General features: G+C 72.5%; 38 protein-coding genes and 2 pseudogenes (1 of these 40 running past the window's edge). 18 read left to right on the top strand and 22 right to left on the bottom strand.

Annotation, left to right across the window (positions count from 1 at the left end; all coding sequences use genetic code 11):
* Positions 1 to 146: 146 nt before the first annotated feature.
* Genes ACH4ZA_RS17485 through ACH4ZA_RS17505 form a run of 5 tightly spaced genes read right to left on the bottom strand, consistent with a single transcriptional unit; the run spans position 147 to position 5,856 of the window.
* Positions 147 to 1,457, bottom strand: coding sequence for a DUF58 domain-containing protein (locus ACH4ZA_RS17485; RefSeq protein ID WP_398430181.1), 1,311 nt, complete (start codon positions 1,455 to 1,457; stop codon positions 147 to 149).
* The gene (locus ACH4ZA_RS17490) at positions 1,457 to 2,446 is read right to left on the bottom strand and encodes an AAA family ATPase (protein WP_398430462.1); all 990 of its coding nucleotides are present in this window, start codon (positions 2,444 to 2,446) and stop codon (positions 1,457 to 1,459) included. The genes ACH4ZA_RS17485 and ACH4ZA_RS17490 overlap by 1 nt, the downstream gene beginning before the upstream one ends.
* Entirely contained in the window at positions 2,446 to 3,642 is a 1,197-nt protein-coding gene (locus ACH4ZA_RS17495) for a DUF4350 domain-containing protein (RefSeq protein ID WP_398430182.1), read from the bottom strand. The genes ACH4ZA_RS17490 and ACH4ZA_RS17495 overlap by 1 nt, the downstream gene beginning before the upstream one ends.
* Positions 3,639 to 4,481 carry a DUF4129 domain-containing protein gene (locus tag ACH4ZA_RS17500; RefSeq protein WP_398430183.1) on the bottom strand — a complete coding sequence of 281 codons (843 nt, stop codon included), beginning with the start codon at positions 4,479 to 4,481 and terminating at the stop codon, positions 3,639 to 3,641. The genes ACH4ZA_RS17495 and ACH4ZA_RS17500 overlap by 4 nt, the downstream gene beginning before the upstream one ends.
* A gap of 4 nt (positions 4,482 to 4,485) precedes the next feature.
* A complete protein-coding gene (locus ACH4ZA_RS17505; RefSeq protein ID WP_319280241.1) occupies positions 4,486 to 5,856 on the bottom strand; it encodes a glycerophosphoryl diester phosphodiesterase membrane domain-containing protein in 1,371 nt (456 codons plus the stop codon).
* 140 nt (positions 5,857 to 5,996) lie between these two features.
* Here ACH4ZA_RS17505 and mtnA point away from each other — a divergent pair.
* Positions 5,997 to 7,130 (top strand): annotated as a pseudogene (gene mtnA / locus ACH4ZA_RS17510) (S-methyl-5-thioribose-1-phosphate isomerase); the annotation flags it as partial.
* Between the two features lie 223 nt (positions 7,131 to 7,353).
* Here the strand turns inward: mtnA and ACH4ZA_RS17515 are convergent.
* Complete coding sequence (locus tag ACH4ZA_RS17515) at positions 7,354 to 7,830, bottom strand: hypothetical protein (RefSeq protein WP_398430185.1); 477 nt, start codon at positions 7,828 to 7,830, stop codon at positions 7,354 to 7,356.
* A gap of 249 nt (positions 7,831 to 8,079) precedes the next feature.
* On the opposite strand from ACH4ZA_RS17515, the gene mtrA reads away from it, so the two are divergent.
* The 6 genes and pseudogenes from mtrA to ACH4ZA_RS17545 all read left to right on the top strand — a co-directional run bounded on the left by mtrA (position 8,080) and on the right by ACH4ZA_RS17545 (position 16,248).
* Positions 8,080 to 8,769, top strand: coding sequence for a two-component system response regulator MtrA (mtrA, locus tag ACH4ZA_RS17520; RefSeq protein WP_187281934.1), 690 nt, complete (start codon positions 8,080 to 8,082; stop codon positions 8,767 to 8,769).
* A 1-nt stretch (position 8,770) separates the two neighbouring features.
* On the top strand, positions 8,771 to 10,876 hold the full coding sequence (gene mtrB, locus ACH4ZA_RS17525; protein WP_319280237.1) for an MtrAB system histidine kinase MtrB: 2,106 nt from the start codon (positions 8,771 to 8,773) through the stop codon (positions 10,874 to 10,876).
* Positions 10,866 to 12,701, top strand: a complete 1,836-nt coding sequence (locus ACH4ZA_RS17530) for an LpqB family beta-propeller domain-containing protein (protein ID WP_398430186.1) — start codon at positions 10,866 to 10,868, stop codon at positions 12,699 to 12,701. Before mtrB ends, ACH4ZA_RS17530 begins: the two co-directional genes overlap by 11 nt.
* 510 nt (positions 12,702 to 13,211) lie before the next feature.
* A pseudogene (locus ACH4ZA_RS17535) lies at positions 13,212 to 13,838 on the top strand (ComF family protein); the annotation flags it as partial.
* Between the two features lie 754 nt (positions 13,839 to 14,592).
* Entirely contained in the window at positions 14,593 to 15,285 is a 693-nt protein-coding gene (gene hpf / locus ACH4ZA_RS17540) for a ribosome hibernation-promoting factor, HPF/YfiA family (protein WP_319280232.1), read from the top strand.
* A gap of 207 nt (positions 15,286 to 15,492) precedes the next feature.
* Positions 15,493 to 16,248 (top strand): response regulator transcription factor, encoded by a 756-nt coding sequence (locus ACH4ZA_RS17545; RefSeq protein WP_057574375.1) that lies wholly within the window; start codon positions 15,493 to 15,495, stop codon positions 16,246 to 16,248.
* Positions 16,249 to 16,347: 99 nt separating this feature from the next.
* Here the strand turns inward: ACH4ZA_RS17545 and ACH4ZA_RS17550 are convergent, their stop codons facing one another.
* Positions 16,348 to 17,520: a DNA glycosylase AlkZ-like family protein gene (locus ACH4ZA_RS17550; RefSeq protein ID WP_319280230.1), complete on the bottom strand. Its 1,173-nt coding sequence runs from the start codon at positions 17,518 to 17,520 to the stop codon at positions 16,348 to 16,350.
* Between the two features lie 158 nt (positions 17,521 to 17,678).
* Entirely contained in the window at positions 17,679 to 18,260 is a 582-nt protein-coding gene (locus tag ACH4ZA_RS17555) for a GNAT family N-acetyltransferase (protein WP_319280229.1), read from the bottom strand.
* A gap of 279 nt (positions 18,261 to 18,539) precedes the next feature.
* Here ACH4ZA_RS17555 and secA point away from each other — a divergent pair, with 279 nt between their 5' ends.
* Positions 18,540 to 21,383 carry a preprotein translocase subunit SecA gene (gene secA / locus ACH4ZA_RS17560; protein WP_319280227.1) on the top strand — a complete coding sequence of 948 codons (2,844 nt, stop codon included), beginning with the start codon at positions 18,540 to 18,542 and terminating at the stop codon, positions 21,381 to 21,383.
* A gap of 135 nt (positions 21,384 to 21,518) precedes the next feature.
* Here the strand turns inward: secA and ACH4ZA_RS17565 are convergent, their stop codons facing one another.
* Positions 21,519 to 22,127: an Rv3235 family protein gene (locus tag ACH4ZA_RS17565; protein ID WP_398430189.1), complete on the bottom strand. Its 609-nt coding sequence runs from the start codon at positions 22,125 to 22,127 to the stop codon at positions 21,519 to 21,521.
* 357 nt (positions 22,128 to 22,484) lie between these two features.
* Between ACH4ZA_RS17565 and ACH4ZA_RS17570 the strand changes: the two genes are divergently transcribed.
* From ACH4ZA_RS17570 to ACH4ZA_RS17580, 3 genes are all read left to right on the top strand, one after another.
* Positions 22,485 to 23,066: a DUF6912 family protein gene (locus ACH4ZA_RS17570; protein WP_398430190.1), complete on the top strand. Its 582-nt coding sequence runs from the start codon at positions 22,485 to 22,487 to the stop codon at positions 23,064 to 23,066.
* A gap of 109 nt (positions 23,067 to 23,175) precedes the next feature.
* Positions 23,176 to 23,841, top strand: a complete 666-nt coding sequence (locus tag ACH4ZA_RS17575) for an HAD family hydrolase (RefSeq protein ID WP_319280221.1) — start codon at positions 23,176 to 23,178, stop codon at positions 23,839 to 23,841.
* 531 nt (positions 23,842 to 24,372) lie between these two features.
* Positions 24,373 to 29,319 carry an NAD-glutamate dehydrogenase gene (locus ACH4ZA_RS17580; protein WP_398430191.1) on the top strand — a complete coding sequence of 1,649 codons (4,947 nt, stop codon included), beginning with the start codon at positions 24,373 to 24,375 and terminating at the stop codon, positions 29,317 to 29,319.
* A 91-nt stretch (positions 29,320 to 29,410) separates the two neighbouring features.
* Here the strand turns inward: ACH4ZA_RS17580 and ACH4ZA_RS17585 are convergent, their stop codons facing one another.
* Both ACH4ZA_RS17585 and ACH4ZA_RS17590 read right to left on the bottom strand, forming a co-directional pair.
* Positions 29,411 to 30,274, bottom strand: a complete 864-nt coding sequence (locus ACH4ZA_RS17585; protein WP_398430192.1) for an ABC transporter ATP-binding protein — start codon at positions 30,272 to 30,274, stop codon at positions 29,411 to 29,413.
* The gene (locus ACH4ZA_RS17590; protein WP_319280217.1) at positions 30,267 to 31,184 is read right to left on the bottom strand and encodes an ABC transporter permease; all 918 of its coding nucleotides are present in this window, start codon (positions 31,182 to 31,184) and stop codon (positions 30,267 to 30,269) included. Before ACH4ZA_RS17590 ends, ACH4ZA_RS17585 begins: the two co-directional genes overlap by 8 nt.
* Before the next feature lie 184 nt (positions 31,185 to 31,368).
* On the opposite strand from ACH4ZA_RS17590, the gene ACH4ZA_RS17595 reads away from it, so the two are divergent.
* Positions 31,369 to 32,004 carry a TetR/AcrR family transcriptional regulator gene (locus ACH4ZA_RS17595; RefSeq protein WP_398430194.1) on the top strand — a complete coding sequence of 212 codons (636 nt, stop codon included), beginning with the start codon at positions 31,369 to 31,371 and terminating at the stop codon, positions 32,002 to 32,004.
* Between the two features lie 180 nt (positions 32,005 to 32,184).
* On the opposite strand, the gene ACH4ZA_RS17600 is transcribed toward ACH4ZA_RS17595, so the two are convergent.
* Complete coding sequence (locus tag ACH4ZA_RS17600) at positions 32,185 to 33,450, bottom strand: glycosyltransferase 87 family protein (protein WP_398430195.1); 1,266 nt, start codon at positions 33,448 to 33,450, stop codon at positions 32,185 to 32,187.
* A gap of 73 nt (positions 33,451 to 33,523) precedes the next feature.
* Between ACH4ZA_RS17600 and ACH4ZA_RS17605 the strand changes: the two genes are divergently transcribed.
* Positions 33,524 to 35,239, top strand: coding sequence for a hypothetical protein (locus ACH4ZA_RS17605; RefSeq protein WP_398430463.1), 1,716 nt, complete (start codon positions 33,524 to 33,526; stop codon positions 35,237 to 35,239).
* Here ACH4ZA_RS17605 and ACH4ZA_RS17610 read toward each other — a convergent pair.
* Positions 35,184 to 35,684, bottom strand: a complete 501-nt coding sequence (locus ACH4ZA_RS17610) for a MarR family winged helix-turn-helix transcriptional regulator (RefSeq protein WP_398430196.1) — start codon at positions 35,682 to 35,684, stop codon at positions 35,184 to 35,186. The genes ACH4ZA_RS17605 and ACH4ZA_RS17610 overlap by 56 nt on opposite strands.
* A 115-nt stretch (positions 35,685 to 35,799) precedes the next feature.
* On the opposite strand from ACH4ZA_RS17610, the gene ACH4ZA_RS17615 reads away from it, so the two are divergent.
* On the top strand, positions 35,800 to 36,213 hold the full coding sequence (locus ACH4ZA_RS17615; protein WP_319280207.1) for an organic hydroperoxide resistance protein: 414 nt from the start codon (positions 35,800 to 35,802) through the stop codon (positions 36,211 to 36,213).
* 142 nt (positions 36,214 to 36,355) lie between these two features.
* Here the strand turns inward: ACH4ZA_RS17615 and ACH4ZA_RS17620 are convergent, their stop codons facing one another.
* The 8 genes from ACH4ZA_RS17620 to ACH4ZA_RS17655 form a co-directional block, all read right to left on the bottom strand.
* A complete protein-coding gene (locus ACH4ZA_RS17620; protein ID WP_398430198.1) occupies positions 36,356 to 36,964 on the bottom strand; it encodes a hypothetical protein in 609 nt (202 codons plus the stop codon).
* A gap of 128 nt (positions 36,965 to 37,092) precedes the next feature.
* Positions 37,093 to 39,384, bottom strand: a complete 2,292-nt coding sequence (locus ACH4ZA_RS17625; protein ID WP_398430465.1) for a CDP-glycerol glycerophosphotransferase family protein — start codon at positions 39,382 to 39,384, stop codon at positions 37,093 to 37,095.
* 5 nt (positions 39,385 to 39,389) lie between these two features.
* A complete protein-coding gene (locus ACH4ZA_RS17630) occupies positions 39,390 to 41,636 on the bottom strand; it encodes a CDP-glycerol glycerophosphotransferase family protein (protein WP_398430199.1) in 2,247 nt (748 codons plus the stop codon).
* A gap of 155 nt (positions 41,637 to 41,791) precedes the next feature.
* Entirely contained in the window at positions 41,792 to 44,068 is a 2,277-nt protein-coding gene (locus ACH4ZA_RS17635; protein ID WP_398430200.1) for a CDP-glycerol glycerophosphotransferase family protein, read from the bottom strand.
* A gap of 152 nt (positions 44,069 to 44,220) precedes the next feature.
* On the bottom strand, positions 44,221 to 45,048 hold the full coding sequence (locus ACH4ZA_RS17640) for a carbohydrate ABC transporter permease (protein ID WP_319280250.1): 828 nt from the start codon (positions 45,046 to 45,048) through the stop codon (positions 44,221 to 44,223).
* A 20-nt stretch (positions 45,049 to 45,068) separates the two neighbouring features.
* Positions 45,069 to 46,352, bottom strand: coding sequence for a sugar ABC transporter permease (locus ACH4ZA_RS17645; RefSeq protein ID WP_319280248.1), 1,284 nt, complete (start codon positions 46,350 to 46,352; stop codon positions 45,069 to 45,071).
* Positions 46,353 to 46,421: 69 nt separating this feature from the next.
* Positions 46,422 to 47,798, bottom strand: a complete 1,377-nt coding sequence (locus ACH4ZA_RS17650) for an ABC transporter substrate-binding protein (RefSeq protein ID WP_398430201.1) — start codon at positions 47,796 to 47,798, stop codon at positions 46,422 to 46,424.
* Positions 47,799 to 47,966: 168 nt separating this feature from the next.
* On the bottom strand, positions 47,967 to 51,680 hold the full coding sequence (locus ACH4ZA_RS17655) for an FHA domain-containing protein (protein ID WP_398430466.1): 3,714 nt from the start codon (positions 51,678 to 51,680) through the stop codon (positions 47,967 to 47,969).
* Positions 51,681 to 52,064: 384 nt separating this feature from the next.
* Between ACH4ZA_RS17655 and ACH4ZA_RS17660 the strand changes: the two genes are divergently transcribed.
* The 4 genes from ACH4ZA_RS17660 (at position 52,065) to ACH4ZA_RS17675 (ending at position 57,513) form a co-directional block, all read left to right on the top strand.
* A complete protein-coding gene (locus ACH4ZA_RS17660; protein WP_319280732.1) occupies positions 52,065 to 53,756 on the top strand; it encodes a serine/threonine-protein kinase in 1,692 nt (563 codons plus the stop codon).
* 144 nt (positions 53,757 to 53,900) lie between these two features.
* Entirely contained in the window at positions 53,901 to 55,148 is a 1,248-nt protein-coding gene (locus ACH4ZA_RS17665) for a serine/threonine-protein kinase (protein ID WP_398430203.1), read from the top strand.
* Between the two features lie 114 nt (positions 55,149 to 55,262).
* Positions 55,263 to 56,366, top strand: a complete 1,104-nt coding sequence (gene prfB / locus ACH4ZA_RS17670) for a peptide chain release factor 2 (protein WP_319280727.1) — start codon at positions 55,263 to 55,265, stop codon at positions 56,364 to 56,366.
* Positions 56,367 to 56,637: 271 nt separating this feature from the next.
* On the top strand, positions 56,638 to 57,513 hold the full coding sequence (locus tag ACH4ZA_RS17675; protein WP_398430205.1) for a hypothetical protein: 876 nt from the start codon (positions 56,638 to 56,640) through the stop codon (positions 57,511 to 57,513).
* 98 nt (positions 57,514 to 57,611) lie between these two features.
* On the opposite strand, the gene ACH4ZA_RS17680 is transcribed toward ACH4ZA_RS17675, so the two are convergent.
* Positions 57,612 to 57,671, bottom strand: partial view of a hypothetical protein gene (locus tag ACH4ZA_RS17680; protein ID WP_107443696.1) — the final stretch only. The gene runs 135 nt beyond the window's last position; the window shows 60 of its 195 coding nt (coding positions 136-195); its start codon lies beyond the right edge, outside the window — the gene reads right to left on this strand; its stop codon occupies positions 57,612 to 57,614.

Consider the following 57,671-nt stretch of genomic DNA (forward strand, 5'->3'; position numbering starts at 1 on the left):
ACTGCAGGGGGGACCCTGTGGGAGAGTAGGACACCGCCGAACAATCATTGCGAAAACCCCCGTGCCATTCGGCACGGGGGTTTTCTGCGTTCAGGTTTTTTCGATGCTGCTTTTGAAGGGCTCTCCCGTGGGAGAGCCCTTTTGCGTCACAGGCGTCCTGCTGATTTCAGTGCGAGGTAGGCGTCCGCGAGTGCCGGGGGGAGTTCATCAGGTGTGGCGTCGACGACGGTGACGCCGTGCCGGCGGAGCTGCTCGGCCGTACGGTGCCGTTCGGTCTGGGATTGGGCGGCGGCTGCGGCCGCGTACACGGCATCGACGTCACCACGTGAGGCGGCCATGCGGGCGATGTGCGGATCGGCCACCGACGCGACGAGGACCGTGTGGCGTTGCGTGAGTTGAGGCAGGACGGGGAGGAGGCCTTCCTCGACCGGAGCGGTGTCCAGTGTCGTCATCAGGACGATCAGGGAGCGGCGGGGCGCGGTGCGCAGGGCTGCGGCGGTGAGGCCGCGGGCGTTCGTTTCGACGAGTTCCGGTTCGAGGGTCGCCATGGCGTTGACCAGGGAGGGGAGGACGTCGCGTGCGGTCCGTCCCTGGACGAGGGCGCGCACCCTGCGGTCGTAGGCGAGGAGGTCGACCCGGTCGCCGGCACGGGACGCCAGGGCGGCGAGGAGGAGCGCCGCATCCATGGAGGCGTCGAGGCGAGGGGCGTCGTCGACGCGGCCTGCGGAGGTGCGGCCGGTGTCGAGGACCAGGAGGATGTGCCGGTCGCGTTCAGGACGCCAGGTGCGGACCGCGACCGTGGAGTGGCGGGCAGTGGCCCGCCAGTCGATGGAGCGGGTGTCGTCGCCGGGAACGTATTCCCGCAGGCTGTCGAACTCGGTGCCTTCGCCGCGGGTCAGGACGCTGGTGCGACCGTCGAGCTCGCGCAGCCGGGCCAGCTTCGACGGCAGGTGCTTACGGCTGGTGAAGGGAGGGAGTACGCGCAGGGTCCAGGGGACCTGGTGGGCTCCCTGGCGTGAGAAGAGGCCGAGGGGGCCGTAGGAGCGGATGGTGACGCGGTCGGCGTGGTGGTCGCCTCGCCGGCTGGGGCGCAGACGGGTCGTGACGCGGCGGCGTTCGCCGGGCGGGACCGTCAGACGGTGGCGAGAGGCTTCCGTCTCCGTGCCGGGCTGCCAGCTGCTGGGAGGCCAGGCGTCGCGCAGGTGGGCGCGTAGCGGGCGGCGGGACGGGTTGGTGACGGTGAGGGAGATGTCCGCGGAGTCGCCGAGGCGGGCGGTGGTGTCGCCGGAACGGGTCAGGCCGAGTCGGCGTACGGGGGCGGCCAGTGCGAAGTCGCAGGCGCAGGCCAGGGCCAGCGGCGCGTTGACGGCCAGGATGCCAGTCCAGCCGGGACCCCAGATGCCGACGGGGAGCGAGCCGAGGGCCGCGAGGAGCGCGGCGCGTCCGGTGAGCGCCATCAGCGGGGGACGGGGACGTGGGCGAGGACCGAGTTGATGACGGAGTCGGCGGTGACGCCTTCCATCTCGGCCTCCGGTCGGAGCTGGACGCGGTGGCGGAGGGTCGGCAGGGCAAGGGCTTTGACGTCGTCGGGGATGACGTAGTCGCGGCCGGTGAGCCAGGCCCACGCGCGCGAAGTGGCCAGGAGGGCGGTCGCGCCGCGTGGGGAGACGCCGAGGGACAGGGAGGGCGAGTCGCGGGTGGCGCGGCAGATGTCGACCACATAGGCGGTGATCTCCGGGGAGATCGCGGTTTTGGCGACGGCGGCGCGGGCTGCCTCGAGGTCGGCGGGGCCGGCGACGGGGCGTACGCCGGCGGCGTGCAGGTCGCGGGGGTTGAAGCCTTCGGCGTGGCGGGTGAGGACGTCGATCTCGTCCTGGCGGGAGGGCAGCGGGATCGTCAGTTTGAGGAGAAAGCGGTCCAGCTGGGCTTCCGGGAGGGGGTAGGTGCCCTCGTACTCGACGGGATTCTGGGTCGCGGCGACGAGGAAGGGGTCGGGGAGGGGCCGGGGGGCCCCGTCGACGGTGACCTGTCGTTCCTCCATCGCTTCGAGGAGGGAGGACTGGGTCTTGGGCGGGGTGCGGTTGATCTCGTCGGCGAGGAGAAGGTTGGTGAAGACGGGGCCGGGCTGGAAGGAGAACTCGGCGGTGCGGGCGTCGTAGACGAGGGAGCCGGTGATGTCGCTCGGCATGAGGTCGGGGGTGAACTGGACCCGTTTGGTGTCGAGTTCGAGTGCCGAGGCGAGGGCGCGGACGAGCAACGTTTTGGCCACTCCGGGGACTCCTTCAAGGAGAACGTGTCCGCGGCAGAGCAGAGCGACGACGAGGCCGGTCACGGCGGGGTCCTGGCCGACCACGGCCTTGGAGATCTCGGCGCGCAGGGCTTCCAGGGAGGCGCGGGCGCGGCCCTGGTCCCCGGTGGTCCCGGCGGTGTCAGTGGTCGGGTCCATCATGGACGGCGTACCTCTCTTTCGAGGGCGTCGAGTTGGTCGGCGAGGGCGATGAGGGCCGCGTCGTCGCCGGGCGACGGGCCGAAGAGGAGGGAGTGCAGGGCCTGGCCGTTGCCGTGGAGGTGGGCGGTCAGGGCGGGGACGAGGGCTTCGGGCGCGTGCGCCTGGGCCACGGGGACGCCCAGGAGGGGGGCGAGGCGGGTGCGGGTGGTGGAGCGGAGAGCTGAGGCCGCGCGGTCACGGGCGTCGGCCTTGCGGTAGAGGCGGGCGCGGCCTTCGACGGTCTCGGAGGCGCGGATCGCGACGGGGAGTTTCTCGGGGACGAGGGGGCCGAGTCGGCGTGCCCGCCACAGGGCGGCGAGTGCTGCCGCGATGAAGAGTTGCAGGGTGCCCCAGAGCCAGCCGGAGGGGAGCAGGTCGAAGAAGGACTTCTCGTCCTCCGGGTCGGTGGCGGTGGTGTCGGCGAGCGAGGGGAGGTACCAGACGAGATGGCTGCGGGAGCCGAGGAGCTGGAGGGCCAGCGAGGCGTTGCCCTGCTGGTCGAGGCGGTTGTTGTAGAGGATGTCGGGTGCGCCGAGCACGAGGGTGTCGCCGTCGCCGGTGGTGTCGGGCAGGCGCAGCAGGGTGGCCAGGCGTTCGCTGGGATAGCACTCGTCGGCGCCGGGGCGGCGGGTGGTGTAGCGGATGCCGCCGGTGTCGGCGGGCCCTGCACGGCGCGCCGCGGGCAGGGTGCAGCCGGGGGAGAGCGTGCTGTCGCGGCTGTTGGCCGGGTCGGCGGTCACGCCGGGGGCGAGGGTTCCCACGGACCAGCTGCCGGGCGCGACGAGGACGGTGCGGCCGCCGGAGCCGGCTGTCGCCGTGTACAGCTCTTGTTGTTGATGCTCGGTGAGGAGGTCGGGGGAGGCGACCAGGAGGGTGGTGTCGGGGGCCGCCGCGGTGCGGGCGTCGGCCAGGTCGGTGACCACGCGGGTGGTCACGCCGCGGTCGGCGAGGAGCTCGGCGATCGCGCGGCTGCCGTAGGGGTCGGGGGAGCGTGGGTCGAGGGCGCCGTGACGGGTGTCGGCCCGCAGTACGGCGAGCGTGATCGCCGCCGCGAGGAGCAGTGCGAAGGCGAGGACGGGTCCTCGGGCGCGGGTCCACAGCCGCAGGGCGGTGGGTGGGGCCGAGGTGGTGGGGAGCTTGGCTGCGGACGTCATTCGGCGGCCCTCCGGCCGGCGGTGTGGGCCGCGTCGTGGGGGCTGTGGGCCGTCAGCGCGGGCTTCGTGCGCTCCAGGTCGAGGTCGAGTGCCGTCATCCGGGCGTACGACTGCTGGGTCGCCCGGCGGCCGCCGTACGTCACGTCGTCGAAGTCGCCGGCGGCGGCGCGCAGCCGGTCGCTGTGGACGGGCAGGCTGCGGCCGGCTTCGGCGGCGGCCTCGTCGGCGGTGCGGCCGGGGCGGGGGTCGAGAAGGGCGCGTTCCTCCAGGGCGCGGACGACGGCGCGCATGCGTTCCTGCACGGCCTGGTTCCAGTGGCCCTGGACGGCGTGCGCTTCGGCTGCCGCGCGGTGTTCGGCGGCGCTGCGGGGGCGGTCGTCGAAGAGTGCGGGCGTGGAGGTGGGGCGGCGGCGCGGTGCGCCCAGCCGCCACCACAGGGCGGCGACCACGGCGACGACGGCGAGGATGACGACCAGCAGGCCGAGGGTGCCGCCGGGAGTGGCGGTCGAGGCGGTGTCGAACAGGTCGCCGATCCAGTCCCAGAGGGTGTCCAGGGCGCGCTGGATCAGGCCGGGGTCGTTCTGGTGGTACAGGTCCTTGGACAGCTCGCGGCGGGCCGCTTCCCGCGCGGGGTCGCGCGGGACGGTCAGCGGCGGTTCGTCGCCCGAGCGGGCCAGGGCCGGCGCCGTGCCGTCGCCTGCCCGCAACAGGGCCCGCACCGCCTTGTCGGCGGCGCGGCCCAGTGCTGCCGGGGCTGCGTCGGTGAGGCCGGACAGTGCCCGCGGGGACAGGCCGTCCGTGTGCGGTGGCGCTGTGAGAACTCCCCCCGTCGCTCTCACCGCATCAGCCCCCCGGAATGGTGCCGGGGGCGGGGGAGCCGTAGTCCTGGAGGCCTGCGGCGCGGGCCAGGTCGAGGTCGAGGGCCTCGCGGCGGATGCGCTGGTCGATGTAGAGGAGCACGATGACGCCGGCCGCGATGGGGAAGGTGATCATCGAGCCGATGACCGAGCCGACGCCGCTGACGATCAGGTACGTCCAGCCGTAGTCGCTGCTCGCTTCGACCATGCCGCCGATGCCGCCGTCGCTCAGGGCGGCCCCGAGGAGCGCGAACGGCACGACGACGATCATCGCGATGATGTTCGCGATGAGCAGGGCGAGCAGCTGGATGCCGAAGACGCGCCACCAGGAGCCGCGGGTGAGCTTCGAGGAACGGCCGAGGGCCTTCTTGATGCCCTGCTTCTCCAGCATCAGCGCGGGGGAGGCCAGGCAGAAGCGGATGAGCAGCCAGAGCACGAGGACGATCGAGCCGAGGATGCCGAAGGCCTTCAGCGCGGCGCCCCCGTCGGTGTTCCCGGCCGCGCTCGCGAGGATGCCCGGCAGCAGGCAGACGAGGACGATGCCGGCGGCGATCAGCATCAGCAGGAAGATCAGGCCGAACAGCCGGGGCAGCTGCGGGCGGGCCTCGCGCCATGCCTCTTTGAGGGTGACGGACTTCCCGAGCACCGCGCGGCTGGTGACGGTGGTGAGCAGGGCGGTAGCGACCACGGTGCCGATGAGGCTGATGAGGAGGACCGGGCCGGAGGCGCGCATGGCGTCGCCCATGGCGTTGAGCTGTTCGTCGGGGGTGGCGCTCGGGTCGCCGAGGGCCGCGGTGTTCGTGGAGTCGTTGAGGATCAGGCCCTGCAGCAGGACGATGAACACCTCGGTGACGATCGCGACGGTCAGGGAGATGCCGAGGACCGTGCGCCAGTGGGCGCGCATGGTGGCGACGGCGCCGTCGAGGATCTCGCCCACGCCGAGCGGGCGCAGCGGGATCACGCCGGGCTTGGCGGCGGGCGGCGGGCCGCCCCAGCCGGCGGGAGGGCCGTAACCGCCGTAGCCTCCGGGGCCGCCGTAACCGCCCGGGCCGCCGGGGTGTCCGCCCGGGCCGGCGGGCGGGTAGGGGCCCCAGTGCTGAACGGGCCGGGGCGGAGGAGGGGGCGGCGGGGCCTGGGCCGGGTTCTGGGGGCCCGCAGGCGCGGACCACTGGCCCGCAGGGGGCTGTTCCTTGGACCACTTCGTGCCGGGGCTCTGCGGGTTCTCGCTCGCGTCCGGCTGCTCCGCGGGCTGATCGCCGGCGGGCCGGGCCGCGGGCTCGGCGGGATGGGACGCGCCGGGCTCCTGTCCGTCGGACGGGGCGGATCCGGGCGAGGCCCAGCCCGGAGTGTCTTTCATCGTCGCTCCTTCACGGTGCCCGACCGCGCGCGCGGCGGCAGGTTGGGAGCCATCGTGCCATGGGGTGCTCACCGGGTGACCGGCCGCGGTACGGGCCGGACGCCTTCAATGGTCCGCCGGATAGGGGGCAGACTGAGTTCATGGCTGATCAGTACGCGCAATCCGGCGAGGACAAGCTGCCGGCCGAGATACCTGCGATCCGTTGGGAGGAGCTGCCGGAAGGCCCCGTGCTGGTCCTCCTCGACCAGACGAGACTTCCCGCCGAAGAGGTCGAAACGGTGTGCACGGACGCGTCCGCGCTGGTGGAGGCGATCCGGACGCTGGCCGTGCGCGGGGCGCCGTTGCTGGGCATCGCCGGGGCGTACGGCGTCGCGCTCGCCGCCGCCCGCGGCTTCGACGTGGACGAGGCAGCGAACGCGCTCGCGTCGGCCCGCCCCACCGCGGTCAACCTGTCCCTGGGAGTGCGCCGGGCTCGTGCCGCGTACCGGGCGGAACTCGTCGGGGGAGGCGACCAGGGCGCGGCAGCGCGGGCCGCGCTGGCGGCCGCACGGCAGCTGCACCGGGAGGACGCCGAGGCCAGCGCCCGGATGGCCGCGCACGGACTGGCGCTGCTCGACGAACTCCTGCCCGGCGGCGGGCACCGGGTCCTCACGCACTGCAACACCGGGGCGCTGGTGTCGGGCGGCGAGGGGACGGCGTTCGCGGTGGCGCTCGCGGCCCACCGGGTGGGTCGGCTGCGCCGGCTGTGGGTGGACGAGACGCGGCCGCTGTTGCAGGGCGCCCGTCTCACCGCGTACGAGGCGGCGCGCAGCGGCATGGCGTACACCCTGCTGACGGACAACGCCGCGGGTTCGCTGTTCGCGGCGGGCGAGGTGGACGCGGTGCTGATCGGGGCGGACCGCATCGCGGGGGACGGGTCGGTGGCGAACAAGGTGGGGAGCTACCCGCTCGCGGTCCTCGCCCGCTACCACCATGTGCCGTTCATCGTGGTGGCGCCGGTGACGACGGTCGATCCCACGACGCCGGACGGGGCGTCGATCGAGGTGGAGCAGCGTCCGGGGTACGAGGTGACGGAGACCGCGGCACCGCAGGCGCCGGTGACGGGAGCGGGCGCGGGGGTGCCGGTGGCGCCGCTGGGGACGCAGGCGTACAACCCGGCGTTCGACGTGACGCCGCCCGAGCTGGTGACGGCGATCGTCACGGAGGAGGGCGTGATCTCGCCCGTGACGGCCGAAGCGCTCGCGGAGCTGTGCGCCAAGGCGGGCCGGGGCACCGCCGGGACAGAGGCAGAGGCCGTGGCCGGGAACGGGGCCGGGAACGGGGCCGAGGCCCGGGTCGGAGGCGGGAACCCCGGGCAGTCCTGACTCGGGCGGTCTGGTGATCGGAGCGGTCCGGCGTCACCCGGCTGACCCGCCGGGTGGGCGGGGCGCCGGTGTGGGCCGTGAGGTGGGGCGTCGAGGCCGGTGTGCGAGCGGGGAGCGGGCGCTCCCCGTCTCATCAGTCCCATGCGTTGAAGACCGCCCCGCCCCAGGTGGTGGTGCCGTAGAGGCGAATCGCGCGCCACTCGGCCCGTGACAGGCCCGAGGTTTCCACGTCGGCGAGAGGCGTGGTGAGCTGCTCTCGGGCGAGCACGAGAAACCCGGCGTGCGCGAGGACGCCCGCCCAGGACGGCGGCGCGGCGAACTCCTCGCTGTACCAGTTCCTGCGCATCCGGGCGAACGCGATCCAGGGGTGGTGGGCGTGGCACAGGATGATGTGCTCGCCTGCGCCCTCGACGACCGACGCGGTGTGGAACGTGCACGGGTATGCCTGTTCCTCGACCTCGCCCACCGTCCCTCCGGCGGCGCGAGCGGCCGCATGCAGAGCGCTTTTGAAGGCCCGCAGGTCGGTCTCGGGGAGGGGGCCGTCCGTCGGTGAACGAAAGCCCGTCGCGCCGCGCGGCAGGCTGAGGCCGGTGTTCTCGTCGTCCGCCATGCGGTCATCTTCCCGCCGGTGCTCCGACGCACGTCCCGCGCCTGTGCGACCTCAGGGGGTCGGAGGGAAGCGGCGAGGGTCGGGGCACTGCATGCTGGTGCTGCTGAGATCGTCTGGTGAGAGGCGGGCCGACGTCAGTGCTGACATCGACGTCTGCGGACCGGGGCAGACAGTGACCGCCCCGTACGACTATCGTCACTGGCCGGTGAGCCTTCTCACCTGCGCCTCCTTCACCGTTATGAGAATGGGATGATGTCGTTTATGAAGGGACGAGTCCTTGTCGTCGACGACGACACCGCACTGGCCGAGATGCTCGGCATTGTGCTGCGTGGTGAAGGTTTCGAGCCGTCTTTCGTGGCCGACGGCGACAAGGCGCTGGCTGCGTTCCGTGAGGCGAAACCCGATCTGGTGCTGCTGGACCTGATGCTGCCCGGCCGGGACGGCATCGAGGTGTGCCGCCTGATCAGGGCGGAGTCCGGCGTGCCGATCGTGATGCTCACGGCGAAGAGCGACACCGTCGACGTGGTCGTCGGACTGGAGTCCGGCGCCGACGACTACATCGTGAAGCCGTTCAAGCCGAAGGAGCTGGTCGCGCGCATCCGCGCCCGGCTGCGGAGGTCGGAGGAGCCGGCGCCCGAACAGCTCGCCATAGGCGACCTCGTCATCGACGTGGCCGGCCACTCCGTCAAGCGGGAGGGCCAGTCGATCGCGCTGACCCCGCTGGAGTTCGACCTGCTGGTCGCCCTGGCGCGCAAGCCCTGGCAGGTGTTCACCCGCGAGGTCCTCCTCGAGCAGGTGTGGGGCTACCGGCACGCCGCCGACACCCGCCTGGTCAACGTACATGTGCAGAGGCTGCGCTCGAAGGTCGAGAAGGACCCGGAGCGGCCGGAGATCGTGGTGACCGTCCGTGGCGTCGGATACAAGGCAGGACCCAGCTGACATGTCGCAGGACAGTGCCGCTTCGGCCCCCGGCCGGTCCGGGGCCCGTCCGGAGCGGCCTGTCGGCCGTGGGACAGCGGGTTCACGCTTCGCGCGCCTCCTCGAAGGCGGGCTGCTCCAGGGCGGGGTGAAGGGCAGCCCCGTCCTCAGGCTGCTGATGCGCTGGATACGCCGGCCGCTGCTGCCGGTCATGCGGCTGTGGCGGCGCAACATCCAGCTGAAGGTCGTCGCCACCACCCTGCTGATGTCGCTCGGGGTCGTCCTGCTGCTGGGCTTCGTCGTGATCGGACAGGTGCGCAACGGTCTGCTGGACGCCAAGGTCAAGGCATCGCAGAGCCAGGCCACCGGCGGTTTCGCCGTCGCCAAGCAGAAGGCCGACGAGGCCGCGGGCACGCCCGCCGACGCAGGGACCCCGACCGACGGCCGGACCTCGCAGAACGTCATCGAATGGATGAGCGAGCTCGTGCTGTCGCTGTCCAGCGGCGGCCAGGGCGCCTTCGACGTGGTGACCCTGCCCCCCGGCTTCGACAACGGCGGCGGATACGGACCACGCGCCTCCGGATACGTCGACCCCAACAAGAGCGTTCCCGAGAACCTCCGCGCGCGGGTCAACACCGGCACCGGCGCCTTCCAGAGCTACTCCCGCATCGACTACCTCAACGACAAGGAATCCCAGCCCGCCCTCGTCATCGGCAAGCAGGTCAACGACCCCAACGGCGACCCGTACGAGCTGTACTACCTCTTCCCGCTCACCCAGGAGGAGAAGTCGCTGAGCCTGGTCAAGGGCACCCTGGCGACCGCCGGACTCTTCGTCGTCGTCCTCCTCGGAGCCATCGCCTGGCTCGTCGTACGGCAGGTCGTCACCCCCGTGCGGATGGCCGCCGGGATCGCCGAACGGCTGTCCGCCGGGCGGCTCCAGGAACGGATGAAGGTCACCGGCGAGGACGACATCGCACGGCTCGGCGAGGCCTTCAACAAGATGGCCCAGAACCTCCAACTGAAGATCCAGCAGCTGGAGGACCTGTCGCGGATGCAGCGGCGGTTCGTGTCCGACGTCTCGCACGAGCTGCGGACACCCCTGACCACCGTGCGCATGGCCGCGGACGTCATCCACGACGCCCGGGTCGACTTCGACCCCGTCACCGCGCGGTCCGCGGAACTCCTCGCCGACCAGCTCGACCGGTTCGAGACGCTCCTCGCCGACCTGCTCGAGATCAGCCGCTTCGACGCCGGCGCCGCCGCCCTCGAGGCCGAGCCGATCGACCTCAGGAATGTCGTGCGGCGCGTCGTCAGCGGGGCCGCGCCGCTCGCCGAACGCAAGGGGACGACCGTCCGCGTCATCGGCGACCAGCAGCCCGTCGTCGCCGAGGCCGACGCCCGGCGCGTCGAACGCGTGCTGCGCAACCTGGTGGTCAACGCCGTGGAACACGGCGAGGGCAAGGACGTCGTCGTCAAACTGGCCGCCGCAGGCGGAGCCGTCGCGATCGCCGTGCGGGACTACGGCGTCGGACTCAAGCCCGGCGAGGCCACCCGCGTCTTCAGCCGGTTCTGGCGCGCAGACCCGGCACGCGCGCGTACCACCGGCGGCACCGGCCTCGGGCTTTCCATCGCCCTGGAGGACGCGCGACTGCACGGCGGCTGGCTGCAGGCCTGGGGAGAGCCCGGCGGCGGCTCCCAGTTCCGGCTGACGCTGCCCAGGACCGCCGACGAACCACTGCGAGGCTCGCCGATACCGCTCGAGCCCAAGGACTCCCGCCGCAACCGCGGCGAACTCGACGACGCCGGCCAGCCGCGCCGCGGCGGTGAGAAGAGCGCCACCGTGCCGGTGCAGCCCGCGGGCGAGCAGCAGTCGGCCGCCCGGACACCGCTCACCCCCCGCACCTCCGCCCCCACCGCCGACCCCACCGCACTGCCCGGCAACGGCGCGCGCGTAGTGCCCCGCACGGGCGCTGCGACGGGGACGCACACGGGCGGCGGGACACGACACGACGACTCGCCCGACGGGACGACGTCGACGGCCGGCCCGACCACCGGGACCACCGCGGACCGGCCCGACTCCGCGGCCGAGAGCGCGGACAAGCAAGGGGAGGCATCACGTGGGCGCTGAGCAGCGCGAGGGGGGAACCCGGCGCACGCCGGGGCGCGCGACGGCGTACGCCGTCTGCGGAGTCGTCCTGCTGGCCGGGTGCGCCTCGATGCCCGACAGCGGCGACCTGCGCGGAGTCGAGTCCACCCCGGGACAGGACACCCAGGTCCGGGTGTTCGCCATGCCGCCCCGCGACGACGCCCAGCCCCTGGAGATCCTCCAGGGCTTCCTGGAAGCGCTCACCAGCGACGACCCCAGCTACTCCACGGCACGCCAGTACCTGACCGGGAAAGCCGCCCAGAAATGGCAACCCGAACGGTCCACGACCGTCCTCGCGGACGGTCCGGCGACCATGACCGGACCCGCCGGCAACCGGGAGGGCGACGACCGCTCGTACATCCTCTCCGGCTCCAGGGTCGCCGTCGTGGACGCCCAGCAGGCGTACACACCCGCCTCGGGCGACTACGGCCAGACCATCCACCTCGTCCGCGACAACAAGAACGGGCAGTGGCGCATCGACGCGCTCCCCGACGGCGTCGTCATGGGCAAGTCGGACTTCCAGCGCAACTACGTGTCGGTCAACAAGTACTACTTCGCCTCCGACATCGCCGTCGAGGGATCCGGGCAGCCCGTGGCCGTCGCCGACCCCGTCTACGTCCGCGGACGCGTCGACCCCATGACCCAGATGGTGCGCTCGGTGCTCAGCGGCCCCACCAGCTGGCTCCGCCCCGTCGTCAGATCCGGATTCCCCACCGGAACCGGGCTCGCCAAGGGCGTCACCTCCCTGGCCCCGGACGACCAGAACAAACTCACCGTCCCGCTGAACGACAAGGCCGCCCACATCGGACAGGCCAAGTGCGACGAGATGGCGGCCCAGCTGCTGTTCTCCCTCCAGAGCCTGACGCCCACCATCGGCGAGATCGCCCTGCGCGCGGACGGCAGCCAACTGTGCTCCCTGTCCGAGGACCAGGCCAAGACCGTCGCCGCACGCGGCTCCCGGAGCGACCCCGGCTACCTGTACTTCATCGACGGCCAGCACCGTCTCGTCCGGATGGCCGCCGGCAGCGGCAGCGGCAACACCAAGGCCGACCCCGTCCCCGGAGCCCTCGGCGCCGGCGCCACCGCCCTGCGCTCCGTCGCGGTGGCCCGCGACGAACGCAGCGCCGCCGGAGTGGCCCTGGACGGCAAGTCGCTCTACGTCACCTCCACCCTCTCCGGCAGCGCCGTCGGCGAGCCCGTCCTGCAGAGCACCGGCAAGACGGAGTCCGACCGGCTCACCACCCCCAGCTGGGACGCGGAGGGCAACCTCTGGGTGGCCGACCGCAACCCCGCCGAACCGCGACTGCTCCTGCTGCAGAAAGGCGGCGGGCAGCCGCTGAAGGTCCTCACCCCGGGGCTCGACGGCCGCGTCGACGCCGTGCGCGTGGCGGCCGACGGGGTACGCATCGCCCTCGTCGTGGACAAGGGCGGCAAGCAGTCGCTGCTCATCGGGCGCATCGAACGCACCACCGGCACCGAACCGCCGTCCCTCTCGGTCCAGGAACTGCGTTCCGCGACACCTGAGTTGGAACAGGTCCGGGCGGTGTCCTGGGCCGGGGACAGCCGGCTCGTGGTCGTCGGACGGGAAGCCGGCGGCGTCGAGCAGGTGCAGTACGTGCAGAGCGACGGCTCGATCCCCGAGGCCGGCACACTGCCCGGACTCACCGAAGTCACCAGCATCGCCGCCTCCGAGGACAGCGACACCCCGCTCTTCGCCACCTCCAAGAACGGGCTGCTGTGGCTGCCCGGCGGAAGCGGATGGCGGACCCTGAAGGAAACCGCCTCGATGGCGCTCTACCCGGGATAGATCCTTTTCGGCGTTCCCCGCCTGTCTCGGCCTGCCCATCGGCTCGTCCTTCGTCTTGCTCAGGAGTTGCGCTTCGAGTTCACCGGTCGGCTCCCCTCCGTGCTCCTCTCCTTCGCCCTCCCCGGGTTTCGGCGGTCGCATCCGGTACGCGGGATCACCGCGCGCTGCTCCGGAGCGAAGGCGAGAGGGCGCCGGTTTCGCCGCTGTTTTTCGTTTGCGTCGGCCAATTGCGCCGACCGTCGCCTTCCGCGGAGTTGTCCACAGGGCTGCCGGACGGTTTTCCACAGAGGTTTTCCACAGGGGTGGTGAAGCTCTTCCCAAGTCGGCAAAGTGGTCGACGTGGAAGGCGTTCGCGAGTGGTGGCAGGAACTGGCCGGCCTGGTGCTGCCCGCCGAGTGCGGAGGCTGCGGAAGAGCACGCACGGTGCTCTGCCCGCGCTGCCGAACGGCACTGTGCGAGACCGCGCCGTTCCGGGTGCACCCGCTGCCGCATCCGCCCGGGCTGCCCGCCGTGCACGCGGCGGCCATGTACGCCGACGAGGTCCGCGCGGTGCTGCTCGCCCACAAGGAGCGCGGCGCACTGGCACTCGCACGACCGCTCGGAGCGGCGCTGGCGGGGGCGGTACGGGCGGGGATGAGGGAGTCGGGGGTGGGGTGGGGGGAGGGGGAGGGGGAGGGGGCCCGGCCCCCGGGAGACGTCCTGCTGGTCCCCGTCCCCTCGGCCCCCGCCGCCGTCCGTGCCCGTGGTCATGATCCGGCGCGGCGGATCGCGCTCGCGGCGGCCGGTGAGTTGCGGCGGGCGGGGGTGCCGGCGCGGGTGGTGGCGGTGCTGCGGCAGCGGCGGGCCGTGGCCGACCAGTCGGGGCTCGACGCCCGGCGGCGGTGGGACAACCTGGGGGGCGCGCTGGCGGTGGCGCCCGGCGGGGCGAGGTTGTTGTGCGGCGGTCCGGTGGTCCTCGTCGACGATCTGGTGACGACCGGTGCTTCGCTGGCGGAGGCTGCGCGGGCGGTCCGGGCGGTCCGGGCGGTCGCACGGGCGGAGCAGACCGGGACCGCGGGCTCGCCGGGGTCGACGGGTCGGTCGGATACGGCGCCCGATACGGCGACGGGTGCGGGGCGGGCGGGGCTGGGAGCGGTGTCCCGGGCGGACGTGGAGCCGGGGCCGGACCTGGGACGAGGGGGGTGCCTGAGGCCGGGCTCGGGACGACGGGCAGAGCCGGGGCATCGGGGGGAGGGTGGAGGGAACGGGGAGGAGACGGCGAGGGAGGTGTGTGGTGGAGGTATGGGGGCCGTGTACGCGGGGTTCGCGAGGGAAGGCAGAAGAGAGGAGTCGTCCGGAGCGAGGGAGGAAACCATCGACGGGACGGACGGGACGGACGGGATGTGCGGGGCGCCGGTGCGACCGGCCGCAGCGGCGGGGGTCAGGGGGCCCTCGGGAGCTGCTGGGGGCGCGGGGCCCGCGAGACCCACTGGTCCGTCCGGTGCCGGTCCTTGGGGCGCCGGGGGCGCCGGCGTCGTGCTCTGCGCGGCCGTGGTCGCGGCTTCGCCGACTCTTTAGAAATAAACCGGAACTGACTCAGAACTTGCGTCGTTGCAGGTAATGAGAGAGTCAATTCACCTGAACGGAGGTACGCCGCAGTAGAGGGTGACGACATCCGTCCGGGCGAGATATGTTCGGTTGTGAGGGAAAGCCGCAGGCCACACCCTCTCGAATCCGAATGCCGTGCTGCGGTTTTTTGGTCATCACCCGCAGCACCTGGGGTGTAGATCTCGTCGATGGGGGAGGAGGAGGTGGAAGTCGCCAAGTCGGAGGTTCCGGTGCTCGCCGGAGCCTGGTGCAAAAGGGAGACGCTCCGCGGGAGAAGCGGAGTGATCCGGGAACGGAGTTCTGCGTGGACATCGTCGTCAAGGGCCGCAAGACCGAGGTGCCCGAGCGGTTCCGCAAGCACGTGGCCGAGAAGCTGAACCTGGAGAAGATCCAGAAGCTCGACGGCAAGGTGATCAGCCTCGACGTCGAGGTGTCCAAGGAGCCCAACCCCCGACAAGCAGACCGGTGCGACCGAGTGGAGATCACGCTTCGCTCGCGCGGCCCGGTGATCCGGGCGGAGGCGGCCGCCAGCGACGCGTATGCGGCACTCGACCTGGCGGCGGAGAAGCTGGACGCCCAGCTGCGCAAGCAGCACGACAAGCGATACACGCGCCGTGGCGCCCGCAGGCTGTCCGCGGCTGAGGTTCCCGACCATGTTCCCGGTGTGGCGACGCTCAACGGCAACGGCCGTCCCGTCCCCTCCGAGGAGTCGGAGAGCGTGCCGACGAAGCGCATCGGCTCGATCGAGGTGCAGGGCGACGGCCCCCTCGTGGTCCGGGAGAAGACGCACGTCGCAGCTCCGATGACGCTCGACCAGGCCCTCTACGAGATGGAACTGGTCGGACACGACTTCTATCTGTTCGTCGACTCCGAGACGAAGCAGCCCAGCGTCGTCTACCGGCGGCACGCCTACGACTACGGCGTGATCTACCTCGACACCGACCCGATGGTGGCCCAGGCGCACTCACCCGAGGCGGGTGGCGCGCTGGGCGGCTGACGCGCCCGGGTGACGGTTGAGCGGTGTGCCCCTGGAGAGCGCGTGTGCGCCCCCAGGGGCATCCGTGTGCGACCCCTCGGTCGAGTCGCTCTGTCACCGCGTTGTCGTCCGGGCATGGAATCATGGCAGGACGGCCCAACCGATGGGTCGTTGCCTTGGGTTGGCGATGGCTCAGGAATACGGCCACAGCCTTCAGGGGGAGGAACGATGGCGGACAGCTTCGGACCGATGCGTGACGAGGGTGCCCACGAGGGTGTCGTCGGCATGGGCCCGGACGCGGGTGATGACGGCACTCCACGCAAGGAGCCGATCAGAGTCCTTGTCGTGGACGACCACGCCCTGTTCCGCCGCGGTCTGGAGATCGTGCTCGCGGCCGAGGAGGACATCCAGGTCGTCGGTGAGGCCGGTGACGGCGCCGAGGCGGTGGACAAGGCGGCCGATCTGCTGCCCGACATCGTGTTGATGGACGTGCGGATGCCCAAGCGCGGCGGCATCGAGGCCTGCACCTCCATCAAGGAGGTCGCCCCCAGCGCGAAGATCATCATGTTGACGATCAGCGACGAGGAGGCCGACCTCTACGAGGCGATCAAGGCGGGCGCGACCGGTTATCTCCTCAAGGAGATCTCCACGGACGAGGTCGCCACCGCGATCCGCGCGGTCGCCGACGGGCAGTCGCAGATCAGCCCCTCGATGGCGTCGAAGCTGCTCACCGAGTTCAAGTCGATGATCCAGCGGACCGACGAGCGCCGGCTCGTCCCCGCGCCGCGGCTGACGGACCGGGAGCTGGAGGTGCTCAAGCTGGTCGCCACGGGCATGAACAACCGTGACATCGCCAAGGAGTTGTTCATCTCCGAGAACACCGTGAAGAACCATGTGCGCAACATCCTGGAGAAGCTGCAGCTGCACTCCAGGATGGAGGCGGTGGTCTACGCGATGCGCGAGAAGATCCTCGAGATCCGCTGACGCCGCCCGCCCGCCCGGTCGGCCGAGCGGGTCCGCCGACGCGTCGGCCGGCGAAACCGTCGGTCGGACCCGGTCCTCGGGCGTTGTGATGGGGCCGGGTCAGGCGAGTGCGCGGGCGAGTTCCGCGGCGAGCGGTTCGCGTAGCTCCGGTGCGTCCACGCGTTCCACGCGTACGTCCGTGCAGTCCACCCAGGTGGCGGCTTCGAGCAGGGCCTGAGCGACCGCCGGGACGGCTTTCGGGCTGTCCAGGGTGACCTGCTTGGCGACCAGGGTGCGGCCCTCGCGGGCGGGATCCACCCGGCCGACGAGCCGGCCGCCGGACAGGACCGGCATCGCGAAGTAGCCGTGGATCCGTTTCGGCTTGGGGACGTAGGCCTCCAGGCGGTGGGTGAAGCCGAAGATCCGCTCGGTGCGTGCCCGCTCCCAGATCAGGGAGTCGAACGGGGACAGGAGCGTGGTGCGGTGGCGGCCGCGCGGAGCCGTCTCCACCGCGGCCGGGTCGGCCCACGCGGGCTTGCCCCAGCCTTCGACCGTGACCGGGACCAGGCCGGAGTCGGCGATCACCGCGTCGACCTGCTCGCCCTTGAGGCGGTGGTAGTCGGCGATGTCCGCGCGCGTGCCGACTCCGAGGGACTGGCCGGCCAGGAGGACGAGGCGGCGCAGGCATTCGGCGTCGTCGAGCTCGTCGTGCAGCAGGGCGGCGGGTACGGCGCGTTCGGCGAGGTCGTACACGCGCTTCCAGCCGCGGCGCTCGACGCACACCACCTCGCCGTACATCAGTGCGCGTTCCACGGCGACCTTGGTGCCGGACCAGTCCCACCACTCGCTGGTCTTCTTCGCTCCGCCCAGGTCCGTGGCGGTGAGGGGGCCCTCGGCGCGGAGCTGCTTGAGGACCTGGTCGTACGTGCCCTCGGGGAGGGAGTGGTTCCAGTGCGGCCTGTTGCGGTAGGCGCGGCGGCGGAAGGCGAAGTGCGGCCACTCCTCGATGGGGAGGATGCAGGCGGCGTGGGACCAGTACTCGAAGGCGTGCGTGTCGTGCCAGTAGGCGTGTTCCACCGTCCTGCGGCCCACGGCTCCCAGGCGGGCGTAGGGGATCAGTTCGTGGGAGCGGGCCAGGACCGAGATGGTGTCGAGCTGGACCGCGCCGAGGTGGCGGAGCACGCCACGGACGCCGGCCTTGCGGTCGGGCGTGCCGAGGAAGCCCTGTGCGCGCAGGGCGATGCGGCGGGCTTCGTCGGCGGAGAGCTCGGCAGCGGGGCGCGGGGTCGTCATGGTGCGCACGATAGGCGGTGGGTCTGACAGCGGCCGGTGACCTGGGGATTTGCGGGGGCCGACGGCGGTCATGCGGTGGTGGCGTGGTGTGGCGTGGTGTGGCGTGGCGTGGCGGTGGTGTGGCGTGGCGGTGTGTGGCTCGGCGGGATGGGTGGGCGTCAGTCGTCCGACGGGGCGGGTATGTACGGGGCGGTGGAGGGGAGTCCGAGGTCGGAGGGGAGCAGGGAGGCGATCCAGCAGTCGCGTCGTACGCCCTTGTTGTCCATGGCTGAGCGCAGGGTGCCCTCCGGGGTGAAGCCGGCGTGCTCCGCCACCGCGCGGGAGGGGGCGTTGCCGACTTCCGCCCGCCATTCGACGCGGTCGACGGAGAGGGTGGTGAAGGCCCAGTGGGCGGCGGTGCGGGTGGCCTCGGCGGTGTAGCCGCGGCCTCGGTGTTCCTTGACGGCCCAGAAGCCGATCTCGGCGGTGCCCGGGGAGCGCATGGTGAGGCTGAGGACGCCGGTGAGGGCTCCGTCGGGGAGGAAGACGCCGAAGGTGAACATCGCGCCGGTCGTCCAGCCCTCCGGTGCGATGAGCTCGATGAAGCTTCGCGCGTGTTCGGGGAGGTAGGGGGACGGGATCGTCGTCCAACGCTGGATGTCGGGGTCCTGGGCCGCCGTGTGGACGGCTTCGGTGTCCTGGGGCCCGAGGGGGCGCAGGACGAGGCGGGCGCTGGTGAGGGTGACGGGCGGGTGCTCCATCGGCCGATTCTGCTGGGAGGGCGCGAAGGGCGCCATCGGTTTGCCTGGCGTGAGCGTGTGATCACAATTCGCGCACTTCGTCGGGCGGACGCGGCACCATCGGCGGCGCCCGGCCGTTGTCCTCTTCGAAGAAGATTTGGGTGAAGCTGCGCAGCGGTTGCAGTCGTCGTCACGGCAGGCCTCCCGGCGTGGTGGGGTCCTCGCATACGATGGCCGTTGCTCAGTGAGTCAAATGGAAACCGTCCGTCCTAGGCCCGACCGGCAAGGAGACCAACCCCCGTGTCCGTCCTCTCGAAGATCATGCGTGCAGGCGAAGGCAAGATCCTGCGCAAGCTGCACCGCATCGCGGACCAGGTCAACTCCATCGAAGAGGACTTCGTCGACCTCTCCGACGCCGAGCTGCGGGCCCTCACCGAGGAGTACAAGCAGCGGTACGCCGACGGTGAGAGCCTGGACGACCTGCTGCCCGAGGCGTTCGCCACCGTGCGTGAGGCCGCGAAGCGCGTCCTGGGTCAGCGTCACTACGACGTGCAGATCATGGGCGGCGCGGCCCTGCACCTCGGCTATGTGGCGGAGATGAAGACCGGTGAGGGCAAGACCCTCGTCGGCACGCTGCCCGCGTATCTGAACGCGCTGTCCGACAAGGGCGTCCACCTGATCACGGTGAACGACTACCTGGCCGAGCGCGACTCCGAGATGATGGGCCGCGTCCACAAGTTCCTGGGTCTCGAGGTCGGCTGCATCCTGGCCAACATGACGCCGGCCCAGCGGCGCGAGCAGTACGCGTGCGACATCACCTACGGCACGAACAACGAGTTCGGCTTCGACTACCTGCGCGACAACATGGCGTGGGCGCAGGACGAGCTGGTCCAGCGCGGCCACAACTTCGCCATCGTGGACGAGGTCGACTCCATCCTGGTCGACGAGGCGCGCACGCCGCTGATCATCTCCGGTCCGGCCGACCAGGCCACCAAGTGGTACGGGGACTTCGCGAAGCTGGTGACCCGCCTGAAGAAGGGCGAGGCGGGCAACCCGCTCAAGGGCATCGAGGAGACCGGCGACTACGAGGTCGACGAGAAGAAGCGCACGGTCGCCATCCACGAGAGCGGTGTCAGCAAGGTCGAGGACTGGCTGGGCATCGACAACCTCTACGAGTCGGTGAACACGCCTCTGGTGGGCTACCTGAACAACGCCATCAAGGCGAAGGAGCTCTTCAAGAAGGACAAGGACTACGTCGTCATGGACGGCGAAGTCATGATCGTCGACGAGCACACCGGTCGTATCCTGGCCGGTCGCCGCTACAACGAGGGCATGCACCAGGCGATCGAGGCGAAGGAAGGGGTGGACATCAAGGACGAGAACCAGACGCTCGCGACGATCACCCTGCAGAACTTCTTCCGTCTCTACAAGCGCCACAACCACGACGGCAAGGAACAGCCCGGTCTGTGCGGCATGACCGGTACGGCGATGACCGAGGCCGCCGAGTTCCACCAGATCTACAAGCTCGGCGTGGTGCCGATCCCGACGAACCGGCCGATGGTCCGCAAGGACCAGTCGGACCTGATCTACCGCACCGAGGTCGCGAAGTTCGAGGCGGTCGTCGACGACATCGCCGAGAAGCACGAGAAGGGTCAGCCGATCCTCGTCGGCACGACGTCGGTCGAGAAGTCCGAGTACCTGTCGCAGCAGCTGTCCAAGCGGGGCATCCAGCACGAGGTGCTGAACGCCAAGCACCACGAGCGTGAGGCGTCGATCGTCGCCCAGGCCGGCCGTCGGGGCGCGGTCACGGTGGCGACGAACATGGCCGGCCGTGGCACGGACATCAAGCTCGGCGGCAACCCCGACGACCTCGCCGAGGCGGAGCTGCGTCAGCGCGGCCTCGACCCGGAGGAGCACATCGAGGAGTGGGCGGCCGCGCTGCCGGCCGCTCTGGAGAAGGCCGAGAAGGCGGTGAAGGCCGAGTTCGACGAGGTCAAGGAGCTGGGCGGCCTCTATGTGCTCGGCACCGAGCGGCACGAGTCGCGTCGTATCGACAACCAGCTGCGCGGTCGTTCCGGCCGTCAGGGCGACCCGGGCGAGTCCCGGTTCTACCTGTCGCTGGGCGACGACCTGATGCGGCTGTTCAAGGCGCAGATGGTCGAGCGCGTGATGTCGATGGCGAACGTGCCGGACGACGTGCCGATCGAGAACAAGATGGTCACGCGCGCGATCGCGTCCGCGCAGTCGCAGGTGGAGCAGCAGAACTTCGAGACGCGTAAGAACGTCCTGAAGTACGACGAGGTGCTCAACCGTCAGCGTGAGGTCATCTACGGCGAGCGGCGTCGTGTGCTGGAGGGTGAGGACCTGCAGGAGCAGATCCACCACTTCATGGACGACACGATCGACGCGTACGTCGGCGCGGAGACCGCCGAGGGCTTCCCGGAGGACTGGGACCTGGACCGGCTGTGGGGCGCCTTCAAGCAGCTCTACCCGGTGAAGGTGACGGTGGAGGAGCTGGAGGAGGCGGCCGGCGACCGGGCGGGTCTGACGGCCGAGTTCATCTCCGAGTCCATCAAGGACGACATCCGCGAGCAGTACGAGTCGCGTGAGTCGCAGCTCGGCTCGGAGATCATGCGTGAGCTGGAGCGCCGGGTCGTGCTGTCGGTCCTGGACCGCAAGTGGCGTGAGCACCTCTACGAGATGGACTACCTCCAGGAGGGCATCGGTCTGCGCGCGATGGCGCAGAAGGATCCGCTGGTGGAGTACCAGCGCGAGGGCTTCGACATGTTCTCCGCGATGATGGACGGCATCAAGGAGGAGTCCGTCGGCTACCTGTTCAACCTGGAGGTCCAGGTCGAGCAGCAGGTCGAGGAGGTCCCGGTGGAGGACACGTCGGCCGACAAGGACAAGCAGGACGTGGTGCCGGCGCAGGCGGGTTCGCGTCCGGAGATCCGTGCGAAGGGCCTGGACGCTCCGCAGCGTCGTCAGCTGCACTTCTCGGCGCCCACGGTGGACGGCGAGGGCGGCACGATCGAGGGTGACTTCGACAGTGACGACGACGAGCCGGTCCGTTCCGCGGCCGACGGTCTCACGCGCGCGGAGCGCCGCAAGCAGGCGAAGGCCGGGCGGCGCCGCAAGAAGTAGTCGGGTGCGCGGTCGCTGCGGCGGCTGTGCGACGGCTTGAGGGCCGGGTCACCTGCGGGTGGCCCGGCCCTTCCGTGCGTGGAGGGCCGTGTGTCCGCCGGGCGGGGTCGGGACTGGGGCCGGGCCGGGGCCGTTTCAGCCGTCGTGGGCGGGAGGCCTGCGGGGGCCGCCGAGTTCCACGGCGGTGCAGCGCCAGCGGCGGTCCGTGCCGAGTTCCAGGCGGAAGGCCATCGCGCGCAGTCGGTCGCCGGCGCCGATGCGGGCGAAGGCCTCGATGGCGCCGGGGCGCGGGACGTAGTAGCCGATGTCGCGGACGACGGCACGGGCGCCGTGAGCGGTGCGCAGGGGGCCGCGTTCGGCGAGGTGGGCGAGGTCGTCGTAGGCCCGGCCGAGGGTGTGCCGGAGCATGAAGTGGACGGGGCGGCGGCCGGTCAGGACGGCGAGGAGGCGGTCCGCGAACAGGTCGGTGGGGCGGGGCTGGGCGAGAGGGCGGCGCGGGGCCTGGGAAGGGGCCGTGGGGGAGTCGTGGGCGGTGTGCGGAGCGGGCGGGCGGTGGCCGGCCGGGGTGCGGGGCGGGGCGGTGTGCGGGGCGCCGCCGTCGGTGGTGCGGGGCGGGGCGCCGGCGGGGCGGCGGGTGTCGCGGCGGCCGGGAGGACGGGCGCCGGGAGGACGGGCGCCGGGAGGGCGCGAGCCGCTTGGGCGGGCGCCGGGGTGATGCGGCGTCCTCGTCATGACCTTGTCCATGGGGGTCCCCGTTCGCTGGGCTCTTGGAGCTCTGCTTCTACCGAGCGGTAACTTGCCGCTGTGGATCTTGTACGGGGTCGTGGCCGGCGGAGGCAAGGAAGCGGCGGGGTGGGCGTGAGGGGCTGGAAGGTTCACCTATCAGGGGTGCGGCAGGACGTCCGGGGCCCGGTGTCACGGGCCGGGACCGGGTGAGATGCGTGGTGCGGGGTTGACGCTCGGAGGGGTGTGGGCAGGGACTCGAAAGGGGACGCCCGCACGTATCCTGAAGGCCCTCCGGAAGGTGCGGAACCGTGCTGCCCGGGGCACCGAGTCCGAACCGGCGATCCGAGCCGGCGACCACGAGAAGAGCGGCCAACCATGCGCGTCTACGTCCCCCTGACCCTCCCCGGCCTCGCCGAGGCGCACAAGACGGGTGAGCTGGGAGCCGGGCCGCTCGTCGCGTACGCCGTCACGCCCGCGTTGCGCGAGTGGTACCTCTCCGACGACACCGAGGAACTGGAGTACGCGGCGCTCGGCAGGGCGGCGCTCGCCTCGCTGCGGCTCCTGGACGCGGACCCGGGTGCGCCGCGGCGGCGGGTCGTGGTCGCCGTCGACGTGCCGGACCGGATGACCGTCGTCGGACCCCGGCGCGGGTTCGGGCACGGGTCGGAGCACGGGCTCGGCCGGGGCCCCGGGAGTGGGGCCGACCCGGACGCGTCGAGCGCGTCGGACGCGCCTGGCGAGGTGCGGGTGAGCGGCGTCGTGCGGCTGGCCAAGGCGGCCGCGGTCCACGTCGACGCCCCGGAGGCGGAGGGGGACGTGACAGCGGCCGCGCGGGCGCTCGCCGCGGCGGACGGAGGGGACGACGACGCGCAGGCCGTCGTGGACGGGGCCGAGGACCACGAGCTGCTCTGGTTCGCCCCGCAGGAGGTCGCGACCCTCCTGGGGTCCGGAGCCTGAGCGCGCGCCGCCCCGGAGCACCCCGGCCCGCCCGGGCCTGCGCGGTCCCGGCTCGCTCGGAGGGGCGGGGCCCATTTGGCTGTCGGTGGCGGCGGGTACTTTTGCAGACATGGGGAAGCAGCAAGCGGCGCACATCGTCTGGGACTGGAACGGAACGCTGTTCCACGACAACGACGCGATCATCGGGGCGACGAACGCGGCGTTCGTCGAGTTGGGGCTCGAGCCGATCACGCTGGAGCAGTACCGGGCGCTGTACTGCGTGCCGGTGCCGAAGTTCTACGAGCGGCTGATGGGCAGGCTGCCCACCGACGCCGAGTGGGAGCTGATGGACGGGGTCTTCCACCGGTACTACGCCGAGCACCGGGTGCGGTGCGGTCTCACCGAGGGCGCGGCGGAGCTGCTCGCGGGGTGGCGGTCGGCGGGACACAGCCAGTCCCTGTTGAGCATGTACGTTCACGACGAACTCGTGCCGCTGGTCCGGGGGTTCGGGATCGAGCCGCACTTCGTCCGGGTCGACGGGCGGATCGGCCCCTCCGGGGGCAGTAAGGCCGAGCACATGGTGCGGCATCTGGCGGCGCTCGCCGGCGTGGAGCCGACGCGCACGGTGGTGATCGGGGACGCGGCCGACGACGCGGTGGCCGCGCTGCACGCGGGGGCGAAGGCCGTGCTGTACACGGGCGGGTCGCACAGCCGGGCCAGCCTGGAGGGGGTCGGGGCGCCGGTGGTGGACACGCTGGCGGAGGCGGTGGAGATGGCGGGGCGTATCGCCGCGTAGGCCTCCGGCGGTGGGGCGGGGCTCGTGGGGTGCTCGGGTGGGGGCGTGGTGTTCCTCGACCGGGGCCCGGCCGGGGCGGGGTGGGTGTGGGGCTGCTGGTTCTGTGCAGAACGTCAAAGTTCTGGTCCCAGTTTTGTACACATACGGCTCATGACGGGGGCCCCGTGGGGAGCGATAGCCTTGGTGGCGTGATCAGCGCGATATCTCGCGGGGGCGCTGTTGCCCCTGCCCTGCGCCCGGTGTGTGCGGACCATCTCCGCGACCGGGCGGCGGTCGCTGGTCGGCGCGGGCGGGACAGGGGCGCGAGGCGCCCCGGGACGCCGTACACACCCGGTGGGAAAAGCGTGACGTGGAGAGCAGCGTCACACGCCGGAGTGATGTCGAGAATGGCCGATAACCCCCCGCTCATCTCACCTTGCGGCATAGCGTCGGAGCAGACCGGAGACCCCGGCCCGTGGCGTCGAGCCGCAGGGGAAGAGCCCGTACTTCCTTCTACGTCACGCAACGGCGCGCGACAGGAGTCAGAGGACAATGCAGACCAAGCTGGACGAAGCCAAGGCCGAGCTGCTCGACAGGGCGGCGCGGGTCGCTGAGAACAGCCCGGTCGGGGGGCATCTACCGACTGGGACGACGGGCGAGGGCACTCCGGGCACCCCGGACCACGCCGCTCTGCTCGCGTTCCTCCAGCGCTACTACCTGCACACCGCCCAGGAGGACCTGAGCGACCGCGACCCGGTCGACGTCTTCGGGGCGGCGCTCTCCCACTACCGGCTGGCCGAGAACCGGCCGCAGGGCACCGCGAACGTGCGGGTGCACACGCCCACCGTGGAGGAGAACGGCTGGACGTGCAGCCACTCCGTCGTCGAGGTGGTCACCGACGACATGCCGTTCCTGGTCGACTCCGTCACCAACGAGCTGACCCGGCAGGGGCGGGGCATCCACCTGGTCATCCACCCGCAGGTCATGGTGCGGCGCGATGTGACCGGCAAGCTCATCGAGGTGCTGAGCGTCCCGCCGGCCGCCGGGAAGCTCCCGCACGACGGGCATGTCGAGTCCTGGATCCACGTCGAGATCGACCGTGAGACGGACCGTGCCGACCTCAAGCAGATCACCGCCGATCTGCTGCGCGTCCTGTCGGACGTCCGGGAGGCCGTCGAGGACTGGGAGAAGATGCGGGAGACGGCGCTGCGCGTCGCCGACGCGCTCCCCGAGGAGGACGTTCCCGGCGATCTGGCGCGGCCCGAGGTCGACGAGGCCCGCGAGCTGCTGCGCTGGCTGGCCGCCGACCACTTCACGTTCCTCGGCTACCGGGAGTACCAGCTGCGGGGGGACGACTCGCTGGCCGCCGTCCCCGGGACCGGGCTCGGCATCCTGCGCTCCGACCCGCATCACGCCGACGGTGACGACCATCCCGTCAGCCCGTCCTTCGAGCGGCTGCCGGCCGACGCCCGGGCCAAGGCGCGGGAGCACAAGCTGCTGGTGCTGACCAAGGCGAACAGCCGGGCCACCGTGCACCGCCCCTCCTACCTCGACTACGTCGGTGTGAAGAAGTTCGACGAGGCGGGCAACGTCATCGGCGAGCGGCGCTTCCTCGGGCTGTTCTCCTCCGCCGCCTACACCGAGTCGGTGTCGCGGGTGCCGGTCGTGCGGCGCAAGGTCGCGGCCGTGCTGGAGGGCGCCGGCTTCTCGCCCAACAGCCACGACGGACGCGACCTGCTCCAGATCATGGAGACCTACCCGCGCGACGAGATCTTCCAGACGCCGGTGGACGAGCTGCGGTCCATCGTCACCAGCGTCCTCTACCTGCAGGAGCGGCGGCGGCTGCGGCTCTACCTGCGCCAGGACGAGTACGGGCGCTACTACTCGGCGCTGGTCTACCTGCCCCGCGACCGGTACACGACGGGCGTGCGGCTGCGGATCATCGACATCCTCAAGGAGGAGCTGGGCGGGACGAGCGTCGACTTCACCGCCTGGAACACCGAGTCGATCCTGTCCCGGCTGCACTTCGTGGTCCGCGTCCCGCAGGGCACGGAGCTGCCGGAGCTGTCTGACGCCGACAAGGAACGCATCGAGGCACGGCTGGTCGAGGCGGCGCGCTCCTGGGCGGACGCCTTCCAGGAGGCGCTCACCGCCGAACTCGGTGAGGAGAAGGCCGCGGAGCTGCTGCGGCGCTACAGTCACGCCTTCCCCGAGGGCTACAAGGCCGACCACACCCCGCGCGCCGCGGTCGCCGACCTCGTCCACCTGGAGCGGCTGACCGAGGAGCGCGACTTCTCGCTGAGCCTGTACGAGCCGGTGGGCGCCGCGCCCGGCGAGCGCCGCTTCAAGATCTACCGCAAGGGTGACGCGATCTCCCTGTCGGCGGTGCTGCCGGTGCTGAGCCGGCTCGGCGTCGAGGTGATCGACGAGCGGCCGTACGAACTGCGCTGCGCGGACCGCACGCACGCCTGGATCTACGACTTCGGTCTGCGCATCCCCAAGGCGCTGGCCGGCCCCGGCGGCGACTTCCTCGGCGACGACGGGCGTGAGCGGTTCCAGGAGGCGTTCTCGGCGACCTGGACGGGCCACGCGGAGAACGACGGGTTCAACGCGCTGGTGCTGGGCGCGGGCCTGAGCTGGCGGCAGGCGGTGGTGCTGCGCGCGTACGCCAAGTACCTGCGGCAGGCCGGGGCGACGTTCAGCCAGGACTACATGGAGGACACCCTCCGCACCAACGTGCACACCACCCGGCTGCTGGTGTCGCTGTTCGAGGCGCGGATGTCGCCCGACCGGCAGCGCGCCGGGCTCGAGATCGTCGACGCCCTGCTCGAGGAGCTCGACGCGGCGCTCGACCAGGTGGCCTCGCTGGACGAGGACCGCATCCTGCGGTCGTTCCTGACCGTCATCAAGGCGACCCTGCGCACCAACTTCTTCCAGCAGCGCGCCGACGGCCGGCCGCACGACTACGTGTCGATGAAGTTCGACCCGCAGGCCATCCCGGATCTGCCGGCGCCGAGGCCCGCGTTCGAGATCTGGGTGTACTCGCCGCAGGTGGAGGGCGTGCATCTGCGGTTCGGGAAGGTCGCGCGCGGTGGTCTGCGCTGGTCCGACCGGCGTGAGGACTTCCGTACCGAGGTGCTCGGGCTGGTGAAGGCGCAGATGGTGAAGAACACCGTCATCGTGCCGGTGGGCGCCAAGGGCGGGTTCGTCGCCAAGCAGCTGCCCGATCCGGCCGTGGACCGTGACGCGTGGCTCGCCGAGGGCATCTCCAGCTACAAGACGTTCATCTCGGCGCTGCTCGACATCACCGACAACATGGTCGGCGGCGAGGTCGTGCCGCCGGCCGACGTCGTGCGGCACGACGAGGACGACACCTACCTGGTGGTCGCCGCCGACAAGGGCACGGCGACGTTCTCCGACATCGCCAACCAGGTCGCCGAGTCGTACGACTTCTGGCTCGGGGACGCCTTCGCCTCCGGAGGCTCGGCCGGTTACGACCACAAGGGCATGGGCATCACGGCCCGTGGCGCCTGGGAGTCCGTGAAGCGGCACTTCCGGGAGCTGGGCGTGGACACCCAGACCGAGGACTTCACGGTCGTCGGCATCGGTGACATGTCCGGTGACGTGTTCGGCAACGGGATGCTGCTCAGCGAGCACATCCGGCTGGTCGCCGCCTTCGACCACCGGCACATCTTCATCGACCCGCAGCCGGAGGCGGCGACCTCGTACGCCGAGCGCCGCCGGCTGTTCGAACTGCCGCGTTCCAGCTGGGCCGACTACAACGCCGAACTGCTCTCCGCGGGCGGCGGGATCTTCCCCCGTACCGCCAAGGCGATCCCGGTCAACTCGCACATCCGGGAGGCCCTCGGCATCGACGCGGGCGTCACCAAGCTGACCCCGGCCGACCTGATGAAGGCGATCCTGCGGGCGCCGGTGGACCTGCTGTGGAACGGCGGCATCGGCACGTACGTGAAGTCCGCCGCGGAGTCGAACGCGGACGTCGGCGACAAGGCCAACGACCCGATCCGGGTGGACGGCGCCGACCTGCGCGTCAAGGTCGTCGGCGAGGGCGGCAACCTGGGTCTGACCCAGCTGGGCCGGATCGAGTTCGCGCTGCACGGCGGACGCATCAACACGGACGCCATCGACAACAGCGCCGGCGTGGACACCTCCGACCACGAGGTGAACATCAAGATCCTGCTGAACGGCCTGGTCGGCGAGGGCGACATGACCGTCAAGCAGCGCAACAAGCTGCTCGCGGAGATGACCGACGAGGTCGGCGGGCTCGTCCTGCGCAACAACTACGCGCAGAACACGGCGATCGCCAACGCCCTCGCGCAGTCCAAGGACATGCTCCACGCCCAGCAGCGCTTCATGCGGCACCTGGTGCGGGAGGGGCATCTGGACCGGGCCCTGGAGTTCCTGCCCACCGACCGGCAGATCCGTGAGCGTCTCGGCGCCGGCCAGGGTCTGACCAGTCCGGAGACGGCCGTCCTGCTGGCGTACACCAAGATCACGGTGTCGGACGAGCTGCTGCACACCTCGCTGCCCGACGACCCGTATCTGCGGTCGCTGTTGCACGCGTACTTCCCGACGGCGTTGCGCGAGCGGTTCCCCGAGGGCGTCGACAGTCACCCGCTGCGCCGTGAGATCACCACGACCGTCCTCGTCAACGACACGGTCAACACGGGAGGTACGACGTATCTGCACCGGCTGCGCGAGGAGACGGGCGCTTCGCTGGAGGAGATCGTGCGGGCCCAGACCGTGGCCCGGGCGATCTTCAGCTCGGCGTCGGTGTGGGACGCGGTGGAGGAGCTCGACAACCGGGTCGAGGCAGAGGTGCAGACCCGGATCCGGCTGCACTCGCGGCGGCTCGTCGAGCGCGGCACCCGCTGGCTGCTGAACAACCGGCCGCAGCCGCTGCAGCTCGCCGAGACGGTCGACTTCTTCGCCGAGCGCGTCGAGCAGGTGTGGTCGCAGCTGACGAAGCTGCTGCGGGGCGCGGACCTGGAGTGGTGGCAGCGCATCCACGACGAGCTGACCGCGTCCGGTGTCCCGGACGAACTGGCGACGCGGGTGGCCGGGTTCTCCTCGGCGTTCCCCGCGCTGGACATCGTGTCGGTGGCCGACCGCATGGGCAAGGACCCGCTGGACGTCGCCGAGGTGTACTACGACCTCGCCGACCGTCTGCAGATCAGCCGGCTGATGGACCGGATCATCGAGCTGCCGCGCGCCGATCGCTGGCAGTCGATGGCCCGCGCCTCGATCCGCGAGGACCTGTACGCGGCGCACGCGGCGCTGACCGCGGACGTCCTGGCGGTCGGCAACGGGACGTCGACGCCCGCGCAGCGGTTCACGGCGTGGGAGGAGAAGAACGCGGCGATCCTGGGCCGGGCCCGCACCACGCTGGAGGAGATCCAGAGTTCGGAGACGTTCGACCTGGCCAACCTGTCGGTGGCCATGCGGACGATGCGCACCTTGCTGCGGACGCACTCGTAGGCGGTGAGCGGCACGCCGTAGGCATGCGGGAAGGGCGCCTCCGAGTCGATCGGGGGCGCCCTTCCCGCATGTCGTGCGAAGCGGCCTGCGGTTACTTCGCCGCGGGCTTCTTCTTGCCGTCCCCGGTGAAGGCCTCGTACGCCTTGATGACGTCCTCCGCGGGCCCGTCCATGCGCAGCTCGCCGCGCTCCAGCCACAGGGCCCGTTCGCAGGTCTCCAGGATCGAGCTGTTGCTGTGGCTGACCAGGAACACCGTGCCGGCGTGCTCGCGCATCTGGCGGATGCGCTCCGCGGAGCGGCCGCGGAACTTGGCGTCGCCGGTGGACAGCGCCTCGTCGATGAGCAGGACGTCGTGGTCCTTGGCGGCGGCGATGGAGAACCGCAGCCGGGCGCCCATGCCGGAGGAGTACGTGCGCATCGGCAGGGAGATGAAGTCGCCCTTCTCGTTGATGCCGGAGAAGTCGACGATCTCCTGGTAGCGCGCCTTGATCTGTTCGCGCGTCATGCCCATGGCCAGGCCGCCGAGGTAGACGTTGCGCTCGCCGGTCAGGTCGCTCATCAGGGCCGCGTTGACGCCGAGGAGGGAGGGCTGGCCGTCCGTGTAGATCCGGCCGCGCTCCACCGGGAGCAGGCCGGCGATCGCCTTGAGCAGGGTGGACTTGCCGGAGCCGTTGGTGCCGATCAGGCCGATGGCCTCGCCCTTGTAGGCGACGAAGGAGACGTTCTTCACGGCGTGCACGGTGCGCACGCCGGCCGCCTTGTCGGCCTGCTTGCGGCGCACGATGCGGTTGAGGGCGGCCGTCGCGCTGCCCTTGCCGCCGACCGTGCCGTTGACCCGGTAGACGATGTCGACGCTGTCGGCGATGACCGTGGGGGTGCGCTCGTCGGCGACGGCCTCGGAGGTCCGCTCGTCGGCGGGGTCGCGGGTGTCGGTGCGGTTTGCGATGTCAGCCACGTCCGTACGTCTCCTCGGCCTTCCAGAAGTAGATGAACCCGCCGACGCCGGCGACCAGCGCCCAGCCGGTGGCGACCAGCCACACGTGCGGCGGCAGCTGGCTCGCGTGGAAGGTGTCGATCAGCGCGAAGCGCATCAGGTCGATGTAGACGGCGGCGGGGTTGGCCCGCAGCAGGTCGGCGGCCCAGGCCGGCATGCCGTGGTGGGCCTTGACCAGGTTGTCGAGGCTCCACATCACGCCGGACATGTACATCCAGGTGCGCAGGACGAACGGCATGAGCTGCGCGATGTCCGGCGTCTTGGCGCCCAGCCGGGCCAGGACCATGGAGACGCCGGCGTTGAACACGAACTGGAGCGCGAGGGCCGGGATGACCAGGAACCAGGAGAAGGCCGGCGGGACGCCGACGCCGAGCAGGATGAACACCAGGGCGGCCATCGAGAACAGCAGCTGCTGCAGTTGTTGCAGGCAGAACGAGATCGGCAGCGCGGCCCGCGGGAAGTGCAGGGCGCGCACCAGGCCGATGTTGCCGGAGATGGCGCGGGTGCCGGTCATGATCGAGGTCTGGGTGAACGTCCAGACGAACACGCCGGTGACCAGGAACGGGATGAAGTCCGCCACGCCCCGCTTGGTGTTCAGCAGCACACCGAAGATGAAGTAGTAGACCGCCGCGTTCAGCAGGGGGGTCATCACCTGCCAGACCTGGCCCAGCTTGGCCTGGCTGTAGGTGGTGGTGAGCTTGGCGGTGGCGAACGCGGTGATGAAGTGACGGCGCGCCCACAGCTGGCGGATGTACTCCGGCAGCGTGGGCCGGGCGCCACTGACCGTGAGGCCGTGTCGGGCCGCCAGGGCCGCGAGGTCGCCGTGGGGCGCGGCCTCCGTGCGGGGCGGTGTGTGGAGGACCTGACTCACATCCGCTGCTTTCACTCGGGGAGGGGGGCTCGGGCGGCGGCGCTCCCGCAGTCGTCCGATCGTTTCCTTACGCTTTTCTTCACGTTTTCTTACGTCGGGACGGGACCGTATCGTCGCAACGTGAGAGTAGGCCGATTGGACGTCGGAACGCAACCGTTTCGTCGTAACGCCCTATGCTGGTCGCATGACGACGAACGCGACGAACGCCGACGGACCTGGGGCGCGCCCGCGCCGCCGGGCGCCCGCGGGCGCGGCCGTGCTCCGGGAGGATGTGACGGAAGCCATCCGGGCAGCCGTCTTCGAGGAGTTGGCGTCCGTCGGGTACGCCCGGATGTCCATCGAGGGCATCGCCCGCCGGGCCGGTGTGGGCAAGACCGCGGTCTACCGGCGCTGGCGTTCCAAACTGCACCTGGTCCTCGACATCGTCTCGGTGATCGCCGTGCAGGGCCTGCCGGCCCCGGAGACGGGCAGCCTCGAGGGCGACCTGCGCATGCTGTACGAGGTGACCTCCCGGGCGCTGCGCCACCCGGTGGCCTCGCAGATCATTCCCGACCTGCAGGCCGAGGCGGCCCGCAACCCCGACATCGCCGAGGCCCTGCAGAAGGCGCTGAAGGAGGGGCAGGAGGGCGTCGCACTGAAGATCGTGGCGGCGGCGGCGGGGCGCGGTGAGATCCGTGCCGGGCTGAACGAGGAGCTGGCGCTCGACCTGATCTCGGGCCCGCTCTACTGGCGTTCGGTGGTGATCCGCAGCCCGAAGCTGCCCAAGGGGTACCTGGGGTCGCTGGCCCGGGCGACCGCCGAGGCGATCAAGGCGCTGTGACGGCGCTGTGACGCCGGGGCGGCACGGCCCCTGCCTCCGGCCCCCTGCCTCCGGCCCCGGAGCCCGGTGGGTCAGCACCGTCCGCAGGGGCCGTCCGTGCGGGCCGTCGGGGCTGTCCGGGCCGTCGGGGCTGTCCGTCGGGGCCGTCCGGCCGGAGGACGTGCCGGGCCGGGGGCCTGCTCACAGGGCTGCCGGGGTCCGTCCGGCGGGGGTGACCCGGCGGGGGAGTCCCGAACCGGGGAGGTGGCCGGGGCGGGGGCGCGGCCGGGTGGAGCGCCACAGGCGGGCGAAGGACAGGGCGGCGGCCGCGGTCAGCAGGCCGTTGCGTGTCAGCAGCAGCGCCGTGCCCGTCCAGGTGCAGCCGGTGACCTCCGCGTAGTGCAGGGGGTAGATCGCCGAGGTGACGGCGGCCGCGGCCAGCAGCAGTACGGCCGTCGGGCGCTGGACGGTGTGCCGTGACGTCAGGCAGACGGCGGCCAGGCCCAGCAGCCAGACCAGGTACTGCGGACTGATCACCCGGCTCGTCACGGTGAGCAGCAGGACGGCGCTCAGCGCGGCGTCGAAGGGCGTGGCCTCGGTCCAGCGGCGGGCCCCGAACCGCCACAGCGACAACAGGGCGAACGCGAGGACGGTGAGCGCGAGACAGGCGTGCGCGAGGGTGGAGACGTACGGCCCGACGAACTCCATCGCGCCGTACCGGTAGCGGACCGTGCCCGGCCACCCGGCGTGCGAGGCGACGGAGAGCAGCGTGCCGCCGAGGGACTCGATCTGCACGCCCCGTGCGCCCTGCTGCAGCAGGAACGCGAGCGGGTCGCGGAACGCCAGCGCGAGCAGCGCGAGCGTCGCGGCGGCCGTCGCCGCGGCCGTCCGCCACGCCGACCCGGTGTGCCGCCCCGGGGGGACGCCCAGCAACGCCAGCGCCGGCCACGCCTTCACCAGCGCTCCCAGCGCCGCGAACGCCCCGCATGCGCGCGCGGACCGCTTCAGCGTCAGCAGGGAGAGCACGGCGAGGGCCGTCGCCTGCACGTCGTAGCGCACGAGCGGCACATGCAGCAGCAGCGGCAGTCCGCACGTCCACAGGTGGGCCCCGAGTGGGGAACGGCCGGGGCGGGCCCCCGCGCGGGCCAGCGCCAGCGCGGTCACCGCGTCGGCGGCCAGGGCGAGGGCGACGAACCCCTGGAAGTACGTCAGGCCGGGCAGCAGCGCGGGCGACAGCAGGACCGGGCCGGCGCCGGGCGGGTACTGCCACAGCGGGTCGTGCGCAGGGAAGGCGCCGTGCGTGAGGACGCCGTACCAGTGGTGGTACAGCCCCCACACCTCCCGTGCGACCCGGAAGCCTCCCCAGGAGGGCCGGGCGCTGTGGGCGAGCAGCCACAGCGTCAGCGCGCGGGTGGCGAGCCAGCCGACGGTGATCGCCAGGAGGTGACGCTTCGTCGAGGTGTCCATCACGCCGGATGGTAATCATGATGGATATCGCTTTTGGTCTAATTTGCACCTCATGTGATGGTCGGTCCCCGTGATGGACGCAACCGCCGCGCAGAATCGGCCCGTGGTGTGCGCACGCTCGCGGCCGACGCGCCGAACCGGGGCCCTGGCAGTCGCCGTCCCGGCGGCCGTCATGCTCGCGGTCGGTCTGTGGGGACTCGACCGCGGCGGCATGTGGCGCGACGAGGCCGTCACCTTCCAGGTCGCCCGGCGGACCGTGCCGCAGATCTGGCGGCTGCTGCACGGGGTGGACGCGGTGCACGGCCTGTACTACCTCGTCATGCACGCCGTCCTCGCCGCCGCGCCCGGAGAGGTCGTCCTGCGGCTGCCGTCCGTGTGCGCGGCGGCCGCCGCCGCGGGCCTGGTCGCCGCGCTCGGGGTGCGGCTGGCCCGGCCCCGGGTCGGCCTGTGGGCGGGCCTGCTGTACGCGGTGACCCCGCTCGCCGGTCACTACGCACAGGAGGGCCGCTCGTACGCGCTGGTCGCGGCGGGCGCGGCCGGGGCGACGCTGCTGCTGGCGCGGGCGCTGGACGGCGGGTCCGGGCGTGCGCGGCCGACGCCGGGCGGCGGGGCGCCGCGGGTGTGGTGGGCGTACGCAGGCGTCGTCGCCGTGACGTGTCTGCTGCACGAGCTGGCGGTGCTCGTGCTGTGCGCCCACGCGCTCACGCTGGCCCTGCTGCGGTCGCCGCGGGCGGTGTGGCGGCGCTGGGTGCTCTCGGCCGGCGCGGCGGTCGCCGTGCTGCTGCCGCTGGCCCTGGAGTCGCGGAGGCAGTCCCGTCAGGTGGAGTGGCTGCCGGTGCCGGACTGGGGCAGCGCCGAACGGCTGCTGCGCGGTTTCACCGCCGGCCCGGAGGGCGCGGTGTTCTGGGGGTGCGTGACCCTGATGGCGGTGGGGCTGCTGTCCGGGCGGACGGCGGCCGTCATGGCGCCGGTGATGCTGGCGCCGCCGGCGGTCCTGATGCTGTTCTCCCGGTTCATGCCGCTCTACCACGAGCGGTACGTGCTGTACGCGCTGGCGGGGGCGCCGCTGCTGGTCGCCGCCGGCGCCGATCTGGTGGTCGGCCGGCTGGCCGCCCTCGCCGGACGCCCCTCGCGCTCGCGTGCCGTCACCGCGGCCGGCGTGCTGGCGGTCGCGCTCGTCTTCGTCCAGCTGCTGCCGCTGCACCGGTACTACCGCACCCTCGCGCACCGCCCCGACAACCTCGCGGCCGTCTCCGCGCTGGCGGCCGGCGAGGTCCGCCCCGGCGACCCGGTGCTGTTCCTGCCGGCGCTCGGGCGGCGGGCGGCGCTCGCGTATCCGGAAGGGTTCCGCGGGGCGCGGGATCTGGCGCTGAAGGCGCCCGGAGCCCGGTCCGGCACGCTGTACGGCCGTGAGGTCGGCCCGCGCGAACTGCAGCGCAGGCTCGCCGCGGTGGACCGGCTGTGGGTGGTCGCCGAGCCGTGGGCGCTGCGCTCGCGGTGGTTCCCGGGCGACCCGACCGAACGGGTGAAGCTGGTGGCCGTGGAGGAGCGGTTCACTCCACGCTGGGAGCGTGAGCGCTCCGACGTGATCCTGCGCCTGTACGTCCGCCGCGGGCCGGGCGCGGCGTCGGCGGCCGGCTCCCCGCCGTCGGCGGGCGTCGTGGGGTCCGGTGGCCGGCGGTCTTGCGGCGTCGGGCGCTCGGCGGCGTCCGGCGTCGGGTTCCGGCCACGTCCTAGCGGTCTCCCGGCGTCGCGTCCTGGGCCGTCGCCGTGTCCAGGGCGGCGGTGAGCTCGTCCAGGCGGTTGCGCAGTTCGCCGATCTCGGTGAGGTCGAAGCCGGTGGCGGTGACGATCCTGCGCGGCACCTCCACGGCCCGGTCGCGCAGCGCGGCGCCCTCCTCGGTCAGCCGCACCTCCACCGAGCGCTCGTCGCGGGCGCTGCGCTCACGGCGTACCAGCCCCGCCGCCTCCAGGCGCTTGAGCAGCGGCGAGAGCGTGCCGGAGTCCAGGCGCAGGTGCTCGCCCAGCCGCTTGACGGGCAGCGTGCCCCGCTCCCAGAGGACCAGCATCACCAGGTACTGCGGGTAGGTGAGCCCGAGGTCCTTGAGGATCACGCGGTAGACGCCGTTGAAGGCGCGCGACGCGGCGTGCAGGGAGAAGCAGATCTGGCTGTCCAGGCGGAGCCAGTTCTCCGTGGCGTCGTCGTGGCCGGCGGGTGGCAGGGGGGCGGTCATGTCTCCAGGGTAGCGCTTACGCGCCATTTGGTTGTGCCCAATTGAATTGTGTGCTCTACTTCTCGGCGTGAGGCGGCCGGACCGGGCCGCCGGATCGACGAGAGGGATGGATTCCATGGACGCGCTCTACACCGCTGTCGCCACCGCCACCCACGGCCGCGAGGGCCGCGCCGTCTCCTCCGACGGCAAGATCGACCTGGCGCTGGCCATGCCCGCGGAGCTGGGCGGCAACGGACAGGGCACCAACCCGGAGCAGCTGTTCGCCGCCGGCTACGCCGCCTGCTTCGGCAGCGCCCTCGGCCTCGTCGGCCGTCAGGCGAAGGTGGACGTCAGCGACGCCGCCGTGACCGCCGAGGTCGGCATAGGCAAGGAGGGCGAGGGCTTCGCGCTCAAGGTGACCCTGCGCGTCGAGCTGCCCGAGACGGTGGACGAGGCGACCGGCCGCAAGCTCGTCGAGCAGGCCCACCAGGTCTGCCCCTACTCCAACGCCACCCGCGGCAACGTCCCGGTCGAGCTCGTCATCGAGTAGTCGCCAGGGGCCGCCGAGCAGCCCCCGGACGTCCCGTGGCCCCCGGGCGGAGCGCTCCCGCTCCTTCAGGGGGCCGCTCGCGTGCGGCGGGCGCGTGCGGCGGCCGTGCTCGGCGGGTGTGTCCGGCGCGCGTGCGGCCGCGCTACCAGCGACCCCCGGGCGCTGCCCCGACGTACGGCCCGCAGCACGCGACCGCCAGCGGAACCGCCGCGGTGAGCGCCCACCGGCCCCACACGGCGGCCCGCCGCTCGCGTTCCCAGCCGGCGACGATCGCCACCGCGCCGACGGCCGCCGCGACGCACGCGACCGGATCCGCCAGCAGGATCAGCGCGTACAGCGCGCCCAGCCACGCGTACCCCCAGCAACTCCTGAGGCCGCTCGGGCCGAGATAGCGGACCCGGCAGCGCACCGCCCCCGCGCGCGCGGCCGTGGACGCCCAGACCCAGAAGGCGAGCCCCACGGCGAGCGTCGAGGGGTCACCGAGGTCGCCGGCGGCCGCCGTCCAGCCGAGGTGACCGCGCCACACCAGGGCCATGGCGACCAGGCCCAGCGCCGCCGCCCAGGGCCGGCCCGTCAGCACGCGCGCGAAACGGCCGATGCCGGTCAACAGCACCAGCAGATGGAACGGACCCGCCGCCGCCGTACGGCTCAGCGGATCGTGCCAGTACGCGAGGGACATCGCCGTCCAGAGCAGGACGCCGGCGAACCGGTAGGGCGTCAGGGGCCAGGGGGTGCGGACAGTGGGGCGCATGCCACGCGCCTTCCCTCTCACGGTGCGTTGTTCTCGGCGGCTAGGCCGCACGGAGGACGTCCCCGTCCGCGGCGCCGGGCAGGCGCGTCCCCGCCGGGACGGAGTCCAGGCGCACGCCGGGCCCGGTGTCAGCGGAGTTGCGGCCGGCGCGCCGAGCGGTCGACGGCCTTCGGGATCCGGACGACCCCGCCCGCCTCCTGTCCGGCGCCGGCGCCGGCATCGTCACCTCCGCCGTCGGCCGTCGTCGCCTCCGGCGGCTCGCCGAGCAGGAACCGCCGGACGACGCGCTCCGCGGCCCGCCCGTCGTCGTACTCGCAGAAGCGCTCCCGGAACGCCGCGCGCAGCCGTGCCGACTCCTCGTCCCGCCAGGCGCCGGAGGTGAACGTCTTCGCCAGCTCCACGTCGGACCGGGTGACGTGTCCCGGCGGCTCGGCGGTGATGTCGAAGTAGGCGCCCCGGGTCGCGCGGAAGGCCGCCCAGTCGTCGGCGTGGATCACGATCGGCCGGTCCAGGACCGCGTAGTCGAACATCAGCGCCGAGTAGTCGGTGACCAGGGCGTCGGCGGCCAGCAGGACGTCCTCGACGTGCGGCTCGTCCGTGACGTCCGTCAGCGCGCCGCGCCGGTGCAGGTCGCGCAGGACCAGCGCCCGTTCGTGATGCCGGGCCAGGCTCGGGTGCAGGCGCACCAGCAGCCGGTGTCCGGGACCGAGGGACGCGGTCAGCGCCTCCAGGTCGACCCGCCAGACATGCCGGCCCCTGCGGTAGTCGCGCAGGGTCGGCGCGTAGAGGACGACCGTCTCCGAGGCGTCGACGCCGAGCCGTTCGCGCAGCCCGGCGCCGCGCCCGCCCCCGCCGTTCACCAGGACGTCGTTGCGCGGGCTGCCGCTGCGCAGCGACGCGAAGTGGCAGGGGTAGGCGCGCTGCCAGACCTCCTCGGAGTGCCGGTTCGCGACCAGGCTGACGTCCCACCGGTCGCTGCGCCGGAGCATGCCGCGCACGTTCGTGCCGTGCCGGGCGCCCGGCCGGTCCAGGAGGTCCAGCGCCATGTGCTTCAGCGGCGTGCCGCGATGGGTCTGCACATGCACCGAACCCGGCCGTTTGACCAGGTCGCCGGCCCAGTTGCAGTCGTTGAACCAGTGCGTGGCACGCGCCATCACCCGGTAGTAGCGCCAGGACCCCGTCGTGACGCACTCGACGCCCGGCGGCGCCTGGTCCAGCGCGTCGGGATGCACCACCCACACGCCCCGCACCTGCGGCGCCAGTTCCGCGGCCTTGGTGTGGATCGCCCGTGGGTCGCCGTTCACGGCGCGGCTGTGTCCCGCGGAGTACACGGCCAGCCGCGGGTCGAGCGGCCGCCGCAGCTGGAAGCGGTACCAGGACCGTTTGACATGCCGGGCGACCAGGGCGCGCAGCCGGTTCGCCGTGCGCGCGGCCGCCGTGCCGCCGCGCCGCCACAGGCCGAGACCGATCTGGGCGCGGTGGTGGGGGACGAGGGCCAGCAGCCGGATCTCCGCGCGGCGGCTGTCCGGCGGCGGCGTGAATCCCGGCGGCACGTGCCGCCGGTAGAAGGCCCGGATGCGCCGGTGGAACTCCTTGCGGTCGCCGCGCAGCACCCGTTCGGGGCGGGCCACGGTGAACAGCATGTGGTCCAGGGCCCGTTCGAACAGCAGCGGCCGCGCCCAGTCGAGACCCGGCCGTTCGGCGAGGAACGCGAACAGGCCCTCGTACTGCTCGAAGATGTCGAAGTGCCTGCGCCCGGGAGTGCGGGTGATCGCGCCCTGCCGTCGCTGCCGGTACTCGACGCCCACGCGGTCCAGACAGGCGATCCGCTCCGCGGTGACCATGGTCTGGTAGGTGACGGGCGCGTCCTCGTACAGCCCCGGCCGGTACCGGAAACCGTGTCCGAGGAAGAAGTCCCGGCGGTAGGCCTTGTTCCAGGCGACCAGGAACAGCCGCAGGTACTCGGGGGAGCGGCGGACGTCGAACGTGTCGGCGCCGGCCTGTTCGAGGAGGCCCGCCGCGTCGCTGCGGCCCGCGCGGCCCCACCAATGCGTGCGCACGTGGTCGAAGACCAGGATGTCGGGGTCGCGGGTCTCGTCGAGCCGGTCGGCGACTGCCCGCAGCAGCCCGGGCGTGTAGCGGTCGTCGCTGTCCAGGAACAGCACGTAGTCGCCGGTGGCGTGGGGCAGGCCCGCGTTGCGGGCACGGCCCAGGCCCACGTTCTCCGGCAGGTGGACGGCCCTGACGCGCGGGTCGCGCGCCGCGTACTCGTCGAGGATCGCGCCGCAGCCGTCGGGCGAGCAGTCGTCGACGGCGATCACCTCGAGGTCGTCGAAGGACTGGCCGAGCACGGAGTCGAGGCATTCGCGCAGGAAGCCCTGCACCTTGAAGACGGGGACGATGACACTGAAGCGGGGCACGAAGGTCAGCTCCTCGAAGAGGTCGTCACGGCGGCGGGCGCGGGCGTGCGCCGGGCGAGCGGAACGGCGGGCTCGATGCACTCGGCGGGCTCCCCGAGCAGCACCCGGCGCACGACGCGCTCGGCGGCGCGTCCGTCGTCGAACTCGCAGAAACGTGCGCGGAACCGCGCGCGCAGCTCGTCCGCCTCCGCTCCGGCCCAGCGGCCGGAGCGGAACACCTCGGCCAGCTCCTGCGGGGTGCGGGCGACCGGCCCGGGCGGGGAGCCCGGGAAGTCGAAGGTGACGCCGCGCGTCTCGCGGTACACGTCCCAGTCGTCGGCGTACACGACGACCGGCCGGTCGAGGTTGGCGTAGTCGAAGACGATCGACGAGTAGTCGGTGACGAGGGCGTCCGCCGCGAGACACACGTCCTCGGAGGAGCGGTGCGCCGTGACGTCGATGATCCGCCCGTCGCGCGGACGGGCCCGGTCGTCGTCGTGGAAGTAGTGCGCGCGCAGGAGGATCACGAAGTCGTCGCCCAGGGCGTCGGAGAGCGCCCCGAGGTCGAGCCGGGAGTCGGAACCGGCGTCGTGGTCGCGGTGGGTGGGCGCGTACAGGATCGCGGTGCGGCCCTCCGGGACGCCGAGCCGCTCGCGCACGCGGCGCACGTCGTCCGCCGACGCGGTGTAGTAGACGTCGTTGCGCGGATAGCCGTATTCGAGCATCTCGTACGAGGACGGGAACGACCGCTCCCACACCTCGGTGGACAGCCGGTTCGAGCTCAGGTTGAAGTCCCAGCGGTCGACCCGGCCGAGGAGGCGCTCGAAACTGCCGGTGGCGGCGGCGACCACCGGATGCCCGGCCTGCTCGACGCCCATCTTCTTCAGCGGTGTGCCGTGCTGCGTGGACAGGTGCACGCTGCCGGGGCGTTTGACGACGGCCCCCTCGAAGTTCGCGTTGTTGACGAGGTACTTGGCACGGGCCAGCACCTGCCAGTAGCGGCGGCTGCCGATGACGGCGTGCTCGACGCCCTCCGGCACGGTGTGCGCCTGGTCGGCCTCGACGAGGAACACCGAGCGGATGTGCGGGGCGAGTTCGGCGGCCTTGGCGTGGATCGCGGCCGGGTTGCAGGCGTAACCCCGGCCCCAGTACGCGCAGTACACGGCGAGACCGGGGTCGATGCGGCGGCGCAGCTGACGCCGGTAGTACAGGCGGGTGCGCAGCCCCCGCGCGCGCGGGACGCGCCGGGCGGCCGACGACGCCCTGCGGTTGGCCCCGCGCAGCGCCCGGAACGCCGTGTACGCCCCGGCCGCCAGCAGCCGGTGCTGCACCCCGAGGCTGCCGGGCGGCCTGCGGTGACCGGCCGGGCGGTGACTGCGGTACAGCCGGCGCGCCCTCCGGAAGAAGGCCCGCCGGCTGCGCCCCGGCAGCCGCGCCGGGTGCGCGGCGGTCTTCAGGACGGCCGCGAAGAGCTGGTCGAACAGCGCCCCCGACCGGTCCTCGGACAGCCCGCGCTCGGCCGCCCGGGTCAGCACGAGACGGGCCTGCTCCAGGAGGTCCGCATGGTGCCCGCCCGGCAGGTTCAGCGGGTCGCCCTGCCGCCGCAGGAGATGCCGGACGACGACGGAACGCGTCACCGCGACCCGGCCCGCGTGCACGGTGACCAGACCGCCGAAGCCGACGTCCGTGAAGCGGCCCTCGGGGAAGGCGAGCCGGTGCTCGTCGAGGAAGGAGCGCCGGTAGAGCGTGCCCCATACCGGGAGCCGCAGCCCCGTGAGCAGGGGGGCCTCGTCGGGTGCGAAGGCGCCGGCCGGGGTCCTCGCGGGGAGCGCGGCCGTCGGAGCGTCCGGGCCGCCGTCCCACCAGTGGACGCGCTCGTGCTCGGCGTACAGGACGTCCACGTCGCCGGTCTCGGCGAGCCGGGCGTCCAGCGCGGCCAGGGCGCCCGGGGCGAGGGTGTCGTCGCCGTCGAGGAACAGCACGTATGCGCCGCTCGCCGCCCGCATCCCGGCGTTGCGGACGCCGGCGAGGCCCGACGAGGGCGGCGCCTGCACGGGGACCACCCGGGAGTCGCGTGCCGCGTACCGCGCGGCGATGCCCGCGGCCACGGCGTCGGGCGCGTCGGCGACCGGGATCAGCTCGAGATCGCCGAAGGACTGGGCGAGCACGGAGTCCAGCGCCAGGGACAGCCGGCCCTCCCCCAGCCGCGTATCCACTCGACCGGGGGGACCGCCGTCCCCGTAGGACGGGACGATGATGCTGAAGCGGGGCATGCTGCTCTTTCTCCGTCTGTTCGGTGAGGTGCCTGGTGCTCAGGCCGTACGGACCCGGCCGGGGCGCCCGGTCGGGCGCCAGGTGGGGGGCCGGGTCGGGGTCGGCCGCGTCGAGCCGTTGGACATGGCGGGGCTCCCGGTGGGCGAAACGGCGTTCAGCGGCGTTCGGTGACGGCCGGCGGACCGGAGGGATGCGGCACGGTGGCGAGCGGCGGACGCCCCGACGCGGGCGGCGCCTCCGACTGCGCCGCGGACGGCGCCGGACGGCGCGCGGCGAGCGGCACGGGCGGCGGCACGGCCGTCTCGCCCAGCACCACCCGCCGGACGACGCGTTCGGCGGCGCGCCCGTCGTCGTGCGGGCAGAACCGCTCACGGAACGCGGCCCGCAGCTGCGCCGAGCGGGAGTCGCGCCAGTGCCCGGTGGTGAAGATGTCGATCAGCTCGTCCTCACTGCGCGCGACCGCGCCCGGCGGAAAGGACCGCAGGTCGAAGTAGGTGCCGCGGGCCGCCTCGTACGCCTCCCAGTCGTCGGCGTGAATCACGATCGGGCGGTCCAGGTTGGCGTAGTCGAACATGAGGGACGAGTAGTCGGTGAGCAGGGCGTCCGAGGCCAGGCAGAGCGACTCCACGCTCGGGTGGTCGCTGACGTCGATGACGCCGGGCGTGCCGCGCTCGAGCGGGCTCTCCTGCCAGTAGTGGGCGCGGGCCAGGACGACGAACCGCGGTCCCAGCCGGCGCATGACGCGCTCCAGGTCGAGGTGGCAGCGCTGGACGCGGCGGTAGTCGCGGTGGGTGGGCGCGTACAGCACGGCGACCGTGCCGCGGGGGATGCCGAGGGACTCGCGCAGCCGGGTCACGTCCGCCCCGGTCGCCCGCAGCAGGACGTCGTTGCGGGGATAGCCGTACTCGAGGGTCTCGTAGCGGCCCGGATAGACCCGCTCCCAGGTGAGGGTGGTGTGGCGGTTCGCCGACAGGACGTAGTCCCACTTGTCGACGCCCCGCAGCAGCTCCGCGAAGTCCATGTCGCGGGCGGCCGCCGGACGCTCCTGGAGGTCCAGGCCCATGTGCTTGAGGGGGGTGCCGTGCTGGGTCTGCACGAAGACCTGGCCGGGACGCTTGACCAGCCGCCGGTCGAAGTTGACGTTGTTGACGAGGTACTTGGAGCGGGCCAGCGCCGTCCAGTAGGCGGCCGTGCCGGGACGCACCTGGCGCGGGCCCGGCGGGACGGACTCCCGGTGCTCGGGGCGGGCCACCCACGCGGTGCGCACCTGCGGTGCGAAGGTGCGGAACGCGGCCTCCAGCGCGCCCGGGTTGCAGCTGTGTCCGCGGCCCCAGTAGGCGGCGAACACGGCCCGGTCGGCGCGCAGCGGCAGCCGCAGCTGCACCCGGTAGTGGGCCTGCAGGAAGGCCGCCTTGAGGGCGCGGGCGAGTTTCGACACGGCCTTGTGCGTGCGCCGCCGCACGGTCATGGACGCCTGGAGCGCCCGGTAGACGCGGTGCACGCCGAAGTGGACCAGGGTGTGCCGCAGCCGCGAGCGCAGCGGGACCGAGGCCCCCGGGGTGCGGTAACGGCGGTAGTGGGCGCGGGCCTTGCGCAGGAACTCGGCGCGGGAGCCGCGCGGCAGGCGGTCGCGCTTGGTGAACACCGTGGAGAGGTGGTCGACCATGCGGCGGAACAGCACCGGCCGCCACTGGGCGAGTTCGGGCCGCTGCTCGAGGAACGCGAAGACCCGGTCGTACTGCTCGAAGACGTCGAAGTGGCCGCGGCTGGTGGTGGACAGGATGTTGCCCCGGCGGCGCTGGCGGTAGTGCACGCACACCCGGTCCAGCGTCGCGATCGACTTCGCCGACAGCAGCGCCGGATACGACCACGGCGTGTCCTCGTAGTAGCCGGGAGGGAAGACCAGGCCCACGCTCTCGACGAACTCCCGCCGGTAGGCCTTGTTCCAGGCCACCATCAGCACCCGCAGCAGCCCGGGGCGGTCCGCCAGTCTGAACGGGGCCGGGCCGTCCTCGCCGAGCTGCTCGGCGAACTTGTTGCGGACCGACTCACCCGTCCAGTACGTGCTCGCGTAGTCGTAGACCAGGACGTCCGGCTCGCCCGTCTCCCGCAGCCGGTCGGCGATCGCCTGCAGCGCGCCGGCGGTGAGCGTGTCGTCGGAGTCGAGGAACACCAGGTAGTCGCCGGTCGCCCGCTCCAGACCCGCGTTGCGGGCCCGCCCCAGACCGACGTTCTCCGGCAGGTGCACGGCGCGCACCCGAGAGTCCCGGGCCGCGAACTCGTCGATGATCTCGCCGCAGGCGTCCGGCGAGCAGTCGTCGACGGCGATCACCTCGAGGTCGGCGCAGGACTGGGACAGCACCGACTCGAGGCACTCGTGCAGGTACGCCTGAACCTTGTACGCGGGAACGATGACACTGAACCTGGGCAACGGACATCCATGGGTCGGCGCGGGCGGTAGACAGGGCCTTGCCCGGAAACGGCCGATGGAGTGACGCGGTTACGGTTTCTGTGGCATACGGGGGAATTTCGGGTGAACGAAGCAGGGCGGACGGGTGACACTGCCCGCCCTGCCGTGCGCGGCTACTTGACCGCGCCCGCCATCACCCCCGACACGAACTGCCGCTGGAAGGCGAAGAAGACGGCCAGCGGGATCACCATCGAGATGAACGCGCCCGGCGCCAGCACGTCGATGTTGTTGCCGAACTGCCGTACCTGGGTCTGCAGGGCGACCGTGATCGGCTGGCTGCCGGCGTCGCTGAACACCAGCGCGACCAGCATGTCGTTCCACACCCACAGGAACTGGAAGATGGCCAGCGAAGCGATCGCCGGACCGCCGAGCGGCATCACGACCCGGGCGAACAACCGCAGTTCGCCCGCCCCGTCGAGGCGGGCCGCCTCCAGCAGCTCGCGCGGGATCTCCGCGAAGAAGTTCCGCAGCAGGAACACCGCGAAGGGCAGCCCGAACCCGACGTGGAACAGCACCACGCCCATGATCGACCCGAACAGGCCGATCTTGCCGAACAGTTCGGCGATCGGGATCAGCGCCACCTGCACCGGCACCACCAGCAGCCCGACGACGCCCAGGAACCACCAGTCGCGGCCGGGGAACTCCATCCACGCGAAGGCGTATCCCGCGAGCGATCCGATGACGACGACCAGGACCGTCGCGGGCACGGTGATCAGCACGGTGTTGACGAGCGAGTCGGTGATGTCGCCGTTCTCCAGCAGCTTCTGATAGCTGTCGAAGGTCAGCTGGGAGGGCTTGGCGAACACCTCCCACCAGCCGCTGGCGCTCATGTCCTCGGGGGGCCGCAGCGAGGAGATCAGCAGCCCCACGGTCGGCACCAGCCAGAACAGGCCGACGACGATCAGGAAGGCGCGGACCAGCCCGCCGTTGAGCTTGTCCATGACCCAGGCGAGTCGCTTCGTCACCGCCGCACCTCCCGTCGCAGTCGCCGCACGTTGAACCACATCACCGGAATCACCAGGAGCAGCAGGAACACCGCGATCGCGCTGGCGACGCCGGGCTGGTCCTCGGAGAAGCCCTTGCGGTACAGCTCCAGGGCGAGCACGTTCGCGTCGTCCTGCGAGGAGCCCGGGGCGATGATGAACACCAGGTCGAACACCTTCAGCACGTTGATCATCAGGGTGACGGCGACGACCGCGAGGACCGGCGCGAGGAGCGGGACGGTGACCCTTCGGAACACCTGCCACTCGTTGGCGCCGTCCACGCGTGCCGCCTCCAGCAGCTCGCGCGGCACCCCGGCCAGTCCGGCCGCGATCAGCACCATCGCGAAGCCCGCCCACATCCAGATGTACGAGCCGATGATCGCCGGCGTGACCAGCGAGGGGCCCAGCCAGTCCAGGCCGTTGTACGCCTCCGTGAAGTTGCTCGCGGGCAGCCGCAGCAGGGCGCCGTCGGCCGCGGCCGCAAGCGTGAAGGTGCCGTCGGCGGCGGCTTTCGTCGACGCGACGACCTTGCCGTCCTTCACCGCCTCGATCCTCATCCCGGGGTAGCCCAGCTCGGACGGGTCGGGGACGCCGAGCCTGCCGACGCCCTTGCCTCGGGTGAAGTCCTGCCAGGCGGTGCCGGTGACCTTCCCCGGCTCGGGCCGTGCCGCCACGGCCCCCTTCGCGCCGCCCGGCATCTGGTCGGGCGCGACGCCGACCAGGGGGAGCGAGACCGGGTCTCCGGCGCGCACCGCCGACCGGGTGACGAAGCCGCCGCCCTTCTCGGACCGCAGCGGCGAGTCGCGGCCCGGGTGCGCCTTCGGGAACGCCGACGCCTCGGCGAACGTGTCGTGCACGCCCACCCACACCGCGTTGGCGACGCCCTTGTCCGGGTCCTGGTCGTAGACCAGCCGGAAGATGATGCCGGCGGCCAGCATCGAGATCGCCATCGGCATGAAGACGACCAGCTTGAACGCGGTGCCCCAGCGCACCCGTTCGGTGAGCACGGCGAAGATCAGACCGAGGGCGGTCGCCACCGTCGGCGCGAACACCACCCAGATCACGTTGTTCTTCAGCGCGGTGCGGATGCCGTCGTCCGTGAAGAGTGCCCGGTAGTTGTCGGCTCCGGCGAAGCCGTCGCCGGACTGGTCGTAGAAGCTGCGCACGACCGAGTACCCGATGGGGTAGACCACGAGCGCGCCGAGCAGCACGAGGGCGGGCAGCAGGAACAGCGCCGCCACGGTCCTGCGGGTGCCGGTCACGCTCTTGCGCGAGCGGGGAGGGGCGGGGGCTCCGGGAGCCCCCGCCGTCGCGGGCGTCGTCACGCCGCGTCAGTTCCCGTACGCCGCGGCCGCGCCCGACTCCAGCGCCGCCTGGGTGCCGGCCACGTTCGTCGGGTTCTTCAGGAAGTCCTGCAGTGCCTTCCACTCGCCCTTGCCGGGGGTGCCGCCGAACGCCTGCGGGGCCTGGTCGGACATGTCGAAACGGAAGTCGTCGCCGGCCGCGATCAACGCCTTGGCCATCCTCTGCTGCACCGGGTTCGGGTACGCCGACTCCGGCACGTTCTTGTTCGGCGAGAGGTAACCGCCCAGCTTCGCCTGGATGGTCGCCGCTTCCGGCGAGGCAAGGAAGGTGGCCAGCGCCTGGGCCGCCTCGGAGTCCTTCAGGATGACCGCCGCGTCGCCGCCGGAGACCACCGGCGAGCTGCCGCCGACCGCCGGGAACGGGAACACCTTCGCGTCCGTGCCGACCTTCGCACCGGCCTGCACAATGTTGACCTGCGCGAAGTCGCCCTCGTAGACCATGGCCGCCTTGGGCTGGTCGCCGCCGGAGAACGTCTGCGTCACCGACGTCGGGAAGTCGGTCTGCAGCGCCCCGGCCGCGCCGCCGGCGACGTAGTCCTTCTTGCCCCAGACCTGCGCCAGCGTCGTCAGCGCGGCCTTCACGGACGGGTCGGTCCACTTGATCTCGTGCTTGGCCAGCTGGTCGTACTTCTCCGGGCCCGCCTGCGAGAGGTAGATGTTCTCGAACCAGTCGGTCAGGGTCCAGCCGTCCGCGCCGCCCACCGAGAACGGCGTGACACCGGAGTCGTAGACCGTCTGCGCGGTGGTGAGCAGCTGGTCCCACGTCTTCGGTTCGGACGCTCCCGCGTTCTCGAAGACCTTGGCGTTGTACCAGATCAGCGACTTGTTGGCGGCCTTGTAGTAGACGCCGTACTGCTTGCCGCCGATCTTGCCGATGTCCTGCCAGCCCTGCGAGTAGTTCTTCTGCAGCTCCTTCAGGGCCGCCGCGCCCAGCGGCTTCGCCCACCCCTTGTCCACGGCCTGCTTGATGGCGCCCGGCTGCGGGAGCATCGCGACGTCCGGCGGCTGCCCGCCGGCGACCTTGGAGCCGAGGAAGTTGATGATCGGGTCCTGGGCGGGCACGAAGGTGACCTTGGCGCCCGTGCGTTTCTCGAACTGCGCGAGGACCTTCTTGAAGTTGGCCTGCTCGGCGCCGGTCCAGACGGCGGCCACCTCCAGGCTCTTGCCGTCCAGCTTGGGAAGGGTGACGGAGGCGCCGGTCTCCTCGGCCGTCGTGCCGCCGTCGCTGCTCTTGTCGTCGTCGCTTCCGCAGGCGCTGAGCGAGAGCGCCAGGGCCCCCGCCAGGAGCGTGGCCGCCGCCCTCACGGTCCTGCGTGTCCGGATGGTGTTGCTCGTGCTGCGCATCACTGCCCCGTTCTTCGTTCGTCGTCGAACGTTGAGCGCTGTCCCGTGGCAACTGGTCTACGCCGGGTGCTGGGGGTCGGCAAGAGCGCCCACGCTGTCAAGCGGGGGATCGTGACCGCGTCGTGATCGTGAGTGACGTCCGCGGGCCGCCGCGCCGCCGGCCGGGCCTCACACCCCCGACGGGCTGGACCGGGCGGTGTGCCGGCCGGCCGCCCTCTCCAGGGCGCTGGCCAGGAGGGCCAGGTCGGTGGGGCCGTTGCCCAGTTCCCGCACGGGTCTGCGGGTGGGCGGATCGCCCATGCGGCGCCAGTCCACGGGGACCACGGTGGGGCGCTGGGTCGCCGTGCGGGGGATGCGGCCCGTGACGCGGCCGCCCTGGAAGGGCGTCGGACGGCCGTCCGCGCCATGGAGGCGGCCACGGCCCGGCGCCGGTTCGTCCGGTCCGGCACCCGGCGCGTCCAGGGTGATGCGCACGGTGGCGCGGCGGGCCGGCTCGGACTCCGCGGTACGGCCGCCGGGCCCGGTCGCGGCCACCAGATGGACGCCGAGCCGCTCGCCCTCGCGTGCCACCGCCTCCAGCGCCCGCATCACCGAGCCGGCGGCGGGCCGGCCCGGGGAACCCAGGGCGGGGGAGACGAGCGCGTCGAGGTCGTCGACGACGACCACCAGGCGGGGCAGCGGGGGCGGCGTCTCGGCCCGCTGCCGCGCCGCCGCCCCGGGCCGCAGCCGGAGCGTCGCGCTGGACGGGCTGTCCAGGTCGGCGGCGCCCGCGCCCGCCCCTGCCGCCGGGGGCGCTCCCGGTGTGCGCTGCGGGACGACACGGTCGGAGACCGCGCGGTGCATGTGCCACTGCGCGAAGTCGGAGCGGTCCAGCAGCTCGGCCCGACGCTTCAGCTCGGCGCTCAGCGACTGCGCGAACTCCCGCATGTGGACCGGGTCGTTGGCGGTGAGGTGGGCGCTGACGTGCGGGACGTCCGTGCACACCCGCAGGCCGTCGCCGGCGCCGCCCTTGCCCACGGTGTCGCGGCCGTCCAGCAGGATCACACCGAGTCGCTCGGGCCGCTCGGCGGCGGCCAGCGAGGCGACGAACGCGCGGAGCAGCTCCGTGCGCCCGCTGCCGCCCGGCCCCTCGATCAGCACGTGCGGGCCCTCGGTCACGAGGTCCACCCCGACCGGGCCGCGCGGGCCCGCGCCGAGCACGGCCCGCACCCGTCCGCCCAGGGCGGCGGTGTCGTCGGCCGCGTCCGCCCATCGGGCCATCAGGGAGGCGGGCGTCGCCCGGGCGAGGCCCAGCTCGTCCAGCAACCGGGCCGACGGCGGCAGCGGTGCGGACACCCGCGGGTGTCCCGCGCCCGCCCCCGCGCCGTCGGGACGCAACGGCGCCAGCGCCCGCGCGAAGCGTTCGGCCCAGGCGGCGGAGACCGCGTCCACCGCGCCGACCGTGCCCGGTCCCACCGGGCCGGGCCGTTCCGTCGGGGCTCCGGCCGGCGCGACCCGCAGCAGTCGCAGCGCCGTCGCCACGTCCCCGCTGAGCAGCGCGACCGCCCCGCACGCGCGGAACGTGGGCGCCGCCGCGCAGGCCGCCTCGTACGTGTCGGTCACCGGTGAGGAGGGCGAGGCGGCGGGCGTCTCCGCCAGGCACACGACGTGTATCCCGGCGCGCGGACCGGCCGCCGCGAGCCGCGCCACCGCGTGCCGCAGATCGGCGCCGCCGGGGTCGCCGTCCACGACGACCACCGTGTACGGGCCGGGGGAGCCGCCGAAGGCAGGGTCGTCCGCGACGGCCCAGGAGGGGCGGCGGACCGCGTTGCGGGGCGCGGACGCCTGGCCGGGGACGAAGGCACGTGGCGCGCCCGGCCCGCCCTCGCCGCCCGGCCCGCCCTCGCCGACCGCCCGGCCCGCGCCGTCGGTTGCGCCCGCGTGGTCCGCGAGGCAGTCCTCCAGGCGGCGCAGGAGCTCGTCCGCGCGGGCCGCGGCCTGCTCGCGGTCGTAGGCGAGGAGCAGCCGGCAGTCCTGTCCGTGCCCGGGGCGCAGATGGGGCAGCCAGCCCAGCCAGGACCACTCGGCGGTGCGCTCCTCCTCGGAACGCGCCCGGTCCGTGCTGATCAGGACGATCTCCAGGGCGTCGGGGGAGTGCAGCGCGGCGAGCTGGGCCAGCACCGCGCGCGCCAGCCCGGACAGCCGCGGGCGCGGCCCGGCCAGGCCGAGCGCGCCGACCTCGCGCAGGTCCGCCGTGACCGGCACCGCGGGCAGCAGTCCCGAGCCGTCGGGCGCCGGCCGGTCGGCCGTGCCGAGCCGCACGGTGAGCGTCTCCGGGTGCCTCGGACCGCGCTCCCACAGCCGGGGGCCGGGGCCCAGCGCCGTCAGCAGCAGCGCCGCCGGGTCCGGCCAGGTCTCGGGCGCGGCGGGCACGGCGGCCGAAGGCCGGTCCTCGGCCGCTGCCGTCTCTGCGTCGGGCGCGCCGGCGGCGGCCTCGTCCTGGCCGCCGCCGCGGCCTCCGGCCAGCCGCCGCGCCCAGGCGGAGAGGCCTCCGCGGCGGCGCACGCCCGCCGGGACGTCGGTACCGCGCAGGGGCGTGCCCTTGCGGCCGGGACCGGCGTGGTCGACGTCCCCGGGCCCGCCGGAGGCGTCACCGAAGGAGGGGGACGAGGAGGAGCCGCCGGCCTTGGCGGAGTCGTACCGCGAGCCGGCGCCCGCGCCGGTGCCTTCGGCGGCGTCGGAGGCCGGGCGGTGGGCGGTGTGCGGTCCGCGGGCGCCCTCGTCGTGCGCGGCCGTGAACGCGCCGAGGCCCGCGTGGCCGCCGTGGGTGGCGGCGGAACCCGCGTCCGCCGCGCGCGCCAAACCGTCGCCGGCGAACCGGCTCTCGATGTGCGGCGCCGCGCCCTGCCCCGGCACGACAGGGGACGTGCGGGGGACGTCCCGGGCGCCCCGCAGCCGTTCGCCGCGGGTGTCCCCCGAGGCGCTCCAGTCCGCGGTGCCGTACGCGTGGCCGGTCTCACCGGACGGCCCCGCCGGTTGCGCCGACTGCGTCGGCCCCACCGATCCCGTGACGCTCGCCGGACCCGCCGGACCCGCCGGACCCGCCGGACCCGCCGGACCCGCCGGACCCGCCGGACCCGCGGGAGCGGCGCCCGACGTCCCGGCGGAGGGAGCGCCGCCCGAAGACCCCGCCGCGGGTACGGCCGCCGTGTCCCCGTCCCCGCAGGGCACCCGTACGTGCCCCTCGCCGTCCGGTGTCGTCGCCACCCGGGGGCCCGGGCCGCCGGGCGGGGCCAGCCGCAGGGCCGACTCGCCGACCCGCAGCAGGGCGCCGGGGGCGAGGCGCACGGGGCGGGCCTGCACGCGCGTGCCGTCCAGCGCGGTGCCGTTGGTGGAGCCGAGGTCGGCGACCGTGACCCGCCCGTCGGCCGAGAGCGTCACCGCGCAGTGCAGCCGGGAGACGTCCGGGTCGTCCAGCGGGATGTCGGCGTCGGCCGAACGGCCCACCCGGACCTGGCCGCCGTGCAGCAGATGCACTCCGCCCGCGTCCGGTCCGGCCACCACGTGCAGGCGGGCCGGGGCCTCGTCGACCTCGGGGTGCGGCTCGGGGTCGGCCGGCGCGCCCAGGGACAGCACCGCGCCGTCGATCAGCGGGGGCTCGCCGAGAGTGCACCGCCGGCCGTCGAGCCGCTCCACGCCCGCGTACAGCACGACCGCCGCGGCGGACGGCGACGAGGCGGAGCCCTCCCCGCAGACGGCGGCGGCCAGCGCGGACGCCACCTCGGCCAGGGCCGTGCCGGCGGGAGCGGTGACCATTACGTCGCAGCTCGCGGCCCGGGCCCGGACCTCGGCAGGCGGGCCGGGCGGGCCCTGCGGGTCTACGACGGTCAGCCGGATCTGCATCGCCGTCAGCGGTCCCTTCTGCACGGGCGCGGGCTTCCCCCCACCCCACACGAGCACAGCGGCCAGTACTGCAGGCATCCTCGCACCTGTCACTGACAACGTGCCCACCAGCCGGGGAGAAGTGATCTTGATTGGTCGGCTCTGCCCGCAAAAGTGCCGGACAAGTGGCCCGCCGACGATCAGTTGAGATCGGTCACGTCCGGCTCGGGCAACCAAGACGACCGGGCAAAACGTCTTTCCTTCGAAATGCGACGACAGCCCGGTGTCAGCACCGCGGCACTACAGTGGGTCGGAACACCGGCAGGACAGCCGAGCGGGACCGGGAAGCCCGGCGGATCGGCGGGACTGCCAGGACTGGCAAGCAAGCAGCAGGGAGCGCATGACGTGCGGCCGGTAGGCAGCAAGTACCTGCTCGAGGAGCCGCTCGGACGCGGCGCCACGGGCACCGTCTGGCGAGCCCGCCAGCGCGAGACCGCGGGCGCCGAGGCGGCCGTGGCCGGCCAGCCCGGGGAGACCGTCGCGATCAAGGTCCTCAAGGAGGAGCTCGCGAACGACCCCGACGTCGTGATGCGCTTCCTGCGGGAGCGGTCCGTGCTGCTGCGCCTGACCCACCCGAACATCGTCCGGGTCCGCGACCTGGTGGTCGAGGGCGACCTGCTGGCGCTGGTCATGGACCTCGTCGACGGCCCCGACCTGCACCGCTACCTGCGCGAGAACGGCCCCTTCACGCCCGTCGCCGCAGCCCTGCTGACCGCGCAGGTCGCCGACGCGCTCGCCGCCAGCCACGCCGACGGCGTCGTGCACCGCGACCTGAAGCCCGCCAACGTCCTGATGATGCAGAACGGCGGGCAGATGCACCCGCTGCTCACGGACTTCGGCATCGCGCGCCTCGCCGACTCCCCGGGCCTGACCCGGACCAGCGAATTCGTCGGCACGCCCGCGTACGTGGCCCCGGAGTCCGCCGAGGGCCGCCCGCAGACCTCCGCCGTCGACATCTACGGCGCCGGCATCCTGCTGTACGAGCTGGTCACCGGCCGTCCGCCATTCTCCGGCGGCTCCGCCCTCGAGGTCCTGCACCAGCACCTGAACGCCGAGCCGCGCCGGCCCTCCACCGTCCCCGACCCGCTCTGGACGGTCATCGAGCGCTGCCTGCGCAAGAACCCCGACGACCGTCCGAGCGCCGAGAACCTCGCGCGCGGGCTGCGGATCGTCGCCGAGGGCATCGGGGTGCACGCCAACTCGATGCAGATCGCCGCGGCGGACGGCGTCGGCCATGTGCTCGCGCCCGACCCGGCGCCCGCCGCCGTACCCGGCGGCGGCTACGACCCGAACGCCGCCACCAGCGTCCTGCCGCACACGGGGGGACCGGCCGGCGCCGCCGACCCCACCGCCGTCCTGCCCCACACGGGCGGTCCGCACGGCGCGGCCGACCCGACGGCCGTCCTGCCGCCGGTGCCGCCGGACCAGTACGGCGGGCCGGCGCAGCCGCCCGAGCAGCCGCACCCCTGGCAGACCCAGATGCAGGGCGCCCGCGACCGCAACGAGCAGACCCAGGTGCAGCAGTACCTCGACCCGGGCGAGGACCCGCTGCGCCGCCGCCCCCAGCGGCAGGTGTCCCGACAGCCGCAGCAGCCGCCCCAGCCCTACCAGCAGCAGCGGCCGCCGCAGCGTCAGCAGCAGCGCCCCCAGCCGCAGGCCGGCTACGGGTACCCGGCGCAGCCGCCGCAGCAGCAGTACGCGCCGGCCCAGCAGCCGCAGCCCCAGCGGTACGCGCCGGCGCCCACGCCCCAGCAGCAGCCGCGCCAGCGGCCGCAGGCCGAGCCCCGGCAGCCGCGCGAGCCCCGGCAGCGCAGCGCCAACCCGATGAAGATCCCCGGGCTGGGCTGCCTCAAGGGCTGCCTGTTCACGATCGTCATCCTGTTCGTGGCCGGCTGGCTGGTCTGGGAGCTGACCCCGCTGCAGGACTGGATCGGCACGGGGCAGAGCTACTGGAAGCTCATCAGCGGCTGGTTCCACGACATCACGGGCTGGATCAGCGATCTGGGCTCGAGCTCCGGCGGCAGCGGAACCGGCTGACCCCTCCCGCAGGCTCCGCTCCGGGCGCGAGCCCCGTGAGTCTGTGGATTTGTCGACATCCAGCGGGTGATTTCCGTCTCCGCGGTGAAGGTTGGCTCCCAGGACGCGTACTTTGATGGGCAACACGCGTCTGTAGGAGCAGCCTTGGCACGGAAGATCGGCAGCCGGTACACCGCCCACCAGATCCTGGGACGGGGCAGCGCCGGCACGGTGTGGCTGGGCGAGGGACCGGAGGGGCCCGTCGCCGTCAAGCTGCTGCGCGAGGACCTCGCCTCCGACGAGGAGCTCGTGGGGCGCTTCGTGCAGGAGCGCACCGCGCTGCTCGGCCTGGAGCACCCCCATGTGGTGTCCGTCCGCGATCTCGTGGTCGACGGCAACGACCTGGCGCTCGTCATGGACCTGGTCCGCGGCACCGACCTGCGCACCCGCCTCGAACGTGAACGACGGCTCGCGCCGGAGGCCGCCGTGGCGATCGTGGCCGACATCGCCGAAGGGCTGGCCGCCGCGCACGCGGCCGGGGTCGTGCACCGCGACGTCAAACCGGAGAACGTGCTCCTCGACATGCAGGGCCCGCTCGGCCCCGGGGGCTCGCACCGCGCCCTGCTGACCGACTTCGGCGTCGCGAAACTGATCGACACCCCCAAAAGGACCCGCGCCACCAAGATCATCGGCACGCCGGACTATCTGGCGCCGGAGATCGTCGAGGGCCTGCCGCCACGCGCCTCCGTCGACATCTACGCGCTGGCGACGGTGCTCTACGAGCTGCTGGCGGGCTTCACCCCGTTCGGCGGCGGTCACCCGGGCGCGGTGCTGCGCCGGCATGTGACGGAGTCCGTCGCCCCGCTCCCCGGCATCCCGGACGAGTTGTGGCAGCTCATCGTGCAGTGCCTGGCGAAGGCGCCGGCGTCCCGGCTGCGGGCGTCCGAGCTGGCCGCCCGGCTGCGCGAGCAGCTGCCGTCGCTGGCCGGGATGCCGCCGCTGGACGTGGACGAGCCGGACACCGAGCCGGAGGGCGGCGAGTCCGGCAACGTGACGCCCGCCGCGTCCGCCGCTCCCGTCTCCGCGCGGCGGGAGCGCCGGGGCTCGGTCCCGCTGGTGCCGGGCGCGAAGCCCGACTCCAACCGGGACACCCACACGTCGATGCGGGTGCCCGCGCCGGACGAGCTGGCGGGCGGTGCGCACGGCACCGCGCGGGTGCCGAGGGCCGCCGGGGCGCCGCGTCCCGGATCGGCACGGAACCGTTCCGCCGCCCGGCGCCGGCGCATCACGCTGAGCGTGGCGGCGGCGGCGCTGGTCGCGGCCGCCGGAATCGGCACGTGGGCGGTCACCTCGGGCGACGACGCGGGAGCCACCCCGCAGGACACGAAGAACTCGGCGCCGGCGTCTCCCTGACCCCGGGGTCTCCGGCCCCCGCTTCGCCTCGAAGGTGCCTCGTCCTCGATCGCCGGACGGGCCGGGACGTCAAGGCCGGGCGGGCCCGGATGCCGGGTCCGTTAGGCTGGAGGCGTGGCAGTCGTCGATGTATCCGAAGAGCTCAAGTCCCTCTCCTCGACCATGGAGTCGATCGAGGCCGTTCTGGACCTCGACAAGCTGAGGGCAGACATCGCCGTGCTCGAGGAGCAGGCGGCCGCGCCGTCCCTGTGGGACAACCCGGACGAGGCGCAGAAGATCACCAGCAAGCTCTCCCACCTCCAGGCCGAGGTCAGGAAGGCCGACGCGCTGCGCGGCCGGATCGACGATCTCGCCGTGCTGTTCGAGATGGCCGAGGAGGAGGACGACCCGGACACCCTCGCGGAGGCCGAGTCCGAGCTCACTTCCGTCAGGAAGGCGCTCGACGAGATGGAGGTGCGCACGCTCCTCAGCGGGGAGTACGACGCCCGTGAGGCGCTCGTCAACATCCGCGCCGAGGCCGGCGGCGTCGACGCGGCCGACTTCGCCGAGAAGCTGCAGCGCATGTACCTGCGGTGGGCGGAGCAGAAGGGCTACAAGACCGAGGTCTACGAGACGTCCTACGCCGAAGAGGCCGGCATCAAGTCGACCACCTTCGCCGTGCAGGTGCCGTACGCCTACGGCACGCTCTCCGTGGAGCAGGGCACGCACCGCCTCGTGCGCATCTCGCCGTTCGACAACCAGGGCCGCCGACAGACCTCCTTCGCGGGCGTCGAGATCCTCCCCGTGGTCGAGCAGACCGACCACATCGAGATCGACGAGTCCGAGCTGCGCGTGGACGTGTACCGCTCGTCCGGTCCGGGCGGCCAGGGCGTCAACACCACCGACTCCGCGGTGCGTCTGACCCACCTCCCCACCGGCATCGTCGTCTCCTGTCAGAACGAGCGGTCGCAGATCCAGAACAAGGCGACCGCCATGAACGTCCTCCAGGCGAAGCTGCTGGAGCGTCAGCGCCAGGAGGAGCGGGCCAAGATGGACGCCCTCAAGGACGGCGGCAGCTCCTGGGGCAACCAGATGCGTTCGTACGTCCTGCACCCGTACCAGATGGTCAAGGACCTGCGCACCGAGTACGAGGTCGGCAACCCCGAGGCCGTTTTCAACGGTGAGATCGACGGGTTCCTGGAAGCCGGAATTCGCTGGCGCAAGCAGCAGGAGAAGTAGGTTTGTCGACACAGCAACCGCCCCTGATTCAGGGGCGGTTGCTTTTTACGTCACATTCACAGCACCAACATCACGCAAAGCCCCCTGAGTTGGACATTGCGTACGCAACGGCCTTGACGCTGCTTTGAAAAATGGGGAGGGTGCAGTGTGGCATGCGTATCTCCGGGGCGCATGTGAACCGGGGGGATTCAGCTAGATCTCAGCTACCCCCGTCGATCACAGCCTCCGGCGCGGCCTCATCGACGATTCAGCTACTGGGGGTAGCAACCTTATGACCAAGAAGACGCGTATCCGGGTCGCGCGCATAGCCGCCGGCGCCGTGATCGCCGCCGGCGCCTCGCTGACGGTGGCCGGCGTCGCCTCGGCCACCGGCAACGACGGCGGCCTCAGCGGTCTCGTCGCGACCGTGGGCGGCCCCGACGACCCGAACCCGGGTGGCGACCCGTGCGACATCGTCACCACTCCCGACTGCGACCCGGCCACCACGGGCACGACCGGTACCACGGGCACGACCGGTACGACGGGTACCACCGGTACGACGGGCACGACAGGTACGACGGGCACGACCGGCACCACCGGTACGACGGGCACGACCGGTACCACGGGCACGACCGGTACCACGGGCACGACCGGTACGACGGGCACCACCGGCACCACCGGCACCACCGGCACCACCGGTACGACCGGCACGACGGGCACCACCGGTACGACGGGCACGACCGGTACCACGGGCACGACGGGTACGACCGGCACCACGGGCACGACCGGTACCACGGGGTCCACCGGTACGACGGGGTCCACCGGCACCACCGGCACCACGGGTTCGACCGGCACCACCGGCACCACGGGTTCGACCGGCACCACCGGCACCACGGGTTCGACCGGCACCACCGGCTCGACCGGTTCCACCACCGGTGGTCCGGACACCGATGGCACCTCCACTCAGGAGGAGGGCAGCTCCGCGCTGACCGACACCTCGGACACCACCTCCGACGCGGCCGCCCAGGGCGGCGGCAAGGAGCTGGCCGAGACCGGTGCCGGCGAGACCACGTTCCTCATCCTCGGCGCCGCCACGATGATCGCCGGCGGTATCGGCTTCCGGGTGCTGCCGCGCCTCGTGGCCGGCCGCGGCGGAGCCGCTGCCTGACGGTGAGCAGCCGTACGCGCACGTGACGTGAGAGCAAGGGGCCCGGAGCGATCAGCTCCGGGCCCCTTGTCATGCGCGTATGCGGTGTGGCAGGCGGGCTACGCGGTCTGGTGGGCGAGGAGCGCCACCGCCGCCACCAGCACCGCCAGCAGCGCGAT

The organism is Streptomyces sp. NPDC020597 (genome assembly GCF_044335095.1).
Lineage (GTDB): Bacteria > Actinomycetota > Actinomycetes > Streptomycetales > Streptomycetaceae > Streptomyces.

Excerpts from the sequence above, each read along its gene's own strand:
- ACH4ZA_RS17490 (WP_398430462.1), bottom strand. The coding sequence starts at position 2,446 with ATGGACCCGACCACTGACACCGCCGGGACCACCGGGGACCAGGGCCGC.
- ACH4ZA_RS17550 (WP_319280230.1), bottom strand. The coding sequence starts at position 17,520 with ATGACGACCCCGCGCCCCGCTGCCGAGCTCTCCGCCGACGAAGCCCGC.
- ACH4ZA_RS17630 (WP_398430199.1), bottom strand. The coding sequence starts at position 41,636 with ATGCCCCGCTTCAGCATCATCGTCCCGTCCTACGGGGACGGCGGTCCC.
- ACH4ZA_RS17620 (WP_398430198.1), bottom strand. The coding sequence starts at position 36,964 with ATGCGCCCCACTGTCCGCACCCCCTGGCCCCTGACGCCCTACCGGTTC.
- ACH4ZA_RS17570 (WP_398430190.1), top strand. The coding sequence starts at position 22,485 with ATGCGCGTCTACGTCCCCCTGACCCTCCCCGGCCTCGCCGAGGCGCAC.
- ACH4ZA_RS17575 (WP_319280221.1), top strand. The coding sequence starts at position 23,176 with ATGGGGAAGCAGCAAGCGGCGCACATCGTCTGGGACTGGAACGGAACG.
- ACH4ZA_RS17615 (WP_319280207.1), top strand. The coding sequence starts at position 35,800 with ATGGACGCGCTCTACACCGCTGTCGCCACCGCCACCCACGGCCGCGAG.
- ACH4ZA_RS17640 (WP_319280250.1), bottom strand. The coding sequence starts at position 45,048 with ATGGACAAGCTCAACGGCGGGCTGGTCCGCGCCTTCCTGATCGTCGTC.
- ACH4ZA_RS17605 (WP_398430463.1), top strand. The coding sequence starts at position 33,524 with ATGGACGCAACCGCCGCGCAGAATCGGCCCGTGGTGTGCGCACGCTCG.
- ACH4ZA_RS17495 (WP_398430182.1), bottom strand. The coding sequence starts at position 3,642 with ATGACGTCCGCAGCCAAGCTCCCCACCACCTCGGCCCCACCCACCGCC.
- ACH4ZA_RS17555 (WP_319280229.1), bottom strand. The coding sequence starts at position 18,260 with ATGGAGCACCCGCCCGTCACCCTCACCAGCGCCCGCCTCGTCCTGCGC.
- ACH4ZA_RS17675 (WP_398430205.1), top strand. The coding sequence starts at position 56,638 with ATGACCAAGAAGACGCGTATCCGGGTCGCGCGCATAGCCGCCGGCGCC.
- ACH4ZA_RS17545 (WP_057574375.1), top strand. The coding sequence starts at position 15,493 with ATGGCGGACAGCTTCGGACCGATGCGTGACGAGGGTGCCCACGAGGGT.
- ACH4ZA_RS17610 (WP_398430196.1), bottom strand. The coding sequence starts at position 35,684 with ATGACCGCCCCCCTGCCACCCGCCGGCCACGACGACGCCACGGAGAAC.
- ACH4ZA_RS17595 (WP_398430194.1), top strand. The coding sequence starts at position 31,369 with ATGACGACGAACGCGACGAACGCCGACGGACCTGGGGCGCGCCCGCGC.
- ACH4ZA_RS17600 (WP_398430195.1), bottom strand. The coding sequence starts at position 33,450 with ATGGACACCTCGACGAAGCGTCACCTCCTGGCGATCACCGTCGGCTGG.
- ACH4ZA_RS17565 (WP_398430189.1), bottom strand. The coding sequence starts at position 22,127 with ATGGACAAGGTCATGACGAGGACGCCGCATCACCCCGGCGCCCGCCCA.
- ACH4ZA_RS17650 (WP_398430201.1), bottom strand. The coding sequence starts at position 47,798 with ATGCGCAGCACGAGCAACACCATCCGGACACGCAGGACCGTGAGGGCG.
- mtrA (WP_187281934.1), top strand. The coding sequence starts at position 8,080 with ATGATGTCGTTTATGAAGGGACGAGTCCTTGTCGTCGACGACGACACC.
- ACH4ZA_RS17505 (WP_319280241.1), bottom strand. The coding sequence starts at position 5,856 with ATGAAAGACACTCCGGGCTGGGCCTCGCCCGGATCCGCCCCGTCCGAC.
- mtrB (WP_319280237.1), top strand. The coding sequence starts at position 8,771 with ATGTCGCAGGACAGTGCCGCTTCGGCCCCCGGCCGGTCCGGGGCCCGT.
- ACH4ZA_RS17485 (WP_398430181.1), bottom strand. The coding sequence starts at position 1,457 with ATGGCGCTCACCGGACGCGCCGCGCTCCTCGCGGCCCTCGGCTCGCTC.
- ACH4ZA_RS17515 (WP_398430185.1), bottom strand. The coding sequence starts at position 7,830 with ATGGCGGACGACGAGAACACCGGCCTCAGCCTGCCGCGCGGCGCGACG.
- ACH4ZA_RS17655 (WP_398430466.1), bottom strand. The coding sequence starts at position 51,680 with ATGCAGATCCGGCTGACCGTCGTAGACCCGCAGGGCCCGCCCGGCCCG.
- ACH4ZA_RS17580 (WP_398430191.1), top strand. The coding sequence starts at position 24,373 with ATGCAGACCAAGCTGGACGAAGCCAAGGCCGAGCTGCTCGACAGGGCG.